Below are 57671 nucleotides of genomic sequence, written 5' to 3'. Positions count from 1 at the left end.
ATTTATTAACGCTAGATAGTTGAATCATTGTATCGGTCATAATAGATTGATCCGACTTTGTTGTTTCGTCCAAAGTGGCTTCACCACCAGAAAGGTTACTACTTGCAATCAACGTACTGCTTGTCATAGTGCTATCCTTGCTTATCGTTTATGACCCGTGTGCAATTTATTTTCTAAAAAGATACTGTAACGAGACATACTGAAACAGAAAACCCAAAAAACAAGAGCGACAAAAATATAGCTTTCTGTCGCAAAGCCTAACCAGTCGGGGTCGCTGTTGGCGGCTTGGCCAATACCTAGCACATCGAACATACCGATGATCAATACAAGGCTGGTGTCTTTAAATAGACCAATAAAGGTGTTCACAATTGAAGGGATGGTAATCTTTAAGGCTTGCGGTAATACAATCAGGTACATACTTTTCCAATAAGAGAGCCCCAGAGCATCTGCCGCTTCGTATTGACCTCTAGGTATGGCTTGCAACCCACCACGTATAACTTCTGCCATATAGGCGGCGCTAAATAACACTACACCGATTAATGCTCGAAAAAGCTTATCCATTTCCATTTCTGAGGTTAAAAATAATGGCAGCAGTACAGAAGCCATGAATAATACGGTAATAAGGGGGACACCACGCCATATCTCGATATAAACGGTACATATGCTACGTATTATTGGCATTTCAGAACGACGGCCAAGAGCGAGTGCTACTCCAATAGGCAGTGAAACAACAATGCCTACAATCGCAATAACCAGTGTGACAAGCAAACCACCCCATAAGTGGGTATCAACAACTTCTAAGCCAAATACACCACCGTATAACAAGAAGGCAGCAAAGAAAGGGTAAACATTAACAAAGAATAACCAAATCCATTTTCTACCCGGTGTTTTTTCTATCACAAGCAATGAAATGAAAATTGCTAGCGTGAAATAAAACAGCTTTGGTCGCCAAAGTTGATCTGCAGGGTAGAATCCGAACATGAATTGGTCAAAACGGACATTAATAAAGACCCAACATGCTCCATCACTAGAACATGCATCACGCGTATCACCAATCCAATCAGCGTTTATAAATGCCCATTGGATAACGGCCCATAATCCCGTGATTGCAAAATAAGCAAGGAAAAGGGTCATGATAGAATTTGTTATCGATGAAAATAAGTGCTGACGAGCCCATCCAATAATACCGACAGTATTTGCTGGTGGTGGTAAGTCAGGCTGAAAATTATGATGACTCATTATATTACCTCTCCACCAAAGCGACTTTCTTGTTATACATATTCATAAAGAATGACGTAATTAAGCTTAAACTTAGGTAAACCCCCATAGTCATAGCAATAATTTCAATAGCTTGACCTGTTTGATTCAACGTTGTGCCAGCAAAAACAGACACAAGATCGGGATAACCGATAGCCATCGCTAATGAAGAGTTCTTGGTAAGGTTTAAATATTGGCTAGTAAGAGGTGGAATAATGATTCGCATTGCTTGAGGAATAACGACCAAGCGTAACGTTTTACTTCGTGGTAAACCTAAAGCAAGCGATGCCTCTGTTTGTCCATGATTGACGGCATTAATGCCTGAACGCACAATTTCAGCAATGAAAGAGGCGGTATAGATGCTAAGTGCGACAAGTAAAGCGGCTAACTCCGGTAAAATAGAGATACCACCACGAAAGTTAAACCCTTTTAGCTCTGGATATTCAACCGATATAGGCATACCTGCTGCGAAAAAAGCAATAAGTGGTAAACCAATTACCATGCCTATGGTTGTGAGTAATATGGGCGATTGCTCCCCTGTATCTTGCTGTTTTTTATGTGATCTAATGGCATATATGATGGATAGCACAACCGCTAAAGTAAATGCTGCAAATATCCAACCTGAACCTTCATTAAATACAGGGCCAGCAAGATAAAGCCCACGCACATTAATAAAAAGGCTTTCGCCAATGCTTAGGCTCTGACGTGGTGAAGGAAGTGCTTGAAGTACTGCAAAGTACCAGAAGAAAATTTGTAATAATAGGGGGATATTACGGAATGTTTCGATATAAAGCGCCGCAAAGCGACTGATTAACCAGTTTGAAGAAAGACGTGCAATACCGACGGTGAAGCCGATAATTGTCGCTAAAAAAATACCTAAAACAGACACTAACGCTGTATTTAGTAAGCCGACAAAAAAGGTACGACCATAAGTATATGTTTCATCGTAATCGATCAGTGTTAAGCCAATACCAAAACCAGCTTCTTGGTTGAGAAATCCAAACCCTGTTGCAATACCACGTGCATCAAGATTTTCAAGTGCGTTATTTATGATGTTGTAAAAAAAGAAAAGTAACCCCAATACCGCGATTAGTTGGAAAACAATGGCGCGAAAAGTGGGGTTATAAAAAAGGTTTTGTTTATTAGGTGGACTTGCTACATCCGATGTATTTAACACTTTTGCTGTTTTAGGAGCCATACAACAACCTCAGTTCCTATTGAGATGTTGGAAGGCAGCAATAATGCCACTGCCTCCGCTTCATAATACGTAGATTGATTTAAAATTAACGAATAGGTGCAGCGTATTGAATACCGCCATCCTTCCAAAGTGCATTTAAGCCACGTTCGATTTTAAGAGGTGAACCTGTACCAACAGTACGTTCGAAGCTTTCACCATAATTGCCAACTTGTTTTACGATTTGGTATCCCCAATCATCACTTAGGCCAAGTCCTTTACCTTTAGGACCATCTAAACCAATTAGACGACGAATATTTGGATCTTTTGATTCTTTCATTTTATCGACATTTGCAGATGTAACACCGTATTCTTCAGCATTAAGCATTGCACTTAATGTCCACTTAACAATATTGAACCATTGATCATCGCCTTGTCGAACAACGGGCCCTAGTGGTTCTTTAGAAATAACGTCAGGAAGAACAACCGCAGAAGCAGGTTCGGCAAGGTTTAGACGAAGTGCATATAACCCTGATTGATCTGTGGTTAATACGTCACATCGGCCAGAGTCAAAACCTTTTGATGTTTGTGGGGCTGTATCAAATACAACTGGGCTATATTTCATGCCATTAACTCGGAAATAATCGGCAAGGTTAAGCTCGGTTGTTGTACCAGATTGAACACATACTGCAGCGCCATCAAGTTCTTTGGCACTTGAAACGCCTAACTCTTTTTTAACCATAAACCCTTGGCCGTCATAATAGCTAACACCAGCAAAGTTTAAGCCGAGAGCACTATCACGGTGTAGAGTCCATGTTGTATTTCGAGATAACACATCAATTTCGCCTGATTGAAGTGCTGTAAAACGTTCTTTTGCTGTTAATGGAATATATTTAACTTTTGTTTTATCACCGATAGTTGCCGCTGCAATTGCTTGGCAGAATTCAACATCTAGCCCTTCCCATTTCCCTTTAGAGTTTGGATTTGAGAAGCCTGGTAAGCCAGCACTCACACCACATTGGACATAACCTTGCTTCATTACCTTTTCTAGGGTTGTGTTCGCTGCTGATGCATTAACCGCGAAAAGTGCTGATGTAGTGGCTATCGCCGCAAGCAGTACGGATGATTTTTTAGTCATTATTGTCGTCCTTGTTTAATGTAAAAGCGTATGTTGTGTTTGTTTTTGAATATGCCGTCATACAAATGTAAATGCAATGTTAACAAGTATAAGTATAGAAACAGAATCCTTAACGTCTATTCTTATGATGGTTTCTGATCACGTTTTCGTTAATTCTTTATAATTAGCAAGTTACAGACCAAAATTGTCGTGTGAACTTTTATGCTGCATGGCGGGCTGAGTATTCATCGTGGTTTAGTCAGTTTTTAATGAGGTTAATAGCCGTGTCTGTAATGAAGGAAATGTTAAACGTAGCGGGGGTGTAATAGGGGAGTAAGGATGGAGATACTATTGTGATTTTTCGGATATATGCACATTATGGTTTTATATATATGATTGGTGAAAGAGTTTTTTTGCTTCGTTTATGTGGCAATTGCACTATAACAAAGCAAAAAAACACGGAATAAGTAATGAGGCTTGTGTGGGCTTGTTAATATAATGGTTTATTTTTAGGCTGTTATTTAACACACGTTGTATATAAAAGCGCGGGCGGGCGATATTCATCGTACTTACCACTTCGCAAATTTAACGTCTTTATTTCGTTGGTGATAGGATTGACGGATGAAGTCCAATAGCTGATTTCTGTTGGCCAGCGATATCGCATTAAGAGGTGCCTGCCATGGCTTTGTAGCAGTTCAATTTCTTCATATGTAGGAAGCCGTAATCCATAGTTGCGACACCATTTTTGAGCGCTATTAATATTTATACGCGACCAATAGTTGTCTTGTTCATTAATGAACATTGGTGGCATATTTTCAGTTGAGTAAATATCTTTGGGCTGGTGATACTGCAATCCATTAAATGTAAAAGAGTAAATAATCGAGTTAAGTACAACTCTATTTTCAACAAGTGTGTTTAGCTTGGGATTATTCGGTTCTTTGGATGGCGTTATTTGCGTGTTTTTGGACTTTGATACGGTCTTTAATGTAGGTGCCTTAACTAAACCAGATATTGTTTTTGTTGTTTGCCGTATGAATGTGCTTGTTATTTTTTGGGTTTCAAGTTGCTGTTTTGCCCTCATAGCCTTGATATGCGTCGAGTAGGGACCAATAAGGCAACGATACTTACCAGTATCTTCAATTAAATAAGCATTGTCAGGAAATAAGAGGTTCACTTTTCGTGAAAAGCTTTTGTTTGGAATTGCGCTGCTGTAGTTACATTGAACCCAAAAACTACCAGTACTTGATTTTGGTGTTTTTCCCCATAACCCAGCACCAATATCACAAGTATTGTTAAGTTGTTTCCACCCGTTATTAGTCGCTGACGTCTCAACGCTGCATAACGAACGACCTGAAGGTGATATCGAGTTTGCTTTTGCTTGATTTACAAAAGGTAAGCAAGCAAATAATGAGCAGTAAACTGCAAAATGTCTAATGTTGCTAAGCATATCGGTCTACATGTAAATATTAAGAAATTCAATAATTGGACATATAGAAACACAAAAGTTGTCATTAATAAGTGAAATTTCATCTAAATAACGATTTATTCATCATTTTATATATAATTTGCGCAGTTGAGCCAAAAGTTAATAAAAAGAGTTTACAGAGAAGAGTAAGGTACGTATTATCTGCCGCTTACGGAGAGATGGCTGAGTGGTCGAAAGCACCGGTCTTGAAAACCGGCAAGGGTTTATAGCCCTTCTAGGGTTCAAATCCCTATCTCTCCGCCATATTTAGAAAAGGGCGCTGATTTATCAGCGCCCTTTTTGCATATAGCGATTGTGGCTAGAGGGATTTGTTCCAAATCCACCTCACCCAGAACACTCCGCCACATTCAAAAAAGCCGCTACTCTGTTAGCGGCTTTTTTACGTTTGGACTTTACCCAATAAGATAGGGATGCAGAATCCTAGACTGGGTTCTCCTGAGCGAAGCGAAAGCACATTGTCTGTGCCGAAGGTGCAAAAGGCAATCGCCATATGAAGGTACGATATAAAGAAAACCCAGACCTTTCGATCTGGGTTTTGTTGCTTCAAGTTTTTCGTAGGGGAATTAGTTCACTGTTACAGTGACTGTTGCTACGTTTGAAGTATTACCGTTGGTATCATTAACAGTGTAGTTAAAGGTAAATGTTCCTTTTCTTTTAGCAAAGTACGATATTGTACCGTCATTTCTGACTGTGATAGCTGCTTTACTTGATGCTGGTAGGTTAGTAACTACAACAGATCCTTTATCAAGTGCAGCACCATTAACTACGTCATTATCAAGCACTCGAAGGGTGATTGTTCTATAACGCTTTGTTGTTGCATAGTCGTTTACCGCATCAGGTGAAAGGTCTTCTGGTGCATCTAAGAATCCAACCAATGCTGGTAGGTTTTTAGCTGTTCGACCTTGTGCACCCACTCGAGGAATTTCTAACCACTCATCAACGGCTAGACCATCGCCGCGATCTGATGCAGAGTTCTCATCATCAGGGTGACCGACTGCCACAAAAATCTGTGGGCGATCAAATGGTGCAGCCTCCCAACGAACACGGTCATCAGTTAGTGATTTTAAGAAGGCAACAAGGTTGGCTTGCTCTTCGTATGATAGTTCTAAGCTATTTATATCAGGGTCTAGGTTAGAATCGTGAGATCCAAAGCCTGATGTATTATGTGTATCAGTACCTTGACGGTTACCACCTCGGTTATAAAACTCAACAACTTGTTCTAGGGTTGCCATACCACCATTGTGCATATAAGGTGCCGTTAGTTCTACATTTCGCAGACCAGGTACTTTAAATGCGCCATCTACTGCGTTAGGTTCATACGCTGTGAGCGGTACGCCTGGGTTAACTTCGAACGTATCTGGATCTACCTCAAAATCGTCTGGTGCATTACCGCCACCGGCTACAACCTGAGCTTGACGTGTGAAGGATAGAGGGTGTCCAAATGGTCCATCAGCACCTACACCCAAGTCTTCTTCAGTTGGGCGAACACCAATGTTGTAGAATCCATTATCGTAAGCAGCTGGAAGCTGGTTGCCCATAAGCATACGTTCAACTAAACCATCTTCTTCGTTTTCTGGTACAAGGTGAGTCGCTGCTTTTGTAAATTCAGGACCGCTGTGACAGTTTGCACATTTACCTTTTCCAAGGAATATGCCCATACCTGCTTGTTCTTCACTGGTTAATTCATAAGAAGCACCATCCATAAAGCGGTCGAATCGAGAATCATCTGAAATCAATGTACTTTCATACATCTGGATTGCTAGCCCCCAGAATAATGAAAAGTTCATTTCAAACTGGTTATAGCCATCGTCTGACTTATATGGGCTCTTCCAATAACCGTCTTGGAAAGCATCAATAATCAGTTTACGGTAATCAACCATTAAACCTTTGCCACCAAGTACAGCTGATGAACCAAGTACACTATCGGTAGGGTCAACTTCTTGTAATGCGAGCGGCTTAAGTTTTAGCATTTTACGGCCAAGTTGTTTAAATGACTTTCCGCCACAAGACATTTCGAAATCACTTAAAGGGGGACCAACAGCCTGTGATGCTGCACTTGAGTTAATTAGATTGACTTCTTCAAGAGTTGTACTGCTTGTTGATTGGTCAAAATAAACAACTCGTGCATTTTCATTTCGACGACCAAATGGGTCTACACCATTGAATACGTTATTTGCACGACCATCCCAAAAGTTTCTAAAATTAAAAATGGCGTTGATCATGGTTGGTGTATTACGTGGTTCGACTTTTCGACTACCTACATTGGCAACATGGAATATATCTTCTACTTTATCACAATTTTCGATGCCATCAGTAAAGTCGTTATATTCTTTGACGATGTTTAATCCATTAAACTTACTCCCAAATATACCCTGGGAAGAAGTTACGTCATCGGTTTCAAATACAATGTTAGAGTTACGATCTTTGGGGTCTGCAAATTGGGTGAATGGGTAATCATTAAGTGTAAGGGTGTAATTGGGGCCACCGCTTCCGCCAGATTTAGTTGAGTTGAATACCTCTCTTTTATTTGGATCCGTGTGGTTTAAACCTGGGCTAAGTTGGTTTCTATCACGAGGATCCGCACCAGCACTGAAGTGGCAACTACCACAACTTTGCCCTTCACTACCTGTTTGCATATCCCAGAATAGGGCTTTACCTAGCTTAATCGCAGCATCTTTATTCTTAATATATTTTTCAATGCCTGGAACTGCAGCTGGTTCTATTCCTTTTAATGAACCAATAGATGGAGGTTCAACAACAACTGGCTCTACTGAATAAACATATCCTGTCGATAATCCAAATATAGTTGTAGCTGCTATCACAGCACCGAGCCGTGAACGTCTTTTATTCGTTCTATTACTCATTACGCGCTCCTAGTGTCTTCATTTTATTTTTTCACTTGATTACAAGAGTAGGGTTTTATTCCTTGCCAGTTAATAATGAGTGATAAAGCTAAAAGTTATTTATCATTTTTGCGATATTATTATAAATATAAAATATAGCGTTTTTATATTTGATTTTTCGGTTTCTAAAGTGAGAAGTCAAATTGGAAATGATATTTGTTATATTCTAATTATTATTGGTGAGTATTATTTCTTAGTGTAAATATATTTGTTTGATTTGAGATTTTATCATGTTAAAGATTTGGTGTTGTAAATATGACACTAATCTTAATTTATATGAGGGTAATGATTTTATTGTTGAAACTTAATTCTTATTAATAGTATTAGTATCAAAAATGCTGCGGGGATTGTTTAGGGTGTAGTGAATGAACGATATATTGAATGCACCTAAACTCGATGTGAGGGAGCAAAGAAGATGCCCCCTTCCATCATGGTAGAGGGCATTTATAGTAAACGAAAAATAACCGACATTTCTTACGGCTTTTTCCGCTGTTGTTATTTCCTATTGCTGCTATTTTCCGTTCATTGCCTGTAGCTTGTCACCAACAGGACCTGAAAAATTATAGCCATCATGTTCATCCCAATTGATAGACCATGTCATCACCCCACCAAAATTTGGATAGAGTTTAGTGGGTGCAATGGTTCCGCAGCTTGTACCAAGCGTTAGACAGTCAAGGGCATTAACAATGTTTTGAGTCGGAGCTTGCCCTGAGTTGGCAGAGCTTGGGCCAGATGGTAAACCAATAGCGACTTGATCATCGCGTAAAGGTTGGAACATAGTACCGTTTGCTAGTTCAAAGCCTTCAACCAACATACGTGAAGATGCAACCATCATATCAACAGAACCTTCAGGGGCAATACCTGAAGTATAAGGGTTAGCTAATCCGCCATTATTGTATAGTTGTACATGCAGTAGATTAAGCATGTCGCGAAGTTGATCTATTATAGGGATGTATGCCCCCCAAATTCCGGAATAGGCTATCATGCCACCTTGAACATAAGGATGTTCGGGTGCCATTGTTAGGTACATATCCCCACCAATATTGGCTTCGATCTGTTTTAATGCTTGCGGTAGACGAGCTTGAATTTGAGTACCGTGAAGTAGGTTTGAACCACTTTCAAGATCAATATCTAAACCGTCAAATCCCCACTCTTGAATGATAGAGGTTAAGCTGCTGACAAAATTGGCTTCGTCGGTACCGTTATTAAGCGTGATAGTGCCTTCTGCGCCACCAAGAGATAGAACAATAACCTTTCCTTGAGCTTGTAACTCACGTATATCTTGCTTAAATAATTCAGGGCTTAATGCCGGACAGGTGCTGTGTATATCACCAGCATAGAGATTGAAATGAACAGTACCATTGCTATTACGATCATTATCAGCAAAGGCTATATCGATGATATCCCAAGCGGGTGAAATGTCGCGTAAACGAATAGGGCAACCAGCACCATTTACAAAATTATGCCAGTAACCTATAAGCTGATGTTTTGTCGCAGACTGTTCGACAACTTTTACCGTGGCGGCCGTTGATAGTGCAGTGCTACCTTGGGTATCGGTTACAAGTGCTGTTACGGTGTAATTACCTGCTGAGCCTGCCGTCCAATTCGCAGAATATGGCTGGGTAGTATCTGTGGCAATCACATTACCGTTGACTAGAAAGTCCACTTGTTGAATGGCACTATTGAGTGATGATGCCGTAGCTGAAAGATTAAAGGCTTTACCCAAGCTGACAGTGGTGCCACTAGTTGGTGAGGTTAAGCTCGTCACTAATGCTTGGTCACTCACACTGATTAATATCGATGATTCCGCATTGTTGCCTTCGTTGTCGGTTGCGATTGCCTTCAATGAGGTTTCACCAAGCCCTACTGCTAACCAATTCAGAGAGTATGGGGCAGTAGTATCAATTCCTAAGTCATCATTGCCTGCAAAAAAGTGTACCTGATTTATTGTACCGTCGGCATCAGTTGCTGTGGCTTGAATTTCGACGTCACTACCGGCAAGAACAATGCTGTTATCTGCTGGTGAGGTAATATTAACTTCAGGAACGATAGCGCAAATGCCTAAGTCGCTCCAAGCGTCAGTCCAGTACAACCCATTGCCTGGTTCATAAGCCCAAGATGAATCAGATGAGCACCAACCAGCAATTTCACAGCGATATTTGTTATTCAGGTTTTGAACCGTATCACCTGTGCTATAACTGTTTCCCGCAGTGTAGGCAGGTACACCTGCACAGCCGCCACCAACAGAACCACCTGCAATAGCAACGGTGATAACTTCACTGAATGTTGTGGCATTCTCGTTATCGGTTGCTTTTGCTTTGAAGGTTTTCACTCCTTCTAGAGCTGTCCATGAGTATTCGTATGGGGCGCTACTATCGCTACCAATGAGCAAGTCATTGACGTAGAAATCGACTTGCGAGATTGCTCCATCTTCATCGGAAGCATTAGCAATAACTGAAACAATGTCACCGGCGGTAATTTGAGAGGACGCTGTCGGGCTAGTTAGGCTTACAGCAGGCGGTAAATTGTTGGTGGCACTAACGACACTGATTGCTACATTGTGGCTTGTGCTTGCCCCTTGGTTGTCGGTAACGCGTGCTTCAATATTGTAATTACCGACCACAGAAACCCAATCTAAAGTGTATGGGGCAACGGAAACAGTACCGAGAGATTGAGTACCTAAGAAAAATTCAACATTATCGACACTACCATCAGGATCGCTGGCTGTTGCCGTTAATACAACGACATCATTTGCCGTAAATTGTGCATTGTTGAGAGGTGAGGTAACTGTAACGATGGGTGGCTGATTACCTGGGTTACCACTGCAATTACCGATATTTGTCCACTCTTGCCCCGGACCTGAATGGTTTGCTGGGTCATTGCCTTGGCTCCACCAATTAGCTTGATAAGCGATGGCACTACTTTGTATTTTGGTTCCGCCATTGTATGCGGTGTCTTGTTCCCAACTGGTGAGTTGAGAACAATCTACGGCATAGGCTTGACCCATGACGCTAAAACTGGCGATTAGCGTGCATGTTATTAACGACTTTTTCATAATAATATCCCTATCTGAAAAGCCCTAACGTTTATCTTCTTACTAGAAAGATGTTAGGGCTTATATTTAAGAATCATGCATATCTTTATTTACATGAAACTTCATCCCAGAACCAATTTGTACTGGTAGGGGTGTCCCAAACACCTGGGTTGTTTTTGGCAATAAAGCATTTACCGATATTCGTCACTTTATCACCGTTATTTACATTTGTTTGCCCAGCAACCCACGGAGTAACACCTGCTGGCGGTAATGGAACAACGGGTGGTTCTGGTTTTACTGGTGGTTCTGGGTTGATGGGAGCATCTGAAATCAGTTTCCACGGATCTCCTTTGCTCGGGTCATTACCTTGTGACCACCATTTTGCTTCATAAGAAGCACCGTTGTAGCTCACTTTCTCACCGGCAGTGTATTCAGTGTTGATATTCCATGCTGGGTAGTTGCCACCTACTGGTGGTTCTGGAACAATTGGAGGGTCTACAGGATCTAATTGATCAACCACGCGAACGTTTGGCCAATTAGCATGAGATTCATAGAAATTAGTGACACATTTTTCGTAATCGCCCTTAACCAATGCAGAATAGGCTGTTTGATAACCGACCAGCTTACACTCGAAAGAGACTCCGCCTGGGCGGTCTGCATGATACGTCCAGTCACCCTCCCAGTTAGTGTAAAGTACATCGGTCGCACCATTTAGATTAAGGCTACCGTATGGTGTTTGCTGCCAGCATGTGTTTTTTTCATCTGGTTGGATAGAGATTTGGTAGTAATCTGATAACCCTTCCCAGTAGCGAATGCGATTAACGGGCTGCCCTTTATCTTTATTTTGTTCACCACATTCAATACCACCATTAATTATATTGATAGTGGTACCAAAACCGTAGCCAATTCCTGCCTCGGTTTCTCGCTGAGATGGCTTCCATGTGCGATCAATTACATGCAACATGGCAGGCTTTGGCGATTGAGGGGTTAGAAAGAACCATGTTGCAGAGGCCAAATTTAACCATGAGTCTGCAACACGTCCTGGGTTGTTAAGCAAGACAGTTGCATCACCATCGAACATGACTTCAGAAAAGGCACCATAGTTAAAATGGTATGAAAGCTGCTTGGCACCACGTCCAAAATAGCCTTGCCCTTCTGCACATGGCCAGCGTTTATTTTGCCAATCGTTTTGACCACATCCAGTGGTATAGCCGGGTTGACCTTCAGACCAACCCATCTCACGAACGTGAACCAGTGCCTGTTGCCACTCTTCTAAACCTTTCGGATTGTCCCAAGTATTGTCGACAGCAATATGACCACCTGTTTCTTGAGCAAAATGGGCAAAAGAGGTAATAATAGATCGTTTACAAATAGCGTCGGAATCGCGGCCATCAGTATATTCGCCACAAAACGCTGGGAATTTTCCTATTGCACGAAGAAATCGGGTATAGGTATATTCAGATGCAGCCATTTGCGTTAGGTAGATCCATTCCGTTTCTGGGAATACGCGCTCAGCTCGAATGACGTTACTTGGGTTAGAGGCTAAGCCTGGTAAAATAGCTTCAACTTGCTGATTCGGCAATGTTTCAAGTGCTTTTGCCCAGGTGTCATACATTGGGTCAGCTGTTTTAGCTTGCTCTGCAGCTTCAATATCAGCCCGAGGTATAACATAGCCACCCGGGTTATTGGGGTCTGGCTGAATATTCATAGCAAAGCTGTTAGTGGCAAGGGTGCAACTGAGTAATATTGCTAAGTGCCGGAATTTAAACATATTAGTATCCCTTTAATAAACATTTATGTTGTTTGTTTCATTGTGCTATTCACGATGAACGATTAGTGTTTATTGCTTAGGATTGACTTCAGTTTCGTTCTTTATCAAGTGCATAGCCATTTCAATATATAACCTTGTTTGCACTTGAACCACCGAGGTGAAATTTCATTTTAAACTGAAAGCTCGCACCCTATTGGTGATTAACTCTAAATGTTTTGCTTAATATATTATATTTTGAAATTTTTGGTTGTTTAGGTAGGAAATAAAGGTAGGTTTATTTACAAGATTAAATGTTGTCAATATTAATATGTGCGAGTGATTTCATTTACTCACTGAATGGCAAAGGAAAGGTAACATTTTTTTTTGAATCACCAGCTCATTTATGTTCTTACTGAAAGGGTAAAAAGAACCGCATACAGAGGCTACTTTGTAGCTGATAATATATGCGGTTTATTTGTTATCTATCTTGACGCTTATTTAAGTGACATTGCTATTTGGAATTCATCGCTTTGGCGCTGAATCCAACGTAGGCGCATGGCAAGCATAATCGCCGCTGCGGATAAACCAACAATATTACCAATCCAGAAACCATGCGGTCCCATCGGCTCTACAATCCAGTCTGTCATACCCAGAATATAACCAACAGGTAAACCTAGCATCCAGTATGCGATGAATGTGCGAATAAAGATTGCTCGCATATCTTTATAACCACGTAAGGCGCCTGCAGCGACAACTTGAATCGCATCGCTACATTGGTAAACGGCAGCTAAGAATAAAAGCTGGCCTGCAAGTACAATAACATCGGCATTATCGGTGTAGAGAAGGGCAATTTCTTCACGGTAAATAATGGTTAAAATAGCGGTTATTAATGACAAAATTAACCCAACAAGAAGGCCGCAATGGCTTGCGATTTTAGCACCGACTAAATCTTGTTCACCAAGCATGTGGCCAACACGAATACTTAATGCAACACCTAAACTCATGGGTAACATGAAGATCAAGGACGAAAAATTAATTGCGACTTGGTGGGAGGCAACAATAATTGAGCCCAACGGGGAAATCATTAAAGCAATGACAGCAAATAATGATACTTCAAAAAACATTGAGGCGGCAACAGGGAAACCAAGCTTGAACAGTCGAAGCACTGCTTTAGGCTGTGGTTTGTACCAAACCTCAAACAATCCAGCACGTTTAAGTCGCTTGTTTACTAATACATAAACCAACATAGAGAAGAACATTAGCCAATAAACAATGGCAGTAGCTACCCCACAACCAACACCGCCCATTTCTGGGAAACCGAATTTACCGTAAACAAAAATCCAGTTAAGCGGAATATTTGCCATTAGACCGATAAAACCGATAACCATGCCGGGCACAGTTAAAGATAACCCTTCTGCAAAACTTCTTAGGGTTTGGAATAGTAGAAAAGCGGGCACGGCATATACAACAGCATGTAAATAACCTATGGTTTTTTCAGCCAGAATGGGTTCGACATCCATGTAGTCAATCAACATACCAGCATTATATAAAATGGCCATAATAGGAATGGACATGATCAAGGCAAGAAGAAAACCATGTTGTACTTCAAAAGGAATTTTATCTTTTTTGCCTGAACCATTTAGTTGCGCCACGATTGGTACAAGGGCAATCAATAACCCAACACCAAAAAGAATGGCAGGTAACCAGATACTAGAAGCAACAGAAACGGCAGCCATATCGGTAGCACTGACACCACCAGCCATAACGGTATCAACGAACCCCATTGATGTTTGGGCAACAGATGCAATAAGAACAGGTATTGCTAAAGTAAGAAGTTGACGTGTTTCACGCCTGTAATTATGCACAGAGCATGCTCCTAAAAGCAGAAATAATGAATAAATGTATAGAGTAAAGCGCGGTGATTATAGCGATTCAATAAGAAGAGACAATCAATATTGCTATCGAATGCCGACTATTCAGCAGCGTTGTTTAATATGCAGTTACATTAGCATATTTTACAAATAGTTTAAGCTGTGTTGTTTTCTGCTCTAAAGGGTTAAGTGTAGTGGTGTATGTTCGTAGCATTATGATGGGGACGTCTACGAGGCTGGTGTGCAGGGGCTGACGATCTAAAACTGCTAGAGATGCCCTTCATCATAAGTAGGGCATCTGTGAACATCATTATTTACAGCTCTTTTTTTATTTCTCTTAGCTCTTCCTGAGTTATTTCGCCATTAGCAAAGCGGCATTTTGCAACTTCAATCGCAGAGCTAGAGGGCGATTTATTGTCTTGCCTGATAGCCTTTATTATTAGGTATACAAAGGCAATCATAAGAATCCACATGAAAATCATTGAAAATGGCATCATACTCATCGTGTGCATAGTATCTCCTGGGGCAAATGTGTATTAATGAACTCAATAAATGAGTTATTGTTGTTCAGTGTTATTTTTCATCATCGTTGTCATGTTCCCCTGACACCCCATTTTCTTCATCATTTTTTGCATCTCTGGGTTTGATTGCATCTCGGTCATCATGGCTTGCATTTGCTCAGGATTTTTCATCATGTTTTGCATCATTTCAGAATGCATTCCAGCCATGTGAGTACCATCTTGGTTTGTTTCATGGTGAGCGTTGTTAGCCATCGCAATAGAAGGAAGAATAACTAGACTTGCTGCTAATAAAATTGAACGTTTCATTTGATCACCTTTGATATTATTTGTTTTGACTAGGCTATTAAAACAAATAAGTTTGTCGCAGATTTGTCAGAACCGAATTAGTTTATGTCAAAGTATGCCAGTTTGAATTGTACTCAACTCATTGACATACATTGACAAGAACTCAATGGGTTAATGACGTATAGTCATTATTCATTCGTATTATATTGTGGGTTTTTATGGACAGTTCCGCCTTATCATTACCTCACCTATTAATTGTTGATGACCATAGCGAGATCCGTGATTTGTTAAAGCGCTTTCTAAGCCAGCATAATTATCGGGTTTCTGTTGCTGCTGATGGTGATGAAATGGAGCAATGCCTTCGAGACAATTCAATCGATTTGATCGTGTTGGATTTAATGCTGCCCGGAAAAGACGGATTAACCTTATGCCGTGAATTACGTGTGCATTCGAATATACCGGTGATAATGCTGACAGCGATGGGTGAGGAGGTAGATAAAATCATTGGGCTGGAAATGGGCGCGGATGATTATTTGCCTAAGCCGTTTAATCCACGTGAATTATTAGCCCGTGTAAAAGCGGTTATTCGTCGTTTTAATGCGATTCCTGAAGGTAAGTCAGTACTTAAGTCAAAAATAGATTCTGTTGAAGAGGCGCAAGATAAAGAAAGCTATGTTTATCGTTTTAATCGTTGGTGTTTTGATATTGGTCAGCGTGAATTAACAGACAACGACGGTATCGCTGTTTCATTAACGAGTGCTGAATTTACATTATTGAAAGTATTTGTTGAGCACCCAAGAAAAGTATTAAGCCGAGAACAGCTATTGGATTTGGCCAAAGGGCGAGAGACAGATGTATATGATCGTTCTATTGATACTATTATTAGCCGGTTACGGAAGAAGTTAGAAATCGACCATAAAAAGCCTGAATTAATCAAAACTATTTGGGGTGGGGGCTATCAACTAGTGTGCGAGGTAACATATGATTAAACGCATTTTACCTTCTAGTCTTATTGGTAAAATTTGTATCATAATGGTGCTTGGTTTGGTGTTTGAGCTATTAATAGCCCTTCAAATTTTCACGAACGAACGCGTTCAAATGCTCAATTTAGCCACAAGTAATAGTACGTTAGAACGTGTTGCTGCCTTGGTTAATGTGATTGATCGCACGCCTGTAGAACTGCATGATGAAATATTGGCTGCCAGTCAAAGCTCTGGTTTAACGTTGTCGCTCGATAATACAGCGGCCGTGACCGGAAACCAACAAGCAGATTTGTCTGCACAACTGACACGGTCTTTTTCAGCACCTCTTCCTCATCAAGTAAAGATCCAATCTGTTATCTCGCAACAGCATAATGAACAACAAGCAGACATGAGCAAGATGATGCGGCATATGCATATGTCGATGAAACATATGCCGATGATGCAACAATCGGCAGTTGAATATAAAACGCAGTTGATTGGCTCGGTAAAGTTATCAAATAATTATTGGTTAAATTTTAGCTCAGCGATTGATCAGCAAGCATTACGCTGGTCTTGGTCCGCAATTGTTGGGTTAATTTTAGTGGCACTATTTACGCTGAGTGCGATGTATTGGGTGGTTAAACGGTCGTTACTTCCTGTAAAAAAACTGGCTGTTGCCGCACAAAAATTGGGGCAAGAACGAGACTTTACCCCGCTTGAACTTTCAGGGCCAGAAGAGATCTTACCGACAATTACGGCATTTAATCAGATGCAAACACAACTATCGCAGTTTGTTGATGATAGAACAAAGATGCTTGCTGCTATTTCTCACGATTTACGTACGCCTATTACCAGCATGCGCTTACGACTAGAATTTATTGAGCATAATGAGGATCAAAAACAATTATTAAAAACACTGACTAATATGGAATTGATGATTGAAGCTACAATGAACTTTGCGCGAGACGATGCTCAACAAGAGCCAAGCCAAACCGTTGAGCTAACCAGTTTATTGCAAACAATTACCGATGATTATCAAGACCGAGGCGATGTCATACACTTTATTGCTGCTAGTAAAGTTATCTGTCGATTGTCACCTATTGCCTTTAGGCGAGTGATTGAAAATTTACTGAACAATAGTTTGTGTTATGGACAGCAGTCTGAGAATACGAGTAGACCCTCTCCGATTGAATTAAACTGTTTTAATGATGAGTATCACACTGTTGTACAGGTTTGTGATCGTGGTACAGGTATTGATGAAAGTGCATTAGAGGATGTTTTTAAACCTTTTGTACGATTAGAGAAAGCCAGAGATACTAGTTCATCAAGTGTGGGGTTGGGCTTGTCTATTAGCCGCTCGATTATTCAAGCCCATGGCGGATCATTAGTTTTACGAAATCGCAGTGAAGGTGGCCTTTGCGCAGAGATACGATTGCCACAATATCATCGGCCACAGTCTAAATAACCTCAGGTTGGGGTAATTGAAATGGTTCAAATAACGCTGGATCCTACATTTTGGTGTGTTTGGATATATAATGCGATGACTAACCAACTGATATTAAAATAATAGTCGGGGATACTGATGTTTACAGGAATTGTTCAAGGTACAGTACGTGTCGTTAAAATATTAAAAAAAGAAAATTTTCAGACACATGTGTTAGAAATGCCGCAAGAGCTGCGAAAAGGATTAACGCTTGGTGCATCCGTTGCGCATAACGGTTGTTGTTTAACTGTGACCAAAGTAGAAGACGACTTCGTTTCTTTTGATTTAATGCAAGAAACCTTAAAAGTGACTAATCTCGGCTTGTTAGTAGAAGGCGATAACGTCAATATTGAACGTGCAGCAAAATTTGGTGATGAAATTGGCGGGCATTCTATGTCGGGCCATATCAACCAGTGTTCGACCATCTCTGATGTTATTAATGCGGCTAACAATTGTACAATTTGGTTTACGATGCCGAAGCCGTCGATGAAGTATGTGTTAACGAAGGGGTATATTGGTATTGATGGTTGTTCATTAACTATCGGTGAGGTTAAGGACAATCGATTCTGCGTACACCTGATCCCTGAGACGCTTGAAAGAACACTTTTTGGTATTCGTAAAATAGGTGATGTGGTTAATATTGAAATTGATCCACAAACTCAAGCGATTGTAGACACTGTCGAGCGAGTGCTTATGAACCAATCGAGTAATACACAGTAATAAATTTATTATTAAGTTAAGCCTATTGAATGATCATATAGGCTTAGACTCAATACTATCTATGATGAAAGTTAAAAAATTTGTTCATCATCAGCATCAATGAATAAATTGATGGTTTTATGAACCTCATCAATTTGCATGTTTAAATGCACAGCATGGCAGCACGACGGGCAGTCGTCGTAGAATTCTTGGCTACCACCACTCGTATCAAGAGTTATCTTGATAATATGTCCACAATGCGGGCAAGAGACACTCTGCTCTGAATAATTTGTCATTTGATACTCCTTGGTATGATGTACCTCTATAGATACAAAAATTCACAGAACCAGTGTTACCACTTGATGCTCCTGACGTAAGAATCATGATTAATACACTTGTCAGGTGATTTACTGGCATAACTAGATCCTAGCGTTTCGCATTGCTTTTTGCTGAAAATTAACTACAAACTTTGAATTGATAAGAAGAACTGAATAATTATTAAGTGAGGGATCTCAGTATTGTATTTTTTTGATGGATATGATTTTTTTATAAGATTTTGTTAACTTTATAAAACGTTAAAATTGAAACATTTCCTTGGTAGAAAGTAATAATTGTTGATGTAACTCGGTTCCACCCTTTGTAACACCAACAATTGGATTGATTTTTGTTTATAGATTATTTAATAATTGCTGATTTACTTCGTGAAGCGACGAAAGTTTTTTATCTGCAATCGCCCAGCGAGCATCATTGGCATATTCAGCTTCAGGTACGGCGATTCCTTTCATTTGCGCAGCTTTGGCCGACAGTAAACCGTTAACTGAATCTTCAAAGGCAACACATGCTTGTGGTTCTACACCTAATGCATCTGCAGCGTTGATGTACACTTCAGGGTGTGGTTTGCCATAACGAAGGTGTTCAGCCGATAAAACGGCTTCAAATTCATTTTCTAACTCTAATGCTTCTAACGTCGCTTCAATTAAACCTAATGGTGATGAAGAGGCTAGGGCAACCTTTAGTCCCATTGCTTTACAAGTTGCAATGGCTTCGAACACACCAGGTAGTACAGGCTTATGCTCTTTCACTAAATCTTGTACGCGAGAAACGATTAAAGCGGTTATTTCTGCACAATTAGGGCCTTGCCATGGTTGCTTCTTGAACCAAAAATCGACGACTTGGTCAATGCGTAAACCCATCGTTTGCAATGTATCTTTTTGTTCAATGGTAACGCCGATAGATGAGAATACTTCGACTTGCGCTTGTTGCCAAAACGGTTCTGAATCGACGAGTAGTCCATCCATATCAAATACTGCTGCTTTTAACATGACTTTTTTCATACCTATAAGGTTTATACCAATCTTGATAAATATTTGATGATCTACTTATCAAGATGGGCATTACACATAACGATTGTCGAGATTACTGTATTTTGCGCAAAAAAAACATTAGCTCGTTTATCGGGCTAATGTTTTCGATTCTGCTTTATTGTGACATTTACCATGATACGCGCTTTAGCACTGCATATGGTCAGATACACTATTTAGCGAGTTTTAGCTTTTCTATAATATGCTCTGCTTGGGCTAAGTACTCACCGCCGAATAGATTACAGTGATTTAAGATATGGTATAAATTATAAAGGTCACGGCGTTCTTGATATCCATCATCTAATGGGAAAACAGATTGATACCCTTCATAGAAACTGGCAGGGAAACCACCAAAGAGCTCTGTCATTGCGATATCACATTCTCTATCTCCCCAGTATGTCGCGGGGTCAAAAATGATAGGCCCTGTGACCGTCAGTGCTGAATTACCATGCCATAAATCGCCATGAAGCAAAGAGGGGGTTGGCTGGTGGTGCATCAATAACGAAATAACATTCCCCGTAATGGTATCGATATTCCCAAATTGAATCCCTTTTTCTTCACACAGTTGAAGTTGCCACGCTATACGCTGCTCAGCAAAGAATCGACACCAACGACGACGCCATTTATTAGGCTGCGGAGTAATACCGACATAATTATCAAAATCAAACCCGTATTCTGCTTGCTCTCCCCATTGGTGTAATTCAGCAAGCTGCTGACCAAGTTTGAAGGCAGATTCGTTATCGATGGTTTTGGTTGGTAAGTAATTTAGAACTAAGAACGACTTTTCACGACATGTTCCAAGGTGTAATAGTTGAGGTACTTGAACACAATTAGCCTCGTTTAGAATGCGTAAACTTTCGGCTTCACTTTTAAACATGGCAAGCTGTTCTTTATCATTCAGTTTGATAAAAAAGCGCTCATCACCATCACCGACGCAATAACATTGATTGACATCTCCGCCTTCGAGAGCCTCTCGTTCGCTGATTTTAAACGGTTTACCCAGTACATCTGATAGTTGGTGAGAAATGGCTTGCCACATAGCATCCTCCGTGTTGGAACAATACAATCAGTTAAACAGCTACTCACATTAATATGAATAGCGACGAATAATAGTAGTGTCTCATCAACATCTTAGACCATTTAAGGAAGATATAACCGTGCATTTATCAAGGTTTGAACTTTGTATGCAATATTCATTGCGTGAAAAAGCTTGTAAATCAACTTAGAAGAGAGGGGTATCAAAGGTGGGAAAAGGATTAAAATAGAAAATCGAACCTGACCATAATGCTACTGGTCAGGTTCGATTTATATCGTTTTACAACGCTTTTAATGATTACAACGCTACATTACAAGCTTGGGAGTAATGTAGCTGGCATTAATGCATTGTATGTCGCTTCTTTTAACAACTGGTTGGCTTTTGCGATGTCTGGTGCAAAGTAGCGATCTTTGTCGTAGAAAGAAACACGTTCACGTAATTGCATTTTTGCTTGTTCGATTAATTCAGAGCTCTTGTTAGGGCTTCTAAAATCAAGACCTTGTGCTGCCGCTAGTAATTCAACAGCCAGAATACCACGTGTATTTTCTGCCATATCGGTTAAGCGACGTGCTGCGTATGTAGCCATTGAAACGTGATCTTCTTGGTTCGCTGATGTTGGTAAGCTATCGACAGATGCAGGGTGAGCAAGCGACTTATTTTCGCTCGCTAATGCCGCAGCGGTAACTTGTGCAATCATAAAGCCAGAGTTAACTCCGCCATTATCCACTAAGAACGGTGGAAGCTTGCTTAATCCGCTATCGATCAATAGCGCCATACGACGCTCAGACAAGCTACCGATCTCGGCAATGGCAAGTGCAAGGTTATCTGCAGCCATCGCAACAGGTTCTGCATGGAAATTACCCCCCGAGATAATGTCGCCATCATCTGCAAAAACAAGTGGGTTATCAGATACTGCGTTTGCTTCGACTTCTAACGTGACAGCAGAATTACGAATTTGCTGTAAACAAGCCCCCATCACTTGTGGCTGACAACGTAGCGAGTAGGGGTCTTGCACTTTTTCACATTGTTGATGCGATAGACCAATTTCGCTGTTTTGGCCTAACATGTGACGGTAGCCCATTGCCGCGTCAATTTGACTACGATGACCACGAACACGGTGAATGCGAGGGTCGAATGGACGACGACTACCCAGTGCAGCATCAACAGACATTGCGCCACAAACTGTTGCTGCTGAGTATAAATCTTCAGCTGCAAAAAAGCCTTCTAGTGCAAATGCGGTTGAAGCCTGGGTGCCATTAAGCAGCGCTAACCCTTCTTTAGGGGCTAGGGTAATAGGCTCTAATCCTGCAATCTCAAGCGCTTGGGCACCAGTAATTACTTTGCCTTGGTATCGGGCTTCACCCTCGCCCAATAACACGGTACTCATATGTGCAAGAGGGGCAAGATCGCCAGAAGCACCCACAGAGCCCTTCTTCGGAATGCATGGATATACTTCAGTGTTAACCAATTGCATTAATGCATTAACAACCAATGGACGAATACCCGAGTAACCGCGTGAAAGGCTATTTACTTTTAATACTATCATCATTCGTACAGTGGCATCGTCCATGAACTCACCGATGCCTGCTGCGTGTGAAAGTACAATACTACGTTGCAGTGTTTCAAGATCTTCAGCGGCAATACGGGTGTTGGCAAGCAAACCAAACCCAGTATTAATGCCATAAACAACTTTGTCATCTTTGATAACTTGCGCAACCGCTTCTGCGCTGATGAGCATTTCAGGCAGTGCATCTTCCGTTAAAGATAATTGAGTAGGCTGACGGCTAACTTCACGAAGTTGTTTCAGCGATAGCTTGCCTGGAATAATTTCTAATTGGTACATGATTACTTTCTCGCTATCGGTTGTTTATTTAGAGTGAATGTTTTTTGAAAGACTGCTTTGCGAATGAGCGCTTTTTGTATTCACCATCGGAAGGTCTAAACCTTGCTCTTCGGCGCAGTTAATTGCGATATCGTAACCAGCATCGGCATGACGCATTACACCTGTTGCAGGATCATTGCGAAGAACACGTCCAACACGCTCGGCTGCATCGTCAGTGCCATCGCACACAATTACCATGCCTGAATGCTGTGAGAAGCCCATACCAACACCACCACCGTGATGAAGTGAAACCCACGTTGCCCCTGATGCCGTATTCAAAAGGGCATTCAACAACGGCCAATCAGATACGGCATCTGAACCGTCCATCATACCTTCTGTTTCACGGTTAGGGCTGGCAACAGAGCCTGAATCAAGATGATCTCGCCCGATAACAATAGGGGCTTTAAGCTCACCATTTTTGACCATTTCATTAAATGCCTTACCAAGGCGAGCACGATCTTTTAAACCAACCCAACAAATTCGTGCAGGTAAACCTTGGAATTGGATACGTTCACGTGCCATATCTAACCAATTATGCAGGTGCGGGTTGTCTGGAATCAGTTCTTTTACTTTTTGGTCGGTTTTATAGATATCTTCAGGGTCGCCAGAAAGCGCAGCCCAACGGAAAGGTCCAATTCCTTCACAGAACAACGGGCGAATATACGCCGGAACAAAGCCCGGGAAATCAAACGCGTTTTCAACCCCTTCTTCTAGTGCCATTTGACGAATATTATTGCCATAATCGACGGTGGCAGAACCGGCCTCTTGTAGCGCTAGCATTGCCTGAACTTGTACTGCCATTGATTGTTTTGCCGCTTTTACAACAACCGCCTCATCTTCAAGCCGCATTGCTGCAGCATGCTCCATCGACCAGCCTTGAGGTAGGTAACCGTTAAGCGGGTCATGCGCAGAGGTTTGGTCTGTGGTTACATCTGGTACAATGCCACGCTTAACGATGTCTGCATATACATCTGCGGCATTACCCAATAAGCCGACTGATACTGGCTTGCCGGTTTGCTTCGATTCTTCAATAATCGCTAAGGCTTCATCAAGGGTTGTTGCTTTGCAATCGACATAACCGGTACGTAAACGGTAGTCGATGCGTGACTCATCACATTCTACAGCCAGCATTGAAAAGCCCGCCATTGTTGCCGCTAGTGGCTGAGCACCACCCATACCGCCAAGTCCACCGGTAAGCACCCAGCGACCTTTTGCATCACCATCGAAATGTTGGCGAGCCATGGCAACGAATGTTTCGTAAGTACCTTGAACAATGCCTTGTGAGCCGATGTAGATCCAGCTACCCGCTGTCATCTGGCCGTACATCATCAAACCTTCTTTATCGAGCTCGTTGAAGTGCTCCCAGTTTGCCCAATGAGGTACAAGGTTTGAGTTGGCAATTAATACACGTGGTGCATTGGTGTGGGTTTTAAAGACGCCAACAGGTTTACCTGATTGCACCATCAAGGTTTCATCGTCTTCAAGACGCTTTAATACTTCAACAATCTTGTCATAACACTCCCAATTTCGTGCAGCGCGGCCAACGCCACCATATACAACCAATGCGTGAGGATGTTCAGCAACGTCAGGGTGCAAGTTATTCATTAACATGCGAAGTGGGGCTTCTGTTAGCCATGATTTCGCATTTAATTGCGTACCAGTAGGGGCAATAATTGTGCGTGATTCATCCAGACGAGGGTTTGGAATTGTTGATTGTGTCATGTAGCTCTCCTTGCTGTGCTATTCGTCTTAGTGGTTATATCGTTCACTGTTATTTAAAGTAAATAAGCGATAGCGGGTTTAACGAATGGCACGGGCTATTGTCCAGGTCAGTCTTGCTGCTAACCGTGCAGTTTGGTTATCAATATCAAAACGAGGGTTATATTCTGCTAAATCAGCGACAAGTAACTTTGAATCACCTTGCTCTGTTTTAGCCGTTAAAATGGGTTCCATTAACTGTTCAATTATTTCTAACGATACGCCACGAGCCGCAGGTGCACTTACACCGGGTGCGACACAGGCTGGAAAAACATCTAAGTCAATCGTGAGGTATAAATAGTCGCATTCAGCAATAAATGTATTGAGTGCCGCTTGGGTTTGTTCGATGGTTCGGTGTGTTAATTCCGTATCATCTCGGTACAGCACTCCAAGTCGATCGGCTTTTTCATATAATGCTTGTGTGTTACTGCCACGGTTTAAACCAAGACAAGCGTAATTAAATGGCCAGTGTTGTAATTCGCAAAAACGAGCGATTTGATGGAATGGTGTGCCAGAGCTGCCTGCACTCGCTTGTGGACCAGATGGTGGATTACGTAAATCAAAATGCGCATCAAAGTTGATAATACCAATGCGAGGTGCGGGTATCTCAGTACTTTCCACATTCGGATTTTCATTATTCATATCAAGTGGCGCTTGAATACTGTTTGTTGCTTCTTGCTTTTGTTGCAAGTAAGCACCAATACCCTGAAATGTTCCCCATGCCATTTCATGACCACCGCCAAAGACAATCACTTTATGTTTTTGACGTAAAGCAAGACAGACATCTTCACCTAAGCGATGTTGAGCTAATTCTAAGTTACCGTCATCGCAGCTGATATCTCCAGCGTCATAAACGGGCTCTTGATGGTGCCAAGCTAAATTTGCCAGTGTGCGGCGGATTGCAATAGGGGCACCGTAAGCACCTGTGCGGCCTTTATTACGAGCGACACCAGCATCACAGGCGAAGCCCAGCAACATAATGCCTTCTTCATTGGCTTGATCGGCAGGTAGCACTTTTTGGTGCCATCGCATGCCCAGTTCGCCATCTTCAGGGTCGGTACGCCCTTGCCAAGCACTCATGTTGATTGTGTTTGAAAGAGTTGCGTTTGAAAATCGGTTATTTGGCATCGAAAATCTCTCCATCCACAATGCGTGCAATAAGATCGGGCACACCTAGTCGGTAAGATAACTCTGCGGGTGTATCAATGTCCCAAAGTGCGAGATCTGCTTCCATGCCAACACTGATTTTCCCGCGTGATGCTTCCAGCCCTAACGCTTGAGCAGCGTTGCAGGTTACACCTCGTAAACATTCTTCGGGCGTAAGTCGGAAGAATGTACATGCCATATTCATCATGGTACGGAGCGAAGCGATAGGAGATGTTCCCGGATTAAAGTCGGTTGAAATTGCCATAGGAACCTGCAATTTACGTAAATGTTCGATGGGTGGACGTTGCGTTTCACGCAAGAAATAATAAGCCCCAGGTAATAAGGTTGCGACAGTATCATTCGCAGCAAGTGCAGCCACGCCATCGTGGTCGAGGTGTTCAATATGATCGACAGAAGTGGCCCCCATTCTTGCCGCAAGTGCACTACCACCTAAGTTGGATAACTGTTCAGTATGGCCTTTAATACCCAGTCCGTAGTCTTTGGCTGTTTCAAATACACGCTGGCATTGCTGAGTAGAGAACCCAATGCCTTCGCAGAAAACATCAACATAATCTGCGAGCCCTTGTTCTACTGCCGCAGGAATAATGTGTTGGCAAACATAGTCAATATAATCATCAGCACGGTTTTTATATTCAGGTGGCACTGCGTGAGCGGCTAAAAGCGTAGTCGAAACCTTAATATCCGACATATCTCCAATGCGTCGAGCCACACGAAGCATTTTTAATTCATCATCTAGTGTTAAACCATAACCTGATTTGATTTCAATGGTTGTGACGCCGTCACGTTTAAGCCCATCTAACCGTTTGATCGCGAGTTGGTAGAGTTCATCTTCTGTTGCTTCACGGGTCGCTTGAACGGTAGAGACAATACCGCCGCCTCGCTTGGCAATTTCTTCGTAAGGCATACCGTTGAGGCGTTGTTCAAACTCGTTTGCTCGATTCCCTGCAAAGATAAGGTGGGTGTGGCAATCAATTAAGCCTGGGGTTACTAATGCATTACCACAATCAATTACATCAGGATGACCATGCAGGTCGTTATGACATGCCAGAGGACTATCAGATGCAGAGCCGACAAACATGATCTTTCCGTTTGTTATTCCAACCATGCCATCTTCGATGATCTGATAGCCGTTATTATTGGCTGATGTCTCTGACGACAGGGTGACTAATCTAAGATTGGTAAGCACTCGTTCCATTTATAATCCGCTTCTTTGATTGTGTACAAGATACAAAAGCAATATGTATATACAAATAAATAGGCGATTTTGAGGTGAAACTCAAGATGTAATGTAAAGAAGTTGTGATCAATGTTGTAATTATTAACTGACAGTAACTAAAAAGTTAGAGAGTGATCAGTTGGCAAAGCGGTTTAACAGAAGAAGTAAATACCATTCTGGATAAGTATCTGGTCAGATAATTGCGCAGGGAAAAGTGATAATAGCAAGGAAGAAATTGAAGTAACTAGTGGCTCTAATTATAAAGTTTCTAACGCAGTTATAAGCAATTTTAACCAGTAAGGATGATCAGATACTTGTCTTGATTGGTATCAGTAGCTCCAACAGCGACCATTTTACCTTGTCACAAATTAGAGCGAATACAGATTACACCTTAGTGCGAGAACTCAACTTATATTTATTACCTGGGTGATATAACAATGCAGTGCTAATCAAATTTTTGTCGCTCCACGTACGACGATTAAGCAATAAACAAGGCTCACCTTCGTTCATTTCAAGTAAAGATATAATACGACCAATGGGAATAATAGCTTCAACGGTATGTTCGATATCACTAAGAGGGCAGGTTTGAACCAAGTATTCATTGGGTGTTTGTGCTGTAAAATCTTGATCGAGATATTGAGGGGCAAAATCGGGGTTAACCCAGCGTTCTTCAAGCTGAATAGGTACACCATTTTCATAATGTACTATTTGTGTAAAGTAAATCATTGTGCCGTTTCTTACGCCGATACGTAAAGCGACGTCGTCTTTTGCTTCTACACTATTTTGGCTTATTACTTGGCTTGAATAGTCATGGCCACGGTTACGCACCTCATCGGCAATATTTCGAATTTCCATTAATGGTGATTCAGCTTTTTTATGACAAACAAACGTGCCTAATCTTGGCGTACGTTTTAATAAACCATCACCCACCAGATCGCGGATCGCTTTATTTGCCGTCATTCGGCTTACTGAAAATTGCTCTGATAGCTCAATTTCAGTCGGTATTTTAAAACCCGGCGGCCAAGTTCTTGTTTGGATTTTATCATTTAAATACTGTTTGATTTGCAAATAACGAGGAGATTGAGCCATGAGTGTTATTCCATAATTGCCTATACAAATAAAAGCAATTTTATCGCGGTATTTCAAGTAAATATTTTGTATTAGTTATTTTATATGTAGGACTACAGATAAGAACGGGTAGAATAAGTATCAAACAAGAGTAGCTGTATACCCAAGTTACCTCAAGATGCTCGTTTCAGCGAGAATTTGTTGGGCTCTAGGCAAGGCACTTATTTATAGACCTCGTTCTATGTTGAAAATAAGTAACACCGCATAGAGCCCAACAAAACTCGCCCTTTGGGAGTGATTCAGCGTATCTACTTCTGTGTCAAATGTGTTTGAAAGGGAATGCCATTCCTACACACATTTTCCTTGAATTAAATACGCTGAGATCACTCTGAATCCTGCATCTTGAGGTAGCTTGGGTATATAATGTGTGTTACTAGTAATGGCCTCTAACGGCGATATGTAATTATGAGTAAAAAATGACAACGACTATTCCAACTAAAATGACATTTTTCGCACGTTTTGAAAGTGATATTTTATCAAGTAAGAAAACAATAACAATTCGTGACGAATCTGAACGTTACTATGTACCGGGCACAATGGTAAAAGTATCAACGCTTGAAGAAGGGCGTGAATTTTGTGAGTTAGAAATTTTATCGGTTGAGCCAATTTTGTTTGATGAACTGACCCAATTCCATGCCGATCAAGAAAATATGACCTTGCCAGTTTTAAAGGATGTTATTCAAGATATTTATCCTGGCATCAAACAGCTTTATGTCGTGTCTTATAAGCTAGTTGCTTAATTCTTAATAAATTGCGGTATAAGATTACTGGAAGTAAGTATGTCGACTTACTTCCAGATGTTATCTTTTCTTTAGTGGCTTAATTTCTGTTTTAGTAGATCAAACGTTTTCTCATCTCTATTATCTTCAGCACAAATACTTAACAGATCATCAATAAAATGACACAGTGCACGGTGTTCAATCTGCTTGATACATGCTTGCTGCGCTTCAGTTAGCATGTGATACATGCTCGCAGCCCCGAAATCGCCAAAAATGATATTCGCTTCTTCATCAAACAGGGTGTTGTGCGCGTATAAGTCGCCATGACAGACCTGATTTGAATGTAAATGAACAAAAACCTCTTCCATCTGCTTAACGATTTTATCGATGTGTTCAACCGACAAAGTGAAGTCTGGTGAAAAAGTATCGCGGGTACAGCTATTAAAGCAGGGTGGTAGCCCTAAATTGCGGAAGTGAGAAGGGATTAAATTCATGATTAAGGCTAAATAACCGTCTTCATTCACTTGTGCCAAAGACTGCACGACATTGGGGTGGTTACCGACTTTTAAGCAGGCTTGTAATTCATCATCAGGATAACCATCGCTTGTTACTTCGCCTTTAAACACTTTAACGGCAATATCTTCAGGGAAGTCTGTTTGTTTTTTATTATTCCACGTCGCTTTAGAAATAACGCCTGATGCGCCTTGCCCTAAAACGTCTTGTAAGCTGAAGCTGGAAGATGGCAATACAGGTACTGATTGAATTGCGCTATTTGTTTGGCTAAACGGATTACCTGCAAAGGCAAACCAAGCAAGCTTAGGCAATGAAAGCAGCTGCTCTGGGCATTCAGTTAGCTGATTAGCAGAAATGCGTACTAATTCTAGGTTGTCTAATTGCGACATTGACAGAGGTAGATGTGTTAAACAGTTACCTGCTAATGCCAACTTTTGTAGGCGTGGGCGTTCACCTAACGAATTCGGTAACGTTTTGATCTGGTTATCAGTCAAAATAAGCCAGCGTAGTTGAGTCGGTAAAGACTGCTCTGGCACTGAATGTATTTTATTTGCCTTAAAGCCGACCATTTCTAAATGCGGTAGTTGACCGAGCACTTCAGGCAGTACTTCAAATTGGTTATTTGAGGCAAAGAGAATTTTAAGCTTCTTAAGTTGTACTAATTCTAGCGGTAAAGAAGTTAATTGGTTGTTGGATAAATCAAGGATTTCTAAGCTATCAGCCAGAGATAAAATTTCCAGTGGGAATGACGTTAAATTTTCTGATAATTTTAAACGTTGAATACCGGCTAGTTCGCCAGATTTTAGCTGAGAAAGTGTATGCAAAATGATGAATCCATGATGAGAGTGATATAAAACAGCCAAATAGTTTACAAGAAAGTTTAAGTAAAAGGAAAAGGGAAGAATCTGAGATAACGACACAAGATATGTTCAATTAGAAACTAATTAAGCGCATTAAATAATAAATATGTCTGTAGCTTTGCATTGTCCCGTAGGCGTTTGTTATAGTTGCGCCTTCGTTTGTAACCCCGAGTGCTGCTCAGTATTGCGGAGCCGGCTTGCAAACTTTCGAAATTTTCATCAAAGCTTCTCTAAGCTTTATTTAATTCAACATGTGCTACTTGGTATGTGGCACCACTGTGAAGGACATTTTAATGCCTGTAATTACTCTTCCTGACGGTAGTCAACGTCAATTCGATAACGCTGTTTCAACTATGGATGTTGCTGCTGACATCGGTCCTGGTCTTGCGAAAGCATGTATCGCTGGCCGTGTTAATGGCGAACGTGTTGATGCGTGCGATTTAATTGAAAACGATGCAAGCCTAGCAATCATCACAGCTAAAGACGACGACGGTCTGGAAATTATCCGTCACTCTTGTGCTCACCTACTAGGTCATGCAATCAAGCAACTTTATCCTGAAGCTAAAATGGCGATTGGTCCAACGATCGACAATGGTTTCTATTACGATATCGACCTTGAGCAATCTTTAACACAAGACGACGTTGATGCGATTGAAAAGCGCATGAAAGAGCTTGTGAAAACAAAGTATGCCGTTGTTAAGAAGAAAGTAAGCTGGCAGGAAGCGCGTGATGCATTTGAAGCGCGTGGCGAGACTTACAAAATTGAAATCCTAGACGAGAACGTTTCTCGCGATGATCGTCCAGGTCTATACCACCACGAAGAATACATTGATATGTGTCGTGGTCCTCACGTTCCTAACATGAGCTTCTGTCAGCACTTTAAATTGTTAAGTGTTGCTGGTGCTTACTGGCGTGGTAACAGTGACAATAAGATGCTGCAACGTATCTACGGTACTGCTTTCCAAGATAAGAAGTTGCTAAAAGCGCACCTTACTCGTCTAGAAGAAGCATCAAAGCGTGACCACCGTAAGATTGGTAAACATCTTGATCTGTTCCACATGCAGCAAGAAGCACCGGGTATGGTTTTCTGGCATCACAATGGCTGGACAATCTTCCGTGAGCTAGAAGTGTTTATTCGTGAAAAGCTAACAGAATATGAGTACCAAGAAGTGAAAGGTCCATTAATGATGGATCGCGTTCTTTGGGAACGTTCTGGTCACTGGGACAAATACGCTGAAGCAATGTTCACAACAAGTTCAGAGAACCGTGAATACGCTATCAAGCCAATGAACTGCCCAGGCCACGTACAAATCTTTAACCAAGGTTTGAAATCATACCGTGACTTACCATTACGTATGGCTGAGTTTGGTGCATGTCACCGTAATGAGCCATCTGGTGCTCTTCATGGCATAATGCGCGTTCGTGGATTTACTCAAGATGATGCGCACGTTTTTTGTACTGAAAACCAAGTGCAACAAGAAGTTACTTCTTGTATTAAAATGGTGTATGATACGTACCAGACATTTGGCTTCGACAACATTGTTGTTAAGCTTTCTACTCGTCCTGAAAAACGAGTAGGCTCTGATGAAATGTGGGATAAAGCTGAATCTGACCTAACAGTCGCACTTGAATCAATGGGTATTCCATTTGAAATTCAAGAAGGCGAAGGTGCATTCTACGGTCCTAAGATCGAGTTCACACTCCATGACTGTCTAGATCGTGCATGGCAGTGTGGTACTGTTCAGCTTGATTTTGCATTACCTGAGCGTTTAGGTGCAACATATGTGGGTGAAGACAACGAACGTCATACCCCAGTTATGATTCACCGTGCTATTCTTGGTTCTCTAGAGCGTTTTATCGGTATTCTTATCGAAGAATATGCGGGCTTCTTCCCAACTTGGTTGGCGCCTCAGCAAGCTGTAGTGATGAATATTACTGACAGTCAGTCAGAATATGCACAAGAAATAGTAAAAAAATTGCAAAAATGTGGAATTAGAGTCAATGCGGACTTGAGAAATGAGAAGATTGGCTTTAAAATCCGCGAACATACTTTGAAGCGAGTGCCTTACATGCTTGTCTGTGGCGACAAAGAAGTCGAAGCAGGCGAAATAGCAGTTCGTACTCGCAAGGGTAAAGATTTGGGTAAACTTAAGATTGATGAACTTGTTGCATTCTTGCAGCAAGAAATTAGCAGTCGCAAGCTCAATGTTTTGGAGGACTAAGGTATTAAAGGCGGAAAAAGAACTCAAGCACCAGTTAAACAAAATGCACACCGTTTAAACGGTGAAATTCACGGCGTTAGTGAAGTTCGTTTAACAGGTATAGATGGCGAGTCCATCGGTGTTGTATCTTTTGAAGAAGCAACTCGCATTGCAAATGATGCAGGTGTGGATTTAGTTGAAATCAGCCCAAATGCCGAGCCACCAGTTTGTCGCGTGATGGACTATGGCAAGTACCTGTTCGAAAAGAGCAAGGCTGCTAAAGAGCAAAAGAAAAAACAGAAACAAATCCAGATCAAGGAAGTTAAATTCCGACCTGGTACAGACGAAGGCGACTATCAGGTAAAACTACGCAACCTGATTCGCTTTTTAGAAGAGGGCAACAAGGGTAAAGTCACACTACGTTTCCGTGGTCGTGAAATGGCCCATCAGAATCTTGGTATTGATCTTTTGAATCGTATTAAGGCAGAACTTGAAGACCTAGCGGTCTGCGAGAGCTTCCCACATCGAGTTGAAGGTCGCCAAATGACTATGATGCTTGCTCCAAAAAAGAAGTAATTACGGCATTAAAGTAGCTAAAAGCGCTGCTCCGGCAGGGCTTTTGTTCGCCTGATTACTATGATTATTAACTATCAACAATGCGGAGTCTCATCATGCCTAAGATGAAATCCAACAAGGGCGCTTCTAAGCGCTTTAAGAAAACTGCTGGTGGCTTTAAGTTTAAGCACGCTACAAAACGTCACATCCTGACTAAACGTACTACTAAGAACAAACGTCAGCTTCGTCCAAATGCAATCCTTCCTAAGTGTGAAGTGGCTGCAGTTGCTCGTATGCTTCCGTTCGCTTAATCGTTTTTAGTTTTATATTTTATTAATTAGTTAGGAGTCTCCTATGCCTCGCGTAAAACGTGGTGTACAAGCGCGTGCACGTCACAAGAAAGTTCTTAAACAAGCTAAAGGTTATTACGGAGCACGTTCACGTGTTTACCGCGTAGCTTTCCAAGCTGTTACTAAAGCTGGTCAATATGCTTACCGTGACCGTCGTCAGAAGAAACGTACTTTCCGTGCTCTTTGGATTGCTCGTATCAACGCTGCTGCACGTCAAAATGGTATGTCTTACAGCCGTCTAATCAACGGTCTTAAGAAAGCGTCTATCGAAATCGATCGTAAGATCCTTGCTGATATCGCTGTATTTGACAAAGCTACTTTCACAGTACTTGTTGAAAAAGCAAAAGCTGCACTGTAATACAGTTTAGTTTTAAGTGAAAAGGAGAGCCTCGGCTCTCCTTTTTTCGTTTCATCTAACGAATACTTTCCAAACACTCGCCTATCTTTAAACTGCAAACGAACAATCTTTATCGTATCCAATTTCAGTAATTGTGGTGTCTTTAACTCGAAAACTTTTCAGTCTTGAATATAGTGAGATAAAAGGTGTGCATCTTTGACACTTGTTAATCGCATCATTGGATTCCTGTTTAGTGATGAGATGCTTATGTTATTTAAGATAAGTGCACTGAAAGCAGACTTTTTTTCACACAATACCGCCTTTTTATTGCGATTCAGTTTGGATTTAGACGCGTGTTTCTTTAGTATGTATCGTTACGCGAATTTATATCTCCCTTATGGACGCCACCTGTGGGTGGATGAGGAAATGATGCAACAACTAGACGAGATCCTAGCCAACGCAACGACAGCTATTGAAACAGCTGATTCGTTAGTCGCACTTGATGAAGTGCGTGTTCAGTACTTAGGTAAAAAAGGCGAATTAACGTCGCAATTACAAAGCCTAGGTAAATTACCACCGGAAGAGCGTCGTACTGCTGGTCAAGAGATCAACAAAGCGAAAGGCGTCGTTCAACAAACGATCTCAGCACGTAAAGATGCACTTCAACGTGCAGAGCTTGAAACAAAGCTAGCTGCAGAGACTATCGATGTGAGCCTTCCTGGCCGTCGTATCGAAAACGGTGGTCTTCACCCTGTTACTCGTACAGTTGAGCGCATTGAACAGTTCTTCGGTGAGCTTGGTTTTAGCACTGAGTCTGGTCCTGAAATTGAAGATGCATTCCATAACTTTGATGCATTGAATATTGCAGACGATCACCCAGCTCGTACTGATCACGATACGTTCTTCTTCAACCCTGATTTGATGCTGCGTACGCACACTTCTGGTGTACAGATCCGTACTATGGAACATGGTAAGCCACCATTCCGTTTCATTGCACCTGGTCGTGTATACCGTAACGATTACGATCAAACGCATACGCCAATGTTCCACCAAGTGGAAGGTATGCTAGTAGATGAAAACGTTAACTTTGCGCAACTTAAAGGTATTTTGAACGAATTCTTATGTAATTTCTTCGAAGAAGAAGTTGAAGTTCGTTTCCGTCCTTCTTTCTTCCCGTTTACAGAGCCTTCTGCTGAAGTAGACGTGAAGCGCAAAGATGGAAAATGGTTAGAAGTTTTAGGTTGTGGCATGGTTCACCCTAATGTACTTCGTTCTGTTGGTATTGATCCTGAGAAATACTCTGGTTTTGCATTCGGTATGGGTGTTGAGCGTCTAACAATGCTTCGTTACGGCGTTAATGACCTTCGTTCGTTCTTCGAGAACGACCTTCGTTTCCTTAAGCAATTCAAGTAAGTCAGGAGAAGTACAATATGAAATTCAGTGAATCTTGGCTACGCGAGTGGGTTAAGCCTGCTATTAACAGCGAAGAACTAGCTCACCAAATCACAATGGCTGGTTTGGAAGTTGATGAAGTTGCTCCCGTTGCGGGTGAGTTTACCGGCGTTAAAGTGGGTAAAGTTGTTGAGTGCGGTCAGCATCCGGATGCTGACAAACTTCAAGTAACAAAAATTGATATCGGTGAAGAAGAGCTTTTAGACATCGTATGTGGTGCATCTAACTGTCGTCTTGGCCTTACTGTTGCTGTCGCAACGGTAGGTGCTGTTCTTCCTGGTAACTTTAAAATCAAGAAAGCAAAGCTACGTGGTGTTCCTTCTCACGGTATGCTTTGTTCTTTCTCTGAGCTAGGTATCGATGTTGAGTCTGACGGTATCCTTGAGCTACCAGAAGGTACAGCTTTAGGCATGGACGTTCGTGAGCTTTTAGAGCTTAACGACGTTGCTATCGACGTAGATCTAACGGCTAACCGTGCTGACTGCTTCAGCATTCGTGGCTTAGCTCGTGAAGTTGGTGTTCTAAACCGTGCTGACGTAACAGAGCCTGTTATCGACGCGGTTGCTCCAAGTATTGACGATACAGTATCCGTTGAAATTAAAGCGACTGATGCTTGTCCACGTTACCTTGGCCGTGTGGTTAAGAATGTAAACGTGAAAGCGGAATCTCCAATTTGGATGCAAGAAAAATTGCGTCGTTGTGGTATCCGTTCAATCGACCCGATTGTTGACATTACGAACTTCGTAATGCTTGAGCAAGGTCAGCCAATGCACGCATTTGATCTTTCTAAGATTGACGGTGGCATTGTGGTTCGCCTAGCTGAGCAAGGCGAAAAACTGACACTTCTTGATGGCAACGAAGCTGAGCTAAACAACAAAACATTAGTTATTGCTGACCATACCAAAGCACTAGCAATTGCTGGTATCTTTGGTGGTAAAGACTCAGGTGTAACGACTGAAACTACAGACGTACTGCTTGAAGCGGCATTCTTCGCACCTGATCACATTCGTGGTCGTGCTCGTGCATACGGCCTTCACACTGACTCTTCTCTACGTTTTGAGCGTGGTGTAGATTCAACGCTACAAGCAGCAGCAATGGAGCGCGCTACGCAGCTTCTAGTTGAAATCTGCGGTGGTGAAGTAGCACCTGTTAATGGTAGCGAGTCTGAAGCTGATCTGCCTAAAGCAAACGTTGTTGCATTACGTCGCACTAAGCTAGATAGCTTGCTAGGCCACGAAATCCCATCTGAAGATGTGGTTGAGATCCTAACTCGTCTAGGTTGTAACGTTTCTGTTGTCGAAGATTCGAAGACAACAGACGCAGGTTGGACAGCAACATCTCCAGCATGGCGTTTTGATATCGCAATAGAGCAAGACCTAATCGAAGAAGTAGGTCGCATCTACGGTTACGATAACATTCCTAACCAAGCGCCAGTAGCTGCACTTAAGATGAATGATCATAAAGAAGCAAACCAACCGCTTAAGCGTGTTCGTGATCTTCTTGTTGACCGTGGTTACCACGAAGCAATTACGTACAGCTTCGTAGAGCCAGAACAGCAGAAATTGGTTGTTCCAGGTGTTGAGCCGCTAATCCTGCCATTCCCAATTTCTGCGGACATGTCAGCAATGCGTCTTGGCCTAATTCAAGGTCTACTCAATACGGTTGTTCACAACCAAAAGCGTCAGCAATCTCGTGTTCGTTTATTCGAATCAGGTTTACGTTTCATTCCTGAAGCAAGTGCTGAAAATGGCATGCGTCAAGAGATGATGCTAGCGGGTGTTATCGCTGGAACTCGCGGTGAAGAACACTGGGATATCGACACTAATACTGTTGATTTCTTCGATCTTAAAGGTGACCTAGAAGCAGTTCTTGAGCTTTCAGCGAACGAAATTGCATACAGTTTCAAATCTGCTAATCACCCAGCACTTCACCCAGGTCAAACTGCGGCTATCGTAGTAGACGGCAAAGAAGTGGGTATCATTGGTACTGTTCACCCAGAACTAGAGCGTAAGTTTGGTCTTAACGGCCGTACTATCGTATTCGAAATTGAGTGGGCAGCAATTAATACTCGCGTTCTTCCAGAAGCTGTCGCTGTATCTAAGTTCCCTGCTAACCGTCGTGATATTGCGGTTGTTGTTGATGAGGCTGCGGCTTCTGGCGACATCGTAGAAGCATGTATCGCTGCGGGCGGTGAGTTCTTAACTGACGCTAAACTGTTTGATGTTTACGTTGGTAAAGGTGTTGAGGAAGGCAAGAAGAGCCTTGCTATTGCATTGAGCCTTCAGTCAGTTGAACGTACGCTTGAAGATGCGGATATTTCAGGTGCAGTAGACAGTATTGTTGCTGTGCTTGCTGAACGTTTTGGTGCTAGTCTACGTGACTAGAGTTAACGCTCTATGAACAATCGGCTTTTAACCTGAACAAAGAAAGTGAGAGACAGTGCACATTTAAGTCATTGTTTTAAGAAAGCAGCCCTAAAAGGCTGCTTTTTTTTTGTCTAAATAGAAAACTTTCTAACATTTTGATTGATAGTGATATTTTCTCCTAGGTATTATTATCTTGGTTTTTTATTCTATATCTGATTGTTTTTGTAGGGTTTATTGTTGGTAGTATTAAATGTGACACACAACAAGGTGCATTTAAATGTCTACTTTACAGAGCAAATAATCAATAAATTGACATGAAGTTAACTTAAAAAAGTTGGCGAAAATCAGCAAGTTGGCTTAAACTTGACTCTAGTTGAGGAGAGCGCTTGAAACGCCACTTGAATTACATATTGATTCATTGGTATGAACGTTTCCCCTTAGCAAAACTTATTCGCAGTGACACAAGTGATTCATCGTTAGAACCTTTAACTTTGAATTGTGTGCACTACCCATTCAGCATAGTCTTGAGGGAGTTATCTATGGCGCTCACAAAAGCCGATTTGGCTGAGGACCTGTTTGAGAATGTTGGATTAAGCAAGCGGGACGCCAAGGATACGGTGGAAGTCTTTTTTGAAGAAATCAGAAAGGCTCTAGAAAATGGCGAGCAAGTAAAATTATCAGGTTTCGGTAATTTTGATTTGCGCGACAAAAATGAACGCCCCGGCCGAAATCCAAAAACGGGTGAAGATATTCCTATCTCTGCACGTCGTGTCGTTACTTTTCGTCCAGGTCAAAAATTAAAAGCTCGCGTTGAAAGCATAGAAATCGAAAAATAAGAGTTTTTAGTTTTACTGCTTAATACATAATAACGAACCCAAGCGGAATGTGAAGATTCGCTTGGGTTTTCTTTTATCGAATACCCTATATAAATCCCCCAATCTATAATCAAGATACCTGCCTAGACTTCTTCAACGTCATCGAATTATTACTTTTATTTAGCTTTGCGATATATTGCCAAAACATTTAAGTTACAACTATGTAACTAGCTTGTATAGTAAATGCAGTTTCATTCACTGTGTTTAGCGTTAATTCATGCTTAGAAAAACACCGTGGATGTACGCCAGTTATACATAAACACGGAGGTTATAAATGGCATCGCTACAATCAGTAAAAGAGGGCGGCTTTTTAACGGCTACATTGGATTTAGCATTACCCTTCGAGGCTGGTAAATGGGCGCTTGAATCAGGGGTGGAATTTGACTTATCTCACCGTGGTATTTTAACGATTACTCCGCCAAAAGTGAGTGCATTAACGAAAGACATTATCGTTTCTGCTGGTGTTCACGGGGATGAGACTGGGCCTATAGAATTAGTTCAGGAAATGGCTCAAAGCCTGTTGCAGGGTAAGTTAGTGCCCGCTCATCGGTTACTGCTTATTATTGGGCATCCTCAAGCTATTAATGTACATACGCGTTTCATCGAAGAAAATATGAATCGTCTTTTTGCCGAAAGGAATGATGAGACGAATATTGACCGTATTAATGCGAACCAATTGCAGTATGCTGTCGATGATTTTTATCAAAAATCGCCTCTGTTAACCCTTCATCATGATCAGGCATTACCCGATCGTTGGCATTTAGACCTTCATTGCGCAATTCGTGATTCAGTTCATTATACCTTTGCTGTAAGTCCGTATAGTGAAAAAACCACTCGAAGTGGTGCTTTGTTTTCATTCTTACAACAAGCAGAGATAGAAGCCATTTTGTTGTCTAGCGCACCATCGCCAACGTTCAGTTGGTATAGTGCTGAAAATTATGGCGCTCAAGGCTTAACGATGGAACTGGGTAAGGTGGCACGCTTAGGTGAGAATGATCTAACTCGCTTAGCGCCTTTTGCAGAAATGATGCAGCAACTTATCTGCAGCGATACGTTAGACGTTAGTTGGGATGATTCAGCAACAAATGTCTATCGCGTAACACGTAGCTTGGCGAAAAAGTCTGACGATTTCTCGTTTACTTTTCCTTCTAATCAGGCGAACTTCACCTTCTTCGAGCATGGCAAACTGTTAGCTCAAGATTGCGGGGTCGAATATTATTCATTAGAAGGTGGCGAAGCGGTTGTATTCCCTAATCCGAATGTGGCACTAGGGCAACGAGCTTGTTTATTGGTACAACAAACGGACGTGAAGTTTGGCGAGCAAGTGACTGTTGCTAAGTGAATCAATTCAGCTTTTTGGGTTATTTGATTTTTCTTGATGAAAGATAACGGAAAATGAGTGCGATTTGACTTAAAGGAGACTGTTTAATCACGGTCTTCTTTCCATTTCGGAACTGAAAAGGTATTGTTAGCGCAGTATTTCCTATCCATTCAGCCGATGCTTTTAAACGACCTAATTCAACGTCAACAAACTCGCTGGAAAGCCAGTTTCTTGGTTGTTTCCATTTTAATGGTGGCAACGTGTATTTTATCACTCTCTATTGGTGAGATGTGGATATTGCCATGGTCACCAGATGGCGCACTAGAGCAGCAACTGCTTACTCAGCTTCGTATGCCACGCTTAATTGCGGCATTGGCTATTGGTGCTTCTTTGGCTGCGTCTGGTGCGGTATTGCAGGTGCTACTGGGCAACCCTTTGGCTGAACCTGGTGTATTGGGCATTTCGGGAGGGGCAAGTCTAGCGTTAGTCATTCTACTGTTTGCATTGCCTTTTGTTCCTACACCGTTTCTCACAATGTTAGCGGCCATGTTAGGCGCCCTTATTTTTACTCTGATATTAGTCGGACTTTCTCGGCGTAGAAAAGTATCGACCGCACGCTTATTACTTATAGGTGTGGCGCTGGGCATTTTATCGGGTTCAGTCGTCACGTGGGCATTTTACTTTAGTGATGATTTAAACTTGCGCCAGTTAATGTACTGGTTAATGGGTAGCGTGGGTGGGGTAAGCTGGCAGCAACTTTCAGTCTTGCTTTTTGTTGTACCAGTTTTAGTCTGGTTATGTTTACAAGGTAAGAAACTCGACCTACTGATGCTGGGTGAAATTCAAGCCAAGCAACTTGGCTTAGATGTAGCAGCGTTACGCTGGCGATTTATCTTAATTGTATCGCTGTTAGTGGGAGCATCTGTTGCGCTAGGCGGTGTGATCGGTTTTGTTGGTTTGGTTATTCCACATCTATTACGCATGAGCTTGGGTGCTGAAAATCGCTACTTATTACCATTGTCTGCTTTATGCGGTGGATTGTTATTAGCATTGGCCGATACCTTATCTCGTGTCATTCTACCGTCTGCTGAATTGCCCGTAGGGGTGGTTACAACGACGATTGGTGCCCCCATTTTTGTGTGGATGCTACTGCGTTCACATGTTGATTAACAAGATAGATACGATGATTCTTGATGCGAAAAATTTGGCTATGCCACCTCGGTTATTACCCGTTTCATTTACGATTGATGCGGGTGAAATTGTGCATTTTATTGGGCCAAACGGAAGTGGTAAAAGTACCGCTATTTCGATGTTATCGGGTTTATTCGAAGGGCAGGGTGAGATTACTTTCATGGGGCAGCTATTGTCTGACTATGATTTACCATCGTTAGCTCGAATGCGTTGTTACCTTTCTCAGCAAGATCGCCCAGCGTTTTCGGTAGCAGTTTACCATTATTTAGCCCTATCGTTATCGGCTTTGAATAACCCGCAGGCAGACCACGTTCAACACGCGCTAGATGAAATTTGCCAAGCATTAAATATTACCGATAAATTAAATCGAAATATCCAAACGCTTTCTGGCGGAGAATGGCAACGTGTTCGTCTTGCTGCTGCTTGTTTACAGGTATGGCCCGCAATAAACCCCGAAGCTACATTGTTAATATTAGATGAACCTGCAGCAGCATTAGACATTGGCCAAGAAGCCGCGATGTATAAGCTGGTTCGACGTATGGCTGAACAAGGTATTGCCGTTGTGATGGCCAATCATGATCTGAATCGTACGCTGCGAGAAGCAGACAAAGTACTGTTATTGAATAATGGATCGTGCGTGGTGAAAGGGAAACCATCTGATGTGATGACTGTAGAGCAGCTTGAATCTACGTTTGCGACGCAAGTTCAGCGTATTGAGCATGAAGGGCGGAGTTGCCTGATTTTTAATGACTAGGGCGTGTCGAATAAAACTGTTCTACGAATAAAATGAACTAATAGAGAGAGTGTTATTCTAACTATACCCAAGTAGTCAGAACGTAAGGTTAAGTTAATTCATCATGGTTTCTTTTTCTCTCACACATAATGCGCTTAAGCAACGCGTGACAAGTTTTGTCATCTTGCTTGTGATGATGCTTTTAGTGTGCATGAAATCTGTGCCATCATCTTCGATTAATCAAACCAATGATACTTTTTCTGCTGTATCTTCATCAGTACCCACAGGCACATGTCAATTACTTGATCACCTTGTTAGAAGTTGCTCTGAAGTAAAAACAGACAACTATTTAGCCGTAATTCTACTCTCATTTTCCCTGTTACTTACGTTATGTATGGCGTGCCGTTTCTACTTGCATTGGCAGCCATGTTCTCCTGCATTACCTCAATATCGCACCCACTTACATAATTGTGTTTTTCTGGAGTAACCCCTGAAGTAATACCAACCAAAATAAGTGTTTGTTCATTTTTGCTGTGCAAGCTTGTGATCATCTACTTATCCAGATTGGTGTAAAAAATGAATTAATACGTTCTTTATTATTACTACAGGATTTTATTGTGAAAAAACTTTCATTAATTGCAGCAGCAGTTTCAGCTGTATTATTTGTGGCAGCTATACCTGCAAAAGCAGCACCTTTGACATCAGATCAGCAAGATAATCTAGTTAAGATTGAATCTATTTTGGAACAAAAGCCAGAATTGATTGATGGCTTATTAACCAGCCTAAATATGTATATTGACCAAGAAAACAAAACAGCAGTGACGTTGAAGAAGTATCATGATTGGTTATACAACAACCCTGATTTAGCTGCATTTGGTACAGATAATCCCAAGCTAACTATTGTCAACTTTACTGATTTTAACTGCCCGTACTGCAAGCGTTTAGATCCTGTGTTACAACGTTTAACTGAAGAGAATCCAGAAGTACGGGTGGTGAATGTTTTTGTTCCTCTGCAACAACGAGAGGTTGTGGGTATTGATACTAATTCAGCACAGTACGCATTGAATGTTTGGAAGAATGACCCAGATGGCTACATGAAAGTGCATGATTATTTAATCAGAAAAAATGGTCGTCATGATAAGTCATCGTTAGAGCGTGTAGCACAGGTAACGAAAACTCAGATGTTGCTCGATGCCTCGAATACATTAAAGCCAACCATTGATAAGAGTTACCAAATATTCAGTGAGTTGGGTCTAAATGGCACACCAGCCATGCTGATTGGTGATCAAATCTTACCGGGTTATTTACCTTACGATCAGCTAAAGCCGATCGTAGAAGAGGCACTTAAGAAACTTAGCTAATAAAGCTGGCTGATAAAACTACCTAATACACTGATCATGAGTGAGCGTGATTATGAGTTAAGCACGATAGACTTAAGGTCTGAAATGATTTTCAGACCTTTTTTTGTTTCAAGTTTTGTCTTATCAAAGATGTCTGAATTGTGATGCTATCAAGTGAAACTATTTACAGGTGCTACTGATGCAAGATGGAGCATTGCGAAGTTAGGTGAAGGGAACTGAATATGAAAAATGGCAGCTAAATTAGCTGCCACCTATAACGGTCTTACTTACTTGAACAGACTCGACTCTATTAGCTCAGTGCTTGCTTCATTCGTTGACAGGCTTCAATGAGCGTTGCTCTTGGACAGCCAAGGTTAAGGCGGATGAAGCCTTTTCCATCTTCTCCAAATGCAATGCCCATACTTGGTACAATGCCAGCGCTGACCATCTGCTTTTCTAATTGCTTATCATCTAAACCTAATTGACGACAATCAACCCACGCCAAATAACCAGCTTCCGGCTGTTGAAATTTCAGCATCGGTAATTGAGTGGCAATAAACGTATCAAGGTACTCAATATTGCTTTGTAAGTAGTTCTTTAATTCGTCTAACCATTGCGCCGATGTTTGATAAGCTGTCGTTGCCGCGCACATTGCCATGCTGTTATATACATCCATACCGTGTGAGTCTAAACGGCGTGTAAACTGGCAGCGTAATACTTCATTTGGAATCATGAAATTAGATATACGCATTGACGATAAGCCAAATGTTTTACTCGCGGCTGTCGCCACCACTAGTTGCTGTTGTAATTCACTTGGTAACGATAGGGCAGAGAAGTAACAATGATTTGGCATGGTTAAATCGCCCCAGATCTCATCACTTAATAGCCATACATTGTATTTTTTGCATAGCTCAGCAACCGCGATCATTTCGCTTTCAGACCAAGCACGGCCAACAGGGTTATGCGGATTACACAAAATCATTACTTTAGCACCGCTGCTGAAGCATGACTCGAGATGGTCTAAATCCATGGTGTAATAACCATTATTTTTGAGCAATGGATTTTCAATTATATGGCGATCATTCAGCTCTGTAATTTTACGAAATGAACCATAGCCTGGTGTTTGCATTACGACGCCATCACCAATCTGTGTGAGCATCTGAATGATGATAGACAAGCCAGGTAACACGCCATGCACAGTAGTAATCCATGATTGCGGTAGCGTGATATTGTGTCGAGTCTTGTACCAGTTAATAACGGCTTGGTAGTACTCGCTATTGCGTTCAGCGTAGCCAAATATACCGTGTTCAATGCGCGTGTTTAATGCTTCTAGCACCGCTGGTGGCGCTTTGAAATCGTAGTCTGAAACCCACATTGGTAGTAGCCCGTCTTCATGTAATCCGAGCTTTTGTTCCATGAAATCCCATTTCAATGAACCACTATTATGGCGATCATTTACTTGATCAAAATGTGTAGTCATTGCGTTTACCTTATTTTGCTTTTTAATTTATTTAACGTCAGCAGGAGACATATTGACGGTTTGTTCTTCTGTACCGATAGGCTTCGCTTTAGCGATACCAAAGCCAGTGAAACCGTAAATAATCGCGAAGATAACCCCGGTGTAGCACTGAACTGCCCACGGTAAATAATCAAGTGTTGGTACATCTAATGTACTTGCCATGTAGATACCAGCAGCAGTCCATGGAACCAATGGTTCGATGATCGTGCCTGCATCTTCTAATGTACGAGAAAGATTTTTGGTGTCTAAGCCCATCTTGCGATAAGCGCCTTGGAATAATTCCCCTGGAATTAACAGTGCAAGCTTGCCATCAGATGTGGTGAACACCACTGTAATGGTTGCAATAACGGTAGATAAAATTAGCTGACCCGTAGTGCGAATCAGGTGTAAGAAGCGACCAAGTACAACATTAAGTGCACCTGTAAGGCTCAAAATACCTGCAAAAGCGAAAGCACAAAATACCAGTAAAATAGTGCTCATCATCGAGAATAAGCCACCACGGTTAAGCAGCTTCGCAATGTCTGGTACTAGGCCATCGATAGCATGACCATTATCACTTAGCATGCTGATGTTAAAGCCATCAACGTATGCTTGAAAACCTTGCTGTAGGCTAAACCCTTGTACTGCCATACCCAAACCAAGCCCTAACGCAGAAGCGGTTAGCATAAGAGGAAGAACGGGTTTTTTAGTTACAGCGCCCCAAAGAATAAGAACAGGAGGAAGGGCTAATATAATGTTCAGGTTATAAAGGCTTTCGATACCGGTAAGAATATCGATAACTTTTTGAGGTTCGCTGACATTGGCGACATCACCATGTTGACCTGCAATAAAGAACACGATTGAGGCAATAACAAAGCCAGGAATCGTGGTGTAAAGCATGTGTTGGATATGTTCGTAAAGGGTCGTGCCTGATACAACTGGCGCGAAGTTGGTTGAATCAGAAAGAGGTGATAGTTTGTCACCGAAGTATGCGCCAGATACCACCGCACCTGCAGCAGCAGCGAGTGATACATCAAGCCCAGCAGCAACACCCATTAAGGCGACGCCAACAGTACCCGCAGAGCCCCAAGATGTACCCGTACATACAGATACTACCGAAGTTACGAAGAACGCAGCAATCAAAATGTACTCAGGACTAATGACTTTTAAGCCCCAATACACCATGAAAGGAATCGTACCACTTACCATCCAGCTGGCAATTAAGCCGCCCACTGAAACTAAAATCAAAATAACAGGCATGGCTTTCGCTAATTTTTCAACGATAGCCCCCATGATGTCATCCCAGTTATAACCCATTTTATAGGCTATCCCGCCCGTGAAAACGGCAGAGATAAGTAATAGAGGTTCGATGCGTAAACCTAGTATGCCGTAGCCGATCACGAGTAAGCCAAACATAACAGCGATAGGTGCAATCGCTAATGCTAAAGTTGGCAGAGGCTTATTATTCGTCATTGATTTGTCCTCTTAAAAAGTAAAGTCGTACAGAATTTTTTATAATCGTAGGTTGTTTCAACGTCGCCATAATAAGAGGTACACACTAGGTAAAATGAGACTTATGTATCCGTTTCATGTAAGCGGTTACATGAGATCTTCACATTTGAACTTGATCACGGTTTTTAAGCTTGTCGGGGTATAGAAACACTTTGGCGGCATACTAAATTGGCATCAAATAGGTTTGTTGAAGGTAAAATATTACTTTGCTCACGTAGCTGTAAGGCTAATTTTGCGGCATGTGTCGACATCAAATCGATCGGGTTATGCATAGTAGAGAGGCGAGGGTAGAGGTAGCGTGCAAGTAGCACATCATCAAAGCCGATAATGGAATAGTCATTTGGGATTTTATAGCCTTGCTCATACAAGCTTGCCATTAAGCCGGCTGCCATTACATCATTGAATGTGACAACGGCTGTTACTTCAGGGCATTGCTTGATCAGAAGCTTACCTGCGGCTTCTCCACCTTCTTCACTAAAGGGTTGGTTGATAACCCAATTGGGCTGAATGGTGAGATTGGCACATGCCATTGCTTGGCGATAGCCTTCAAGTCGTTCTGTTCGATCCTCAATAGGCAGATCACTGGTAACGCAAGCAATTTTGCGGTGACCCGATGCGATCAAATGGTCGACGGATTTAGCTGCTCCTGCACGGTTATCGACCCAAACTGCCCGATGAGCAAGCTGAGGAATAGTACGGTTGATTAATACCATGGCGGGTAGTTGAGCGCTGTAACGAAGCAGTGTCGCGTCATCCAGCATTTTTGAGTGTACTACCATGGCTTCACAGCCTTGGCTGATCAGAAAGTCTAAACCTTCTTTTTCTCGTTGGGCATTATGACCACCGCTGACCACAACAAGCTGACAGCTTTGTGAACGCGCGACTTCTTCGACACTTTTAGCGATTAATGCAAAGAATGGGTCGGCAAGATTGCCGGTTAATAAGCCGAGGGTGTTGTTAGAACGACTTGCTAATGCTGCAGCCCTAGCATCACGGTGGTAATTCAGTTCTTTCATTGCTTTTTGAACGCGTTCTTGGGTCACGGGCTCAACATATGTGGTGTTATTAATTACTCGGGAGACTGTCGCAGTAGAGACGCCAGCCAGTTTTGCCACATCTTTAATCGTTGCCATAAAGTTGTTTATTTATCGTGATACTAAAAGTTGCGGCAGTTTACATAGATTATCAGTGCAAAAATGTTAGTTGCATCAAATGCTCGATAGAGAGGGTAGATGTTGATTTTGGCAGGCTTGAATATAAAAATGGCAACCTAAGGGCTGCCATTTAATGTGAATGAATATAAATAATTGATGTATTTATACTTTAAATTGCCCAACCAAACTTTTCAGCTCACTACCAGCATGGTTAAGTTCATTAACTATTTTTTCAGAGTCGCTGCTCGAATGAATTAAATCGGTCACGATATCTTGTATAGAAACCATATTACGATTGATTTCATCGGTGACCGAACTTTGTTCTGTTGCAGCCGTCGCGATTTGACTTGTCATGTCATTAATTGATTCAACAGCGCCCGTAACAGAAGAAAGGCTATCTGTAATTAAATTTGCAGCATCCACTGCTTCAGTACAGGTAGATTGACTATGATCCATCGACGTTACTGCCTGGGACACTAATCGATGCAGTTCATCTAACATTTCTTTTATTTCTTTGGTGCTTGATTGAGTACGGCTTGCTAACCCACGCACTTCATCTGCAACGACAGCAAACCCACGACCTTGCTCGCCAGCCCGTGCTGCTTCAATCGCTGCATTTAAAGCGAGTAGGTTAGTTTGCTCTGCAATTTCACCGATTACTTTTAATACATTATCGATTTTTTGTGATTGCTGGTTTAACGAATGAATATGTTGTGCTGCCTGATCGACTTCTTCAACTAATGCAGTGATTGAAACAACAGATGTATCAACGCGTTGCTGGGCGACGATAGAATCTTGGCTTGCATCACTGGTTGCGCTTGAAACTTCATTCGCATTCATTGCTACTTCACTTGCTGCTGAGCTCATCTCAGTAACAGCAGTGACAACTTGTTCTGTTTCGTTGTTATGTTCTTGGAGCTGGCGAGTAAGGCTGGCTGTTTGGTTGTGAATATTGCCCGCAGCACCGGATACTTGATCGGTTACTGTGGAGACTTGTCGGATGATATGTTGTAATTTTGTGGCAAAGCGGTTGAATGCGTTGCCCAGTTGCGCAATTTCATCATGGCCATTGATATCAAGGCGGCGGGTTAAATCACCTTCACCGTCGGCAATATCATTCAAGGTTTCAACCATATTCTGTACTGGACGTATAATACGATTTGCAGTGAAAATGATCGTAAAGATCGTCAATAGACTTAAAATACCAGAAGTGAGTAGAACAATATTAAAACGCTCATTCATTTCATTTTTAGCTGTTAACTGGTACTCAGAGACTTCGTTATTAATATCATCAATGTATACTCCTGTACCGATAAACCAGTCTGTATTTTTGATTGAAGAGGCGTAACTGAGTTTAGGCTGTGGGGTAGGATTGCCGCTTTTCGGATGAACATAGTTGACGAACCCCCCACCTTGTTGCGCGGCTTGGTACAGTTTCTCAAGAATTTTGACGCCGTTCGGATCTGTCATTCCTCGATGGTTCTTATCTTGTTTCTCCGGACTTGCGGCATGAACAATGTTGTTGCCATTCTTGTCATAGATAAAAATGTAGCCGGTATTGTTAATCGCAAATCTCAACGGAAGTAGCAGCTCCCGAATTTGTTGAATGGCTTGCTTTTTATCACTATTGGCGGCGAGGATATTCTCAACAGCATGTTTGTTGATGTTAACTGCATCTTTAAGCTGACTTTTTCGTTCGCTAATTAATTTATTATTGAAGTGTTCGACTTGTTCATCTAATGCTTTGTTTTCTAAATTAAGAACAATGCCAATCGCGACACTCATGATAATAAACACTGGTAGCAAGCTGAGCAGTAATAATTTGCTCTTTAAATTGAGTTTGTTCATAATTATATGGACCCTGTTTCATATTTGTATTTATAATGGTTTTGCTCTCTTCTATATCTTTAATCTATGTCGGCAGGGCGTGTTGAAAGTTTACTGTTTAATACTGTTTTTATGATAGCCATTTTATATGTGTGGTTATTCTGATGCCTGTAAATTCGAGTATTTATATGCGCTTAATTAGGCAGTCAATACATTATGTCTCTTCAGTAATATTTACTTCCTATTAAAAACGTGATTCTGCTTCTGCTTATGAAAAAATTACAATTAGGTTAATGTTTAAATTAAAATACAAATAAATATTCAAATTAGCTTCTGTATTGCAATAAAAGTATAAAAGCCACGTATTGTGGCTTTTATATTGAGGCATCTTGGTTTAAATGATTTATTTAATATGCATTAAACTGCCCATAATAATAAGGCGAGTATTTGTGGTGATAATATTCTTAAACACATCACTAATGGATAGACTGTTGCGTACGATAGCGCTGAAGCCCCACTTGTTGGATGTAAGCCATTGGCAAAAGCAAGAGCTGGTGGATCGGTCATCGAACCCGCAAGCATGCCACAGATAGTAAGGTAATTAAGCTGCCCCACAATACGTGCTAAAAAGCCGACAGTAAGAAGAGGCACTAAGGTGATAACAATACCGTAGCCCATCCAACTTAAACCGTCACCGTTTATGAGTGTATCAACAAAGCCACCACCAGACTTTAGCCCAACGACAGCAAGAAATAACACAATCCCTATTTCTCGTAATGCCAAGTTAGCACTGGGTGGCATAAACCAATATAACTTACCAATACTGCCTATACGAGCAAGTATGAGTGCGACAAGTAACGGTCCACCTGCTAAGCCAAGTTTAATTGCGGCTGGAAACCCCGGTAAATAGAAAGGAATCGACCCCAATAAAACCCCTAAACCAATACCCACAAATACTGGCAGCATTTGTACCTGTTGTAATTTTTGATGGGCATTACCCACAATACCACTAACAGATTCGATGGCTTCTTGGCGCCCAACAAGGTTTAAAATATCACCAAATTGTAATGTCGTTTGGCTTGTCGGTACTAATTCAACACCTGCTCGGTTTAAGCGCGATACCACAACGTCATATTTTTCTTTGAGATCAAGGTGGCTAATTTTTTTGCCCAAAACGATTTCATTGGTTACCACTAATCGCTGAACCCTTAGATCTGTACCTCGGGTTGATAGTGATGCATCTACAACTTCACCAATCACTAATCGTGCTTTTTCGAGGGCGTGTTTAGCGCCGACTAAGTGAAGCAAGTCATTTGTTTCAATTCGCGTATCAGGGCGGGGAACATGCAATTTCTCGCCTCGTTTTAAGCGTGAACAAACAATGTCACCCTCAGTTAATGCTGGTACATCTTTAAGCTGCAAACCGTTTAAGTTGGGATTACGAATAGCAACGTTAAGGGTGTGTAAGTTTTGTTTTTTATGACCGTTCTGAACTTCAAACTCTTCCGCTTCTTTGTCAACATTGACATGAAAGGCCAGACGTAAAATCCACATGGTTAATAAAATCCCACAAATACCAAAAGGGTACGCAACGGCATAGCCCATGCCTGTTAGGTCAAGCATACCCTCTTGTGCACCAAGTTCAGTGAGTATCTGCTGACCAGCACCAAGCGATGGGGTATTGGTGACGGCTCCCGAGAAAATACCGAGAATAACAGGTAAAGGAACATCAAATATTTTATATAAGCCGATAGCAACAATGCAGCCTAGTAAAACGATTAATGCAGCAAAGGCGTTGAGTTTAAGACCAGAACTTCGTAGTGAAGCAAAGAATCCGGGTCCTACTTGAATACCAATTGTATACACAAACAGTATTAACCCGAATTCTTGTATAAAGTGCAGGGTATGTGAATCGAGAGCAACGCCCCATGAGTCAGTAAAGTGACCAACAAAAATGCCGCCAAACAGCACCCCGCCAATCCCTAATCCAACACCACAAATACGCCAATTCCCAATCCATAAGCCCAGCACTGCAACCAGCGCTAATATGCTGATAGATAGTGCAATATCACTCATAGTGAGTCTCCTAGCTTTTATGAAACAAAATCGTTGCGATAGTTATTCTCCGAAAAAATCGGTAAAAAAGTCTGCGCCAGGGGTAGTGAAGAGGAACTCGGTAAGGACAGATTTCACTTATGTGAAAGGAGTGAATAGGGAGTTGATGCCTACAGCTGGTGTATCGGCTTTTCAATTAATGAACTGACGGCCTATATTATTTATGTTTTTATCATTATTAGATAAGTCAGTTTAATTGTTTTATTAATCAATAACATCTCGCTTACTATATCTATAATTCATATTAATAGCGCATATTTATCATACATTTAAGTGCCTAGGCTGATAATTGTGCAGTTAACCAAGATAAAGACAGCAATGGTTATGGCTGTGTTGCATCTCTGTTTTGTTTGTGTTGCGCCATGGCGGTTGGCTGGGGATTAGCGTTGAAAGGGATGAATTATAATGATAGATAAAAAAAGGGGCGTAGGCCCCTTTAGTGTAGTGATTATTTCTTATAATACGATTAAGTATATTAACCGCATTTAGAGTCGCCGCAATTTAAGCAAGTCTGGCAACCATCCTTGATTATCATCGCTTTAGTGTGGCACTTGTAGCACAAGGTAGCACTTGGCGGAAAACTGCCGTTACTTTCAGATTCAGCGTCTTCTGCAATTTTCTCTTCAGCTACTTTGCCTGCAAGCTCTGCTTTTTTAGCGTCTAAAAATGCTTTTTGGTGTACATCCACTTCAGGCACACCCATCATGCCAATTTTCGTTAAGTGCTGTTCGATAATATTACCGATCTCAGCAATTAAAGAAGGTACATATTTGCCTTTATTCCAGTAACCGCCTTTTGGATCGAACACTGAACGTAACTCTTCCACTAAAAAAGTACAGTCTCCACCTTTACGGAATACAGCGGACATAATACGTGTTAGAGCAACAATCCACTGATAGTGCTCTAAGCTTTTTGAGTTAATGAAAACCTCGAATGGGCGACGTACTTCATGCTCTGTGCCTTCATTTAAAACCACATCATTGATGGTAATAAACAAAGAATGTTCAGAGATGTGCTCTGGCGTTTTCAGCTTGTAGGTTGTGCCTAAAAGAATGTCAGGTCGAGGCATGTTTTCATGCATGTACTCAACAATCTCTTCAGGTTGTACTGGCTCTGCCTGTACTTCTGGCTCTTGGCTTTTAACTTTAAAGCCAACGATTTTACTGCTAATTTTCTGAACCATGAGTGTATAACCTTTCTAACTTAATACTTACCGTAGTAACCTTCTTTAAGCGCATCGTAAAGATTGGCTGCGGTGTGTGTTTCACCGTCGTATTCAATCTCTTCGTTACCCTTAGCTTCAATTGTTGAACCGTCTTCTAAGTTGAAAACGTACGTTGTATTTTCAAGGTCGCTCTCTTTTACGAGTACACCTTGGAATACTTCAGGATTGAAGCGGAAAGTAGTACAACCTTTCAAACCTTTATCGTAGGCATTCATGTAAATGTCTTGAAAGTCTTCGAAAGGGAAGTCTGTTGGTATATTGGCGGTTTTGGAAATTGAAGAATCAATCCAGCGTTGAGCTGCTGCTTGAACATCTACATGTTGGCTTGGTGTAATATCATCTGCGGTAATGAAATATTCTGGCAGCTGAGTTTCTTCATCTGTGCTGTATGGCATTGCTTTGCTATTCACTAGCTCGCGATAGGCAAGCAACTCAAAGCTATATACATCAACACTTTCTTTTGTTTTTTTACCGGTAACGATAACATTACGGCTGTAGTGATGGGCAAAGCTTGGCTCAATACCGTTACTTGCGTTATTCGCTAAGGACAATGAAATAGTACCCGTTGGCGCAATGGAACTATGGTGGGTGAAACGTGCCCCAACTGTTGATAATGCTTCTATCAGCTCAGGTTCAATTTCAGCAACTTGCTGCATGTAGCGGCTGTACTTGGCATGCAGTACTTTACCTTTTATTTTATCACCTACCTTGATGCCATCATCTGCCATTTCTGGGCGCTGACGTATCATTTTGGCGGTAATGGTAAATTCTTGCTCCATGACTGGCGCTGCGCCTTTTTCTTTGGCAAGGCTTAGGGCTTCTTTCCAACCCGTTATCGCAAGCTCTTGTGCCACTTGCTCTGTAAAGGCAATCGATGCTGCGCTACCGTACTTATGCTTTAGCATGGTTGTTGTAGAGCCAAGCCCTAAGAAACCCATACCGTGGCGACGTTTATGCATAATTTCATGACGTTGCTTTTCAAGTGGTAGCTGATTGATTTCTACAACGTTATCTAGCATGCGTGTGAAAGTAGCCACTACACGACGGAAACCATCCCAATCAAATGCAGCGGTATCCGTAAATGGGTCGCGGACAAATTTTGTTAGGTTAATAGAACCTAAAAGACACGCGCCATAAGGTGGTAGAGGTTGTTCACCGCAAGGGTTAGTGGCACGGATCTCTTCACAGAACCAGTTGTTGTTCATCTGGTTTACTTTATCAATCAGAATGAATCCTGGTTCAGCATAGTCATAGGTTGACGTCATGATAACGTTCCATAACTTGCGTGCAGGCAAGGTGCGGTAGATTTTACATGCAACTCGACCGTCTTTGTCTTCCACTAAACTTTCAGTCAGCGGCCAATCTGTCCACGTGATTGAAGAATCAGTATGTAGGTCGAGGTTATCTTGCTTCGCTTCTTTTACTGTTATCGGAAAGACAAGGCTCCAGTCTTCATCGTTCTTAACAGCTTGAACAAATTCTTCAGAAATTAAAAGTGATAAGTTGAATTGGCGTAGGCGACCATCTTCGCGCTTAGCACGAATGAAATCGATAATGTCTGGATGGCGGATATCCATGGTGCCCATTTGCGCACCACGACGACCACCTGCTGAAGACACGGTGAAACACATCTTGTCATAGATATCCATGAAAGACAGTGGACCAGACGTATAAGCACCTGCACCAGCTACAAAAGCACCACGTGGGCGAAGTGTCGAGAAATCATATCCAATGCCACAACCTGCTTTTAAGGTAAGACCCGCTTCGTGAACCTTACCTAAAATATCATCCATCGAATCTTCGATAGTACCTGATACTGTACAGTTAATGGTCGAGGTAGCAGGCTTGTGTTCAAAAGCACCTGCATTAGAGGTGATACGACCAGCAGGGATAGCACCGTTACGCAGTGCCCACAAGAATTCGTTGTACCAATGTTCTTTGACTTTATCTTTTTCTAAATCAGCTAACGCGCGAGCAACACGTTTGAAGGTATCATCCACAGTCTCATCAATAGCGATTCCATGCTTAGTCTTGAGACGATATTTACTGTCCCAGATCTCCATAGAGGTAGATTGGTATGCAATATCGATTGCTTGAGATACTTCAGAAGCTGTTGAGGTTTTCGCCATTATGAATGCACCTTTATGTTTGTTGTAATTCAAGCACAACAGACACAGTTTAATGCGTCATCCAGACTGCATTATGTGTGTTTAAGAGCCAATACGTGGTTGTATCTTATGTTGAGGCGACAGATGAAAACACAATATATGATGATCTTCTAGTCTTGACAGCCACTATATCTGCGATTGTAAGTATAGTGTTACATGAAACGATCGGCCTTGTTTTTTCATTGTTTGATAACTGTGCCTTGCCGATAAATGGCAGAGGGAATAATACAGAATGTCGAGAGGAAAAGGTGTGATTAGAAGAGTTTTTTGAAACAAAAAATATAATATTCAGACGAGATAAAACAGATTAAAAAAGCACTCAGTGTGAGTGCTTTTATTGTGACATATGACTCAATGTAGCAGAGCAGGACTTAAATTTTGTAGTTAAATAAAACAGTCTTAGAAGCCGTAGCGTAAACCAAGCTGTAATTCATCTTCATCATTATCTCCATCGCCACCTTCACCTTCATCAAGTAAATTGAACTTATAGCTGCCAAAGAGAGCAACATTGCCCATATAGCGCGCATATTCAATACCAATGAAGTCGATTTCTAACGCGGTAATGTCATCGGCTGAATAGTAATTATATGTCATGTTGACGGTGTTATCGCCAAATGAGTAACCTGCGTACAGGTCTACAGCATCAAAGTCAGAGTCTTTAATTAGTCCTCTTGAAATGTTTCCTCCTTGGTACATGGCTGCCAGCCAGATCCCATCATTGGCATATTTAGCGGCTAGTAGGTAAGTATCAGATTTGTCAGTATCATTTAATATATAAACATCAGTTTTATGTGTTTGATCACTTGCCGCATAACCTGCTCCGAGTTCTAACCCGATAGGTAGTTCATAGGCAACAATCGCACCATAACCATCACTTTGGCTATCTGAATTAAAATTGCCGTCAACTTGGAATGTTAAGCCGTAGCTGGTGGTTGTCGCGTAACGGAGCATATTTTTAGCTCGGTCAGCTGTTGCCACGTTATACTCGTTGGTGTAGCCACTGAATGTTTCGGCGACATCCGTCCAGTCGGTAAGGTAGGTTACGGCATTTACTTGGTGACCATAAAAAATATCGCCAAAACTGGTTTCTGCACCAGCATATAAGTGACGTGTATTCATTGCTACATCATCAGAGCCGCCATCTGTTTTTTCTGTCAGCTCAAATTCATATTTACCGACGAAAGTAATGTCTGAATTATATGTTTGTTTGCCATCGACAGTTAAACGAACGCGAGATTTATCTTTATAGCTACTGTCATTGGTAGTTGTTTTATTTGCATCTGAAATATTACCGCGAACCTCTGCTCGACCTCCTACATTAAATACTGTGTTGTCATCTTGATATACTGTTGCTGCTGAAACTGGAATTGATACGGTTGCTGCTGCCACTGCGATGGCAATGAATTTCATATTCATTTTTGTCATCCCTTAACTAGAATAATTTTGTTACTCCTCGAAGCGTTCACGGCAAAAAAATGCTATTAACTTCGTGAAATAAACTCTAGTCCGGATGTTTATAAAAAGGTAACCAGAATCACGTAAATATTTAAGAAATAAGCATTATCGTGCGTGATGGTTGGTTTGTGCATATATAATTTGAAATAATGGTTTGATGAGCTAGATTTAAAGGCTGGTAATTAAAAAAGGCACTCAAAAGAGTGCCAAAATAAAGCAAAAAATAAAAAGTGGATTCGGTTTTCTATTGCTTAGAAGTTGTAACGTGCTAGCACTGCAAATTGATCAGCACCTGAATCGTTACCTAAGTTATCTTTATCTGTTACGCCTAACTTATATTCAGCCGAGAAAATCATGCTACCAGGTGTCCATGCTGCACCAATTAGACCATATGAGTATTCTGCTTTACTGTCATCATCTTCTAGACCGTTGTAACCACCGTATACTTGGTACTCACCACCGTTAACTAGATAAGCGGCGATGAATTCGTAACCAGTCGCATTTTCAGCTACGCCACTAACACCTGCTTTATTAGTTACACCGCTAAGGTTGCCGTTCACACTTGTGTGGTTTTCGTACTGACCGTATTGGCCCGCAACATAAAGCATATCTGACTGGTATAAAGCACCTAATGTCCATGTTTTATCGTCGGCTTGGCCTTCATACTTTGTAAGGCTGTATGCACCACCAAGACTTATACCGAAATCAAAGTCGTACGATAGGGCACTTTGCAGGCCGTACTCACGGTGTGTCGTAGTAGTTCCGACATCGATATCATCGCCTTCAAATTGGTACTGCACACCAATATTTAGGCCATTAATGGATTTACGGTAAGATAATGCCTCATTTGCACGACCTGTACCTGAATCACCGTGACCATCTTTGTTTGCACGGCCATCGTACGTACCAGACGCTTCACCACCGTAGATCCAGAACACATCCGTCCAAGCGGTGATGTCGTAGTACGTTGACCATTGTTTACCCAGTGTAATTGTACCCACTTGCTCGTTAAGGAAGTACACATTGCCTAAACGGTTGCTGAAGTCTTGGCTGCCACTTGCGAGTGCATCGTAGCCCCATTCTGCTTTAGCACCAGCTATCCAGCCTGGAACCATTTCATGCTCAAAACCAAAGTTAATACGTGAACTGTTGTTTTCCAGCTTGGTTGTACTGTCTTGGTCATTCACACTTTCTGTATACTCAGCACGAACAGCTAAACGACCACCGATGGTCACTTTAGATGCACCATCTTGGTACACAGTTGCTGCTGAAGCTGATGTTGAAACTACTGCTGCTGCCACCGCTAATGCGATAATTTTCTTATTCATTATTATAATTCCTTTAAATATTCATGTTGTTACGGCATTTACTCCAAATGCGTAAAACTATTTAAAGCGGAAAAAGCAACACGCGTAAGTAAAATCTTGTAAAGAAAATGTAAATTTTAGGTTTCATGAGATTTAGAGGTGACTTATTAACTTTAATTCAACATGTTATGGCTACTATGCCATCTGTTTCACAGGTGTTAATTCTTCTAAAATTAAAGAATTATTTAGATGAAAATGTGAAAAATAATTATTTTATAACAATGGATTAATTAATTATTATTGATGGTTGAGTCACTAGTTAAGTAACTGTGATGTAGCTCTCATGTGTTATTAATGTGTTAGGTGTGTGCTGTACCTGTGTTTTATGTGTGGTGATTTATTAGATTTCATGTAGGTATTACTGTGTCAGGGTATAGACGTTTGAAGGTTATTTTCTTCGCATTGTGTATAGATGTAAAAAAGCCAGCATCAATAATATGCTGGCTT

The 57671-nt window shown here is 41.6% G+C and carries 44 protein-coding genes and 1 tRNA gene (1 of these 45 cut by a window edge); 16 read left to right on the top strand and 29 right to left on the bottom strand.

Translation table 11 applies throughout. The features are described from left to right. From C9J47_RS12630 to C9J47_RS12610, 5 genes are all read right to left on the bottom strand, one after another. A protein-coding gene (locus C9J47_RS12630) for an amino acid ABC transporter ATP-binding protein (protein WP_425440600.1) crosses the window boundary here: on the bottom strand, positions 1–40 show its beginning. The gene continues 698 nt to the left of window position 1, outside the view; 40 of the gene's 738 nt are visible here — the first part of the coding sequence; it begins with the start codon at positions 38–40; the stop codon falls past the left edge of the window. Between the two features lie 101 nt (positions 41–141). Then, on the bottom strand, positions 142–1239 hold the full coding sequence (locus C9J47_RS12625; RefSeq protein WP_107253849.1) for an amino acid ABC transporter permease: 1098 nt from the start codon (positions 1237–1239) through the stop codon (positions 142–144). 4 nt (positions 1240–1243) lie between these two features. Then, positions 1244–2455, bottom strand: a complete 1212-nt coding sequence (locus C9J47_RS12620; protein ID WP_107253848.1) for an amino acid ABC transporter permease — start codon at positions 2453–2455, stop codon at positions 1244–1246. Between the two features lie 85 nt (positions 2456–2540). Next, positions 2541–3569 (bottom strand): amino acid ABC transporter substrate-binding protein, encoded by a 1029-nt coding sequence (locus tag C9J47_RS12615; RefSeq protein ID WP_107253847.1) that lies wholly within the window; start codon positions 3567–3569, stop codon positions 2541–2543. 496 nt (positions 3570–4065) lie between these two features. Continuing rightward, positions 4066–4995, bottom strand: a complete 930-nt coding sequence (locus C9J47_RS12610; protein ID WP_107253846.1) for an SPOR domain-containing protein — start codon at positions 4993–4995, stop codon at positions 4066–4068. 191 nt (positions 4996–5186) lie between these two features. Here C9J47_RS12610 and C9J47_RS12605 point away from each other — a divergent pair. Further along, positions 5187–5277: transfer RNA gene (locus C9J47_RS12605), tRNA-Ser, on the top strand. A 320-nt stretch (positions 5278–5597) separates the two neighbouring features. Here C9J47_RS12605 and C9J47_RS12600 read toward each other — a convergent pair. The 6 genes from C9J47_RS12600 to C9J47_RS12575 form a co-directional block, all read right to left on the bottom strand. Then, positions 5598–7898 (bottom strand): cytochrome c peroxidase, encoded by a 2301-nt coding sequence (locus C9J47_RS12600; RefSeq protein WP_107253845.1) that lies wholly within the window; start codon positions 7896–7898, stop codon positions 5598–5600. Positions 7899–8448: 550 nt separating this feature from the next. Next, on the bottom strand, positions 8449–10992 hold the full coding sequence (locus C9J47_RS12595) for an Ig-like domain-containing protein (RefSeq protein WP_107253844.1): 2544 nt from the start codon (positions 10990–10992) through the stop codon (positions 8449–8451). An 85-nt stretch (positions 10993–11077) separates the two neighbouring features. After that, entirely contained in the window at positions 11078–12742 is a 1665-nt protein-coding gene (locus C9J47_RS12590) for a chitinase (RefSeq protein ID WP_107253843.1), read from the bottom strand. 473 nt (positions 12743–13215) lie between these two features. Further along, a complete protein-coding gene (locus tag C9J47_RS12585; RefSeq protein WP_107253842.1) occupies positions 13216–14586 on the bottom strand; it encodes an MATE family efflux transporter in 1371 nt (456 codons plus the stop codon). A gap of 320 nt (positions 14587–14906) precedes the next feature. Further along, positions 14907–15095 carry an SHOCT domain-containing protein gene (locus C9J47_RS12580; protein WP_146150846.1) on the bottom strand — a complete coding sequence of 63 codons (189 nt, stop codon included), beginning with the start codon at positions 15093–15095 and terminating at the stop codon, positions 14907–14909. Between the two features lie 54 nt (positions 15096–15149). Beyond that, on the bottom strand, positions 15150–15419 hold the full coding sequence (locus tag C9J47_RS12575; RefSeq protein WP_107253840.1) for a hypothetical protein: 270 nt from the start codon (positions 15417–15419) through the stop codon (positions 15150–15152). 197 nt (positions 15420–15616) lie between these two features. Here C9J47_RS12575 and C9J47_RS12570 point away from each other — a divergent pair, with 197 nt between their 5' ends. From C9J47_RS12570 to C9J47_RS12560, 3 genes are all read left to right on the top strand, one after another. Continuing rightward, the gene (locus tag C9J47_RS12570; RefSeq protein WP_107253839.1) at positions 15617–16387 is read left to right on the top strand and encodes a response regulator; all 771 of its coding nucleotides are present in this window, start codon (positions 15617–15619) and stop codon (positions 16385–16387) included. Then, the gene (locus tag C9J47_RS12565; RefSeq protein WP_107253838.1) at positions 16380–17825 is read left to right on the top strand and encodes an ATP-binding protein; all 1446 of its coding nucleotides are present in this window, start codon (positions 16380–16382) and stop codon (positions 17823–17825) included. Before C9J47_RS12570 ends, C9J47_RS12565 begins: the two co-directional genes overlap by 8 nt. A gap of 117 nt (positions 17826–17942) precedes the next feature. Continuing rightward, positions 17943–18563, top strand: coding sequence for a riboflavin synthase subunit alpha (locus tag C9J47_RS12560; RefSeq protein WP_107253837.1), 621 nt, complete (start codon positions 17943–17945; stop codon positions 18561–18563). A 71-nt stretch (positions 18564–18634) separates the two neighbouring features. On the opposite strand, the gene C9J47_RS12555 is transcribed toward C9J47_RS12560, so the two are convergent. From C9J47_RS12555 to hutC, 8 genes are all read right to left on the bottom strand, one after another. Continuing rightward, positions 18635–18838: a CPXCG motif-containing cysteine-rich protein gene (locus tag C9J47_RS12555; protein ID WP_006232282.1), complete on the bottom strand. Its 204-nt coding sequence runs from the start codon at positions 18836–18838 to the stop codon at positions 18635–18637. A 372-nt stretch (positions 18839–19210) separates the two neighbouring features. Continuing rightward, complete coding sequence (gene hxpB / locus C9J47_RS12550; protein ID WP_107253836.1) at positions 19211–19864, bottom strand: hexitol phosphatase HxpB; 654 nt, start codon at positions 19862–19864, stop codon at positions 19211–19213. Positions 19865–20075: 211 nt separating this feature from the next. Next, positions 20076–20942, bottom strand: coding sequence for a fructosamine kinase family protein (locus tag C9J47_RS12545; RefSeq protein ID WP_107253835.1), 867 nt, complete (start codon positions 20940–20942; stop codon positions 20076–20078). Between the two features lie 307 nt (positions 20943–21249). Further along, a complete protein-coding gene (gene hutH, locus C9J47_RS12540) occupies positions 21250–22782 on the bottom strand; it encodes a histidine ammonia-lyase (protein WP_107253834.1) in 1533 nt (510 codons plus the stop codon). A 24-nt stretch (positions 22783–22806) separates the two neighbouring features. Further along, complete coding sequence (hutU, locus tag C9J47_RS12535; protein ID WP_107253833.1) at positions 22807–24543, bottom strand: urocanate hydratase; 1737 nt, start codon at positions 24541–24543, stop codon at positions 22807–22809. A gap of 78 nt (positions 24544–24621) precedes the next feature. Further along, entirely contained in the window at positions 24622–25707 is a 1086-nt protein-coding gene (locus tag C9J47_RS12530) for a formimidoylglutamase (RefSeq protein ID WP_107253832.1), read from the bottom strand. Then, on the bottom strand, positions 25697–26941 hold the full coding sequence (hutI, locus tag C9J47_RS12525; protein WP_107253831.1) for an imidazolonepropionase: 1245 nt from the start codon (positions 26939–26941) through the stop codon (positions 25697–25699). Before hutI ends, C9J47_RS12530 begins: the two co-directional genes overlap by 11 nt. 405 nt (positions 26942–27346) lie before the next feature. Continuing rightward, entirely contained in the window at positions 27347–28051 is a 705-nt protein-coding gene (gene hutC, locus C9J47_RS12520) for a histidine utilization transcriptional repressor HutC (protein ID WP_107253830.1), read from the bottom strand. A 479-nt stretch (positions 28052–28530) separates the two neighbouring features. Between hutC and yqfB the strand changes: the two genes are divergently transcribed. After that, positions 28531–28830 carry a N(4)-acetylcytidine aminohydrolase gene (gene yqfB / locus C9J47_RS12515; RefSeq protein WP_211321749.1) on the top strand — a complete coding sequence of 100 codons (300 nt, stop codon included), beginning with the start codon at positions 28531–28533 and terminating at the stop codon, positions 28828–28830. Between the two features lie 71 nt (positions 28831–28901). On the opposite strand, the gene C9J47_RS12510 is transcribed toward yqfB, so the two are convergent. Next, entirely contained in the window at positions 28902–30146 is a 1245-nt protein-coding gene (locus tag C9J47_RS12510) for a leucine-rich repeat-containing protein kinase family protein (protein WP_107253828.1), read from the bottom strand. Positions 30147–30475: 329 nt separating this feature from the next. On the opposite strand from C9J47_RS12510, the gene thrS reads away from it, so the two are divergent. From thrS to C9J47_RS12450, 11 genes are all read left to right on the top strand, one after another. After that, positions 30476–32404 (top strand): threonine--tRNA ligase, encoded by a 1929-nt coding sequence (thrS, locus tag C9J47_RS12505; RefSeq protein WP_107253827.1) that lies wholly within the window; start codon positions 30476–30478, stop codon positions 32402–32404. Positions 32405–32407: 3 nt separating this feature from the next. Next, a complete protein-coding gene (gene infC, locus C9J47_RS12500) occupies positions 32408–32959 on the top strand; it encodes a translation initiation factor IF-3 (protein WP_081450113.1) in 552 nt (183 codons plus the stop codon). A 95-nt stretch (positions 32960–33054) separates the two neighbouring features. Continuing rightward, positions 33055–33249 carry a 50S ribosomal protein L35 gene (gene rpmI / locus C9J47_RS12495; RefSeq protein WP_006232269.1) on the top strand — a complete coding sequence of 65 codons (195 nt, stop codon included), beginning with the start codon at positions 33055–33057 and terminating at the stop codon, positions 33247–33249. 43 nt (positions 33250–33292) lie between these two features. Next, positions 33293–33646: a 50S ribosomal protein L20 gene (gene rplT, locus C9J47_RS12490; protein ID WP_006232268.1), complete on the top strand. Its 354-nt coding sequence runs from the start codon at positions 33293–33295 to the stop codon at positions 33644–33646. Positions 33647–34054: 408 nt separating this feature from the next. Continuing rightward, the gene (pheS, locus tag C9J47_RS12485) at positions 34055–35038 is read left to right on the top strand and encodes a phenylalanine--tRNA ligase subunit alpha (RefSeq protein ID WP_107253896.1); all 984 of its coding nucleotides are present in this window, start codon (positions 34055–34057) and stop codon (positions 35036–35038) included. Between the two features lie 17 nt (positions 35039–35055). Next, positions 35056–37461, top strand: coding sequence for a phenylalanine--tRNA ligase subunit beta (gene pheT / locus C9J47_RS12480; protein WP_107253826.1), 2406 nt, complete (start codon positions 35056–35058; stop codon positions 37459–37461). A gap of 521 nt (positions 37462–37982) precedes the next feature. Further along, a complete protein-coding gene (gene ihfA, locus C9J47_RS12475) occupies positions 37983–38279 on the top strand; it encodes an integration host factor subunit alpha (protein ID WP_006232263.1) in 297 nt (98 codons plus the stop codon). Positions 38280–38592: 313 nt separating this feature from the next. Continuing rightward, the gene (locus C9J47_RS12470) at positions 38593–39660 is read left to right on the top strand and encodes a succinylglutamate desuccinylase (protein ID WP_107253825.1); all 1068 of its coding nucleotides are present in this window, start codon (positions 38593–38595) and stop codon (positions 39658–39660) included. A 156-nt stretch (positions 39661–39816) separates the two neighbouring features. Next, positions 39817–40809, top strand: coding sequence for a vitamin B12 ABC transporter permease BtuC (btuC, locus tag C9J47_RS12465; protein WP_107253824.1), 993 nt, complete (start codon positions 39817–39819; stop codon positions 40807–40809). Between the two features lie 13 nt (positions 40810–40822). After that, complete coding sequence (gene btuD / locus C9J47_RS12460; RefSeq protein ID WP_006232260.1) at positions 40823–41584, top strand: vitamin B12 ABC transporter ATP-binding protein BtuD; 762 nt, start codon at positions 40823–40825, stop codon at positions 41582–41584. A gap of 596 nt (positions 41585–42180) precedes the next feature. Continuing rightward, positions 42181–42924: a DsbA family protein gene (locus tag C9J47_RS12450; RefSeq protein WP_107253895.1), complete on the top strand. Its 744-nt coding sequence runs from the start codon at positions 42181–42183 to the stop codon at positions 42922–42924. A 289-nt stretch (positions 42925–43213) separates the two neighbouring features. On the opposite strand, the gene C9J47_RS12445 is transcribed toward C9J47_RS12450, so the two are convergent. The 9 genes from C9J47_RS12445 to C9J47_RS12405 all read right to left on the bottom strand — a co-directional run bounded on the left by C9J47_RS12445 (position 43214) and on the right by C9J47_RS12405 (position 57185). Next, positions 43214–44383, bottom strand: a complete 1170-nt coding sequence (locus C9J47_RS12445) for a MalY/PatB family protein (RefSeq protein WP_107253822.1) — start codon at positions 44381–44383, stop codon at positions 43214–43216. Between the two features lie 27 nt (positions 44384–44410). Continuing rightward, positions 44411–45874 (bottom strand): Na+/H+ antiporter NhaC, encoded by a 1464-nt coding sequence (gene nhaC, locus C9J47_RS12440; protein ID WP_107253821.1) that lies wholly within the window; start codon positions 45872–45874, stop codon positions 44411–44413. A 164-nt stretch (positions 45875–46038) separates the two neighbouring features. Continuing rightward, entirely contained in the window at positions 46039–47046 is a 1008-nt protein-coding gene (locus tag C9J47_RS12435) for a LacI family DNA-binding transcriptional regulator (RefSeq protein WP_107253820.1), read from the bottom strand. A gap of 183 nt (positions 47047–47229) precedes the next feature. Next, positions 47230–48915: a methyl-accepting chemotaxis protein gene (locus C9J47_RS12430; protein WP_107253819.1), complete on the bottom strand. Its 1686-nt coding sequence runs from the start codon at positions 48913–48915 to the stop codon at positions 47230–47232. A 396-nt stretch (positions 48916–49311) separates the two neighbouring features. Continuing rightward, positions 49312–50970: a putative transporter gene (locus C9J47_RS12425; RefSeq protein WP_107253818.1), complete on the bottom strand. Its 1659-nt coding sequence runs from the start codon at positions 50968–50970 to the stop codon at positions 49312–49314. A 514-nt stretch (positions 50971–51484) separates the two neighbouring features. Further along, positions 51485–52192: a TSCPD domain-containing protein gene (locus tag C9J47_RS12420; protein ID WP_107253817.1), complete on the bottom strand. Its 708-nt coding sequence runs from the start codon at positions 52190–52192 to the stop codon at positions 51485–51487. 20 nt (positions 52193–52212) lie between these two features. Then, positions 52213–54363: an adenosylcobalamin-dependent ribonucleoside-diphosphate reductase gene (locus tag C9J47_RS12415; RefSeq protein WP_107253816.1), complete on the bottom strand. Its 2151-nt coding sequence runs from the start codon at positions 54361–54363 to the stop codon at positions 52213–52215. Positions 54364–54801: 438 nt separating this feature from the next. Further along, on the bottom strand, positions 54802–55818 hold the full coding sequence (locus C9J47_RS12410; RefSeq protein ID WP_107253815.1) for a porin: 1017 nt from the start codon (positions 55816–55818) through the stop codon (positions 54802–54804). A 290-nt stretch (positions 55819–56108) separates the two neighbouring features. Then, positions 56109–57185 carry a porin gene (locus C9J47_RS12405; protein WP_107253814.1) on the bottom strand — a complete coding sequence of 359 codons (1077 nt, stop codon included), beginning with the start codon at positions 57183–57185 and terminating at the stop codon, positions 56109–56111. Positions 57186–57671: the final 486 nt, after the last annotated feature.

The sequence above is a fragment of the Photobacterium indicum genome, assembly GCF_003026215.1.
Taxonomy (GTDB): domain Bacteria; phylum Pseudomonadota; class Gammaproteobacteria; order Enterobacterales; family Vibrionaceae; genus Photobacterium; species Photobacterium indicum.
This window is presented reverse-complemented; position numbering and strand designations above follow the sequence as displayed.

What these genes read in the sequence shown, in the direction of transcription:
- C9J47_RS12565 (WP_107253838.1), top strand. Translation starts at nt 16,380, where the DNA reads ATGATTAAACGCATTTTACCTTCTAGTCTTATTGGTAAAATTTGTATC.
- ihfA (WP_006232263.1), top strand. Translation starts at nt 37,983, where the DNA reads ATGGCGCTCACAAAAGCCGATTTGGCTGAGGACCTGTTTGAGAATGTT.
- C9J47_RS12615 (WP_107253847.1), bottom strand. Translation starts at nt 3,569, where the DNA reads ATGACTAAAAAATCATCCGTACTGCTTGCGGCGATAGCCACTACATCA.
- C9J47_RS12560 (WP_107253837.1), top strand. Translation starts at nt 17,943, where the DNA reads ATGTTTACAGGAATTGTTCAAGGTACAGTACGTGTCGTTAAAATATTA.
- C9J47_RS12555 (WP_006232282.1), bottom strand. Translation starts at nt 18,838, where the DNA reads ATGACAAATTATTCAGAGCAGAGTGTCTCTTGCCCGCATTGTGGACAT.
- rplT (WP_006232268.1), top strand. Translation starts at nt 33,293, where the DNA reads ATGCCTCGCGTAAAACGTGGTGTACAAGCGCGTGCACGTCACAAGAAA.
- C9J47_RS12610 (WP_107253846.1), bottom strand. Translation starts at nt 4,995, where the DNA reads ATGCTTAGCAACATTAGACATTTTGCAGTTTACTGCTCATTATTTGCT.
- C9J47_RS12570 (WP_107253839.1), top strand. Translation starts at nt 15,617, where the DNA reads ATGGACAGTTCCGCCTTATCATTACCTCACCTATTAATTGTTGATGAC.
- C9J47_RS12470 (WP_107253825.1), top strand. Translation starts at nt 38,593, where the DNA reads ATGGCATCGCTACAATCAGTAAAAGAGGGCGGCTTTTTAACGGCTACA.
- yqfB (WP_211321749.1), top strand. Translation starts at nt 28,531, where the DNA reads ATGACATTTTTCGCACGTTTTGAAAGTGATATTTTATCAAGTAAGAAA.
- hxpB (WP_107253836.1), bottom strand. Translation starts at nt 19,864, where the DNA reads ATGTTAAAAGCAGCAGTATTTGATATGGATGGACTACTCGTCGATTCA.
- C9J47_RS12595 (WP_107253844.1), bottom strand. Translation starts at nt 10,992, where the DNA reads ATGAAAAAGTCGTTAATAACATGCACGCTAATCGCCAGTTTTAGCGTC.
- btuD (WP_006232260.1), top strand. Translation starts at nt 40,823, where the DNA reads ATGATTCTTGATGCGAAAAATTTGGCTATGCCACCTCGGTTATTACCC.
- rpmI (WP_006232269.1), top strand. Translation starts at nt 33,055, where the DNA reads ATGCCTAAGATGAAATCCAACAAGGGCGCTTCTAAGCGCTTTAAGAAA.
- hutU (WP_107253833.1), bottom strand. Translation starts at nt 24,543, where the DNA reads ATGACACAATCAACAATTCCAAACCCTCGTCTGGATGAATCACGCACA.
- nhaC (WP_107253821.1), bottom strand. Translation starts at nt 45,874, where the DNA reads ATGACGAATAATAAGCCTCTGCCAACTTTAGCATTAGCGATTGCACCT.
- C9J47_RS12415 (WP_107253816.1), bottom strand. Translation starts at nt 54,363, where the DNA reads ATGGCGAAAACCTCAACAGCTTCTGAAGTATCTCAAGCAATCGATATT.
- hutI (WP_107253831.1), bottom strand. Translation starts at nt 26,941, where the DNA reads ATGGAACGAGTGCTTACCAATCTTAGATTAGTCACCCTGTCGTCAGAG.
- pheS (WP_107253896.1), top strand. Translation starts at nt 34,055, where the DNA reads ATGCAACAACTAGACGAGATCCTAGCCAACGCAACGACAGCTATTGAA.
- thrS (WP_107253827.1), top strand. Translation starts at nt 30,476, where the DNA reads ATGCCTGTAATTACTCTTCCTGACGGTAGTCAACGTCAATTCGATAAC.
- C9J47_RS12530 (WP_107253832.1), bottom strand. Translation starts at nt 25,707, where the DNA reads ATGCCAAATAACCGATTTTCAAACGCAACTCTTTCAAACACAATCAAC.
- C9J47_RS12625 (WP_107253849.1), bottom strand. Translation starts at nt 1,239, where the DNA reads ATGAGTCATCATAATTTTCAGCCTGACTTACCACCACCAGCAAATACT.
- C9J47_RS12590 (WP_107253843.1), bottom strand. Translation starts at nt 12,742, where the DNA reads ATGTTTAAATTCCGGCACTTAGCAATATTACTCAGTTGCACCCTTGCC.
- C9J47_RS12425 (WP_107253818.1), bottom strand. Translation starts at nt 50,970, where the DNA reads ATGAGTGATATTGCACTATCTATCAGCATATTAGCGCTGGTTGCAGTG.
- C9J47_RS12580 (WP_146150846.1), bottom strand. Translation starts at nt 15,095, where the DNA reads ATGAGTATGATGCCATTTTCAATGATTTTCATGTGGATTCTTATGATT.
- C9J47_RS12410 (WP_107253815.1), bottom strand. Translation starts at nt 55,818, where the DNA reads ATGAATATGAAATTCATTGCCATCGCAGTGGCAGCAGCAACCGTATCA.
- C9J47_RS12445 (WP_107253822.1), bottom strand. Translation starts at nt 44,383, where the DNA reads ATGACTACACATTTTGATCAAGTAAATGATCGCCATAATAGTGGTTCA.
- C9J47_RS12545 (WP_107253835.1), bottom strand. Translation starts at nt 20,942, where the DNA reads ATGTGGCAAGCCATTTCTCACCAACTATCAGATGTACTGGGTAAACCG.
- C9J47_RS12420 (WP_107253817.1), bottom strand. Translation starts at nt 52,192, where the DNA reads ATGGTTCAGAAAATTAGCAGTAAAATCGTTGGCTTTAAAGTTAAAAGC.
- C9J47_RS12575 (WP_107253840.1), bottom strand. Translation starts at nt 15,419, where the DNA reads ATGAAACGTTCAATTTTATTAGCAGCAAGTCTAGTTATTCTTCCTTCT.
- C9J47_RS12600 (WP_107253845.1), bottom strand. Translation starts at nt 7,898, where the DNA reads ATGAGTAATAGAACGAATAAAAGACGTTCACGGCTCGGTGCTGTGATA.
- hutH (WP_107253834.1), bottom strand. Translation starts at nt 22,782, where the DNA reads ATGTACCAATTAGAAATTATTCCAGGCAAGCTATCGCTGAAACAACTT.
- pheT (WP_107253826.1), top strand. Translation starts at nt 35,056, where the DNA reads ATGAAATTCAGTGAATCTTGGCTACGCGAGTGGGTTAAGCCTGCTATT.
- C9J47_RS12435 (WP_107253820.1), bottom strand. Translation starts at nt 47,046, where the DNA reads ATGGCAACGATTAAAGATGTGGCAAAACTGGCTGGCGTCTCTACTGCG.
- btuC (WP_107253824.1), top strand. Translation starts at nt 39,817, where the DNA reads ATGCTTTTAAACGACCTAATTCAACGTCAACAAACTCGCTGGAAAGCC.
- hutC (WP_107253830.1), bottom strand. Translation starts at nt 28,051, where the DNA reads ATGGCTCAATCTCCTCGTTATTTGCAAATCAAACAGTATTTAAATGAT.
- C9J47_RS12405 (WP_107253814.1), bottom strand. Translation starts at nt 57,185, where the DNA reads ATGAATAAGAAAATTATCGCATTAGCGGTGGCAGCAGCAGTAGTTTCA.
- C9J47_RS12620 (WP_107253848.1), bottom strand. Translation starts at nt 2,455, where the DNA reads ATGGCTCCTAAAACAGCAAAAGTGTTAAATACATCGGATGTAGCAAGT.
- C9J47_RS12430 (WP_107253819.1), bottom strand. Translation starts at nt 48,915, where the DNA reads ATGAACAAACTCAATTTAAAGAGCAAATTATTACTGCTCAGCTTGCTA.